We start from the raw sequence: 57,416 nt of genomic DNA, 5'->3' as shown, positions 1-57,416 counted from the left end.
TGGTGACCCCGCAGGATGTCGAGGTGATCGCGGAGACGCCGGGGCAGCCGGGCGTCCCGGCGACCGAGCGGATGCTCACCCTGACGGCCTGCCATCCGATGTTCTCCGCGAAGGAGCGCTACATCGTGCATGCGAAGTTCGTGTACTGGACCGATCGCGCCGACGGCATCCCGCCGGCGCTCGCCGAGACGGAGGGCTGACCGTGTACGCGTGGATGTTCCGCCGCCTGCCCGGCCCGCTGTGGCTGCGCATCGTCCTGACCCTGCTGGTCCTCGCCGTCGTGGTCGTCGCCCTGTTCCTGTGGGTGTTCCCGGCGATCGCGCCGTACATGCCCTTCAACGCCGGGACGGTCGACGGGACCTGAGGCCCGGGCGCCCGTCGTCGACGGGCGCCGTCCGAGGGCTCCGCCCGCGCCGGATCAGCCGGAGGCGAGCAGCGGGGCGAGCCCTGCGGAGCGCTCCTTCGCGCCGATGCCGTCGCACAGCTCGAGGAAGCTGCCCAGCAGCAGGTGACCGCCCTCGGTGAGCACGGACTCGGGGTGGAACTGCACGCCGTGCAGCGGCAATGTCCGATGCTGGAGGCCCATGACGACCCCGTCAGAGGTGACCGCGGTGACCTCGAGGACGTCCGGGACCGTCTCCGGGACGACGGTGAGGGAGTGGTAGCGCGTCGTGGTGACGGGCGAGGGCAGCCCCGCGAAGACCCCGCGGCCCTCGTGCAGGACCGGGCTCGTGCGCCCGTGCATGAGCTCCGGGGCATGCGTGACCGTGGCCCCGAAGAACTGGCCGAGCGCCTGGTGGCCCAGGCACACGCCGAGCATCGGCAGCGGGGACGCGGCGCAGGCACCGATCACGTCGAGGGTGCGGCCCGCGGTCGTCGGATTGCCGGGACCGGGGGAGACGAGCACGCCGTCGAAGCCGGTGAGGTCGACGCCTCCGGCGGCGTCCTCGGGCACGGCATCGTTGCGGACCACGACGGTCTCCGCGCCCATCTGCTGCAGGTATCCGACGATCGTGTAGACGAAGCTGTCGTAGTTGTCGATGACCAGGATCCGTGCGGTCATGGGTGCCTCACCGCCCCGTCGTCACGGCGTTGCCGCCGCGGCCGCCGTTGTTCCCGCCGCCCTGGCCGTTCCCGTTGTTGCCGGCCGGAGCGGTGGTGGTCTCCTCGTCGGTCGGCTGCTCCGGCGTCGTCGGGTCGGTGGGATCCGGCGTGGTCGGCGTGGTGGACGGCTTCTCCGTCGGAGTCTTGGTGGGCGCGGGCGTGGTCGGGGCGGCGGGCCCCGTGGAGACCACGATGGTCACATCGGACCCGTACTCCACGGATTCGCGGGCCGGCGGGTCGGTGCGGATGACCCGGCCCTTGGCGACGGTGTCGGAGGCCTCCTCCTGCACCTTGCTCGCGCCGAAGCCGGCCTCGGAGAGACGCGCCTGGGCGTTCTCGAGGGTGTCGCCCGCGACGTTCGGGACCTCGACCGGCCCGCGGGGAGCGGCGACGCGGACGGTCACCGTCGAGCCGATGTCCGCGGGGCTCGAGGCCGTGGGCTGCTGGCTGAGCACCGTCCCCGGCTCGGACTCCGGATCCTCCTGGTCGACGAAGTCCGGCTCGAAGCCCCAGCTCTTCAGCAGCTCCTCGGCCGCGTCGCGGTTCAGCGCCGACACGTCCGGGACCGGCGCCTTGCCGCTCGCGACCCAGAACTGCACGGTGTCGCCCTCTTTCTTCGCGACACCGGTGCCGGGATCGGAGCGGATCACGATGTCCTTCTCGACCTCGATGGTCTCCCGGGTCGCGTCCTCGGCGCCCTGGAAGCTGGGCTTCAGCCCGGCCTTCTCGAGCGCCTCCTCCGCCTGGGCCCGGTCCATGCCGGACAGATCGGGCACCGTGATGTCCGCGGGGCCGGAGGAGACGGCGACCACGACCGTCGAACCGGCGGCGACCTCCGTCCCGGCCTCGGGATCGGAGCCGATGACGGTCCCGCTGCTGACCTCGGAGCTGGCCTGCGGCTCGAACTTCGGCGTCAGCCCCTCCTCCGTGAGGAGGCTGCGGGCCTGGTCCTCGGTCTTGCCGACCACCGTGGGCACCGCCACCATGTCCGGCTCCGGGCTCTTCCACGGCTGGAAGTAGGCCAGCAGCACCCCCACCACGGCGAGGACGGCGACCGCCACGAGCACGAACAGCCAGACGGGCCGACGATGCTTCTCCTCCTCGTCGACGGGAGCGACCGCGCCGGTGGCCCCGGCGCCCTGGAGGGCATGGCTTCCCGTGCTCGTCGCGGAGAGGGCCTCCGTGGGCAGGTCCGCGGCGCTCAGCACCGTGGTCGCCTCGGCATCGTCCGCCGTCCCGCCGAGCACCGCCGTCGGGCCGGTGACCAGGCGCGTCGCGCGTCCGCTGATCACGGCCTGCAGATCGCTCGCGAAGGCGGAGGCCGTCGGATAGCGCTCCTCGCGGTCCTTGGCCAGCGCCGTCAGCAGCACCGCGTCCATCTGCGGCGTGATCGCCGGGTTGAAGACCGACGGCGCCTGCGGCGTCTCGCGGACGTGCTGGTAGGCGATCGACACGGGCGAGTCCCCGGTGAAGGGCGGTCGTCCCGTGAGCATCTCGTAGAGCACGCAGGCGGCGGAGTACACGTCGGTGCGGTTGTCGACCAGCTGGCCGCGCGCCTGCTCGGGGGAGAGGTACTGCGCCGTGCCCATCACGGCCTGCGTCTGGGTCATGGCGCTCGCGGCATCGGCGACCGCGCGGGCGATCCCGAAGTCCATGACCTTCACCGCACCGGTGGGGGTGATCATGACGTTGCCCGGCTTGATGTCGCGGTGCACGATCCCCGCCTCGTGGGAGAACTCGAGGGCGGACAGCAGCGCCGTGGTGATCCGCACCGCCTGGGGCGCGTCCATGGGGTGCTCCGGGTCGATGAACTCGCGCAGCGTCCGTCCCTCGACGTACTCCATGACGATGTACGGGATGGCGGTCTCGTTGCCGGCCGCATCGCGGGTGATCTCCTCGCCCGTGTCGTAGACGGAGACGATCGAGGGATGGTTGAGCCCACCGGCGCTCTGCGCCTCGCGACGGAAGCGCTCCTGGAACGTCGCATCGCGTGCCAGGTCGGAGCGCAGGATCTTCACGGCCACGGTCCGATGCAGCCGGGTGTCCTCCGCGAGGTACACCTCCGCCATGCCGCCGTGCCCGAGCAGGCGGCCCACGCGATAGCGGCCCGCCAGCACGAGCTTGTCCGAGTTCACTGTGCAACCGTCCTTATGGTCTGGTCGAAGACCGATCCGTCCATCGTAGAGGGCAGGGCGAGGCAGAGGCCCGCCGCTGCGGGGGTGCTCACGTCCGCGGCCGCGCCGAGCGGCAGCAGACCGGTCGCCCCGGCGATCGCCGCGCCGACGACGACCAGGAGCAGGAGGAGGAGCAGCAGTCCGGGCACGCTGAGCGGGCCGATGCGGGCGCCCGTCGAGGTGCCGCGCACCGTGCGTCGTGCCCCCTCGCGCGCGGACTCCTCGCCGCGCGCGCCGGCCTCCCCGGCCGGGTTCGCGGAGGATGCGGACCCGGCGGAGGCCGCCGAGGGCCCCGAGGGACCGGACAGCGGGCGTCGCGGCGCCGAGCCGGCCGAGGCGGCGCTCATCGCCGAGCCGCTCGAGCGGTGGCGGATGCCGCGCCCCGACAGGGGCAGGGGCATCGCCGCGGTGCGGGTGCCGGTCGGCGAGGTCGAGGGCCCCGGGGCCGAGGACTGCGGCGATCCGGTGGGATGCCCGCCCGTCCAGTCGTGGTCCTCGACCCGGGTCACCGGGATCGCGCCCGTGGTGAAGCGCGGCTCGACGCCGCGCTGGATGGCCTCGAGGATCCGCGCGACCGCCGCGGCGGAGCGGGGCCGGTTCGCCGGAGCCTTCGCGAGGGTCATCGCGACCAGGCGCCGCAGACCCGGGTCGATGTCCTCCGGCAGCTCCGGCGGCTGCTGCTTGACCTGCGCCATCGCGATCTCGACCTGGGTCGCCCCGGTGAAGGGGCGATGCCCGACGAGCATCTCGAAGGCCACGATGCCGAGCGCGTAGATATCGGAGAGCGAGGTGGCCTGTTTGCCCATCGCCTGCTCGGGGGAGAGGTACTGGGCGGTGCCCATGACGAGGCCCGTCTTGGTCAGCCGCGCCTGGTCCGAGCTGCGGGCGATCCCGAAGTCCGTGATCTTCATCGCCCAGTCGTCGGCCTCGTCGACGAGGATGTTCTCCGGCTTCACATCGCGGTGGACGACGCCCTTGGCGTGGGCGGCGTCGAGGGCCCGCGCGAGCTCGATCAGCACGCTGATCACGCGCTTCTCCGGCAGCCCGCCCGGGTTCTCCTCGATGATGTCCGAGAGCGGGCGTCCCGCGCACAGCTCCATCACGATGTAGGCGCGCCCGTCGAGCTCGCCGTAGTCGTAGAGCGCGGCGATCGCGTCATGGCTGAGGGAGGCGGTGTGGCGCGCCTCCGCGCGGAAGCGCTTGAGGAACCCCTCGTCGCCCGCGTACTCCTCGCGCAGCACCTTCACCGCGATATCGCGGTCGAGGTCCTGGTCCCGGCCCTTCCAGACCTGGCCCATGCCGCCGGTCGCGATCAGGCTGACCAGCTCATACCTGCCCTCGAGGACGAGGCCTGCTTCTGTTCTCATCGGTCGATCACCGCTTCCATCACGTCCTTGGCGATCGGCGCCGCGACCTTCGAGCCGTACCCGCCCTCTTCGACGACCACCGCGACGGCGACCTTCCGGTCCCCGCTCTGGGCGTAGCCCACGAACCACGAATGCGGCTTCGTGCCGCGTCCGGTCTCCGCCGTGCCCGTCTTTCCGCCGACCTCGACCCCGTCGATCCGGGCGGCGGAGCCGGTCCCCTCCTCGACGGTGCCGACCATCATCGTGCGCATCTGCGCGGCGTTCGCCGCCGTCAGCGGCTGGGACCGCTCCTTCGGCGTGAACTCGCTGATGACGCGCTGGTCCTGGGTGCGCACCGACTTCACGAGGCCCGGCTCCATGACCACGCCGTCGTGGGCGAAGGAGCCGGCGACCATCGCCATCTGCAGCGGCGTCACCCGCGTCTCGTACTGGCCGATGCTCGTCGAGGCGAGCTGCGCGTCGTCGAGGTCGGTGCCGATGCGGGAGGCCGTGACCGTCTGCGGGATCGACATGCGGTCGCCGAAGCCATAGTCGTCCAGGGTCCCGCTCAGCTGGTCCTCGCCCAGCTCCACGCCCAGCATGGCGAAGGAGGTGTTGCAGGACTGCTCGAGCGCGGACTGCAGCGTCGACTGGTCGTCGGGCCCGCACGGCGTCTGGTCGCCGCCGGCATGGTTGTTCATGACGCTCGAGGAGTTCGGGAGCGGATAGGTGCCGGGGCCGGGGATGACGGAGTCCTTCGTGTAGGAGCCCGAGTCCAGGGCGGAGGCGGCGACCAGCAGCTTGAAGGTCGAGCCCGGCGGGTACAGGTCGCCGCCGATCGCCCGGTTCGTGAGCGGTCGCTCCGGGTCCTCGTTCAGCTCCGACCAGGATGCGCGGACGTCCTTGGTGCTGTGCGAGGACAGGCGGTTGGGGTCGAAGGAGGGGGTCGAGACCATCGCGAGGATCTCCCCGGTCTCCGGGTCCAGGGCCACGACCGCGCCGCGGCGGTCGCCGAGCGCGTCGTAGGCGGCCTGCTGGGCCTGTGAGTCCAGGGTCAGCTCGACCGTGGCGCCCTGCATGTCCCGCCCCGAGAGGGTGTCCACGACCCGCTGGTAGAACAGCGAGTCCGCCTCCCCGGAGAGGGTGTCGTTCAGGGAGCGCTCGAGGCCGCCGAAGCCGTACACCACGGAGTAGTAGCCCGTCACATGCGCGTACATGCTCCCCGGCTCGTAGGTGCGCAGGTAGCCATAGGTGTCGTCGGACTTCTCCGACCAGGCGATCGGCGTGCCGTCCACCACGATGGGCCCGCGGTTGCGGCCGAACTCGTTGTAGATGGTGCGGGCGTTGCGGCCGTCGGCGTTGAGCCGGCCCTGGGCGATGACCTGGAAGTAGGTCGTCGAGGTGAACAGCAGCACGAACAGCAGGCCGATCACGAGCCAGACATGGCGCAGGGGCTTGTTCATGCGCGCACCTCCGTCTCGGAGGACGCGGGGGAGGGCGCCGGGCCGGCACCGGAGACCTGCCGGGCGGCGGGGCGGCGGGCGGCATCGGACAGGCGCACCAGCAGGCCCACGATGATCCAGTTGCACACCAGGGAGCTGCCTCCCGCGGCGAGGAACGGCAGGGTCAGGCCGGTCAGGGGGATCACGCGGGTGACGCCGCCCACGACGACGAAGACCTGCAGGGCGATCACGAAGCCGAGGCCGCTCGCGAGCAGGGTGCCGAAGCCGTCGGAGATGCCGATCGCGGCCCGCAGGGAGCGCTGCACCAGGAGGAGGTACAGCAGCAGGACGGCGAAGGCGCCGACCATGCCCATCTCCTCCGCGAGAGAGGTGAAGATGAAGTCCGAGTGCGCGAAGGGGACCACGTTGGGGCGTCCCTCGCCCAGGCCGGTGCCCCACAGGCCGCCGTTGGCGAGGCCGAACAGGCCGTTGTTGATCTGTCCGCAGCGGTCGTAGTTGCCGGAGGCGAGCGGGTCCAGCCAGCAGGTCAGCCGGGTGCGGACGCGGCTGACCTGGGTGACCGCGAAGATCGCCGGGGGCACGAAGAGGATCGCGCCGATCACGAGCCAGGACAGGCGGTCGGTGGCGACGTACAGCATCGCCACGAACAGTCCGAAGAACATGATCGAGGTGCCCAGGTCCGTCTGGAACACGAGCACGGCGAGGGCGAAGGCCCAGGCCACGAGGATGGGGCCGAAATCCGCCCAGCGGGGGAGGTGGATCCCGAGCACCTTCGGGCCGGCGAGCGCGAGGGTGTCGCGGCGCGAGACGAGGTAGCCGGCGAAGAACACGGCGAAGAAGATCTTCGCGAGCTCCGCGGGCTGGAAGCTGTAGCCGAAGACGCTGATCCAGATCTGCGATCCGTTGACCGACAGGCCGATCACCGGCATGAGCGGCAGCAGGAGGAGCACGGCGCCGCAGACGGCCGCGATCCACGTGTAGCGGCGCAGGATCCGGTGGTCGCGCAGCACCGCCAGCGTGAGGGCGCACATGACCACTCCGATCACCGCCCACATCTCCTGGCGGGAGGCGTAGTGCGTGGTCCGGGAGGTGTAGGTCCCGATCGCGGAGTCGACCGAGGCGATCACGGCGATGCCGATGAGGTTCAGCAGGATCGCGATCGGCAGGATCACGGGATCGGCGTAGGGGGCCCGCCAGGAGACCACGACCTGCAGCAGCGCGGCGAGGACGGCCGCCCCGATCGTGTAGGTGAGCAGGTTCGCAGGAAGCTCGTCGTACCGTCCGAGGCTCACGAGGGCGTAGGCGCCGACCCCGATCGCGACCGCGAGGGCCAGCATCAGGGCCTGCAGGGTGCGACGGGGGCGGGCGGTGTAGGAGACGACGGTGGCCACTAGCGCGTCGCGTCCGAGCTCGGCGGATTCGACCCGAAGGTCGTCCCCGGGGTGCTGGGGGCCTCCGTCGGGGGGCTCACGCCCCCGCCGTCGCTCGCGCCCTGCTGGCCGCCGCCGTCGCTCGCCGGAGCGGTCGGCTCCGGGAGGATCGCGCCCGCCTCGAGCCGGGCGACGATCTGCTTGGCATCGGCCAGGTCGCTCGCCGTGATGGTCGCCTCGACCTGCTGGCGGGTGACCGGGGTCAGGGAGGACACGGCCAGGTCCGTCGTCTCCACGGGAGAGGACAGGGAGATGGGGCCGAGGTCCTGCGCGAGTCCGCGGTAGATCACCACGTGGGAGCCGTCGCTGCCGACGTAGTACTGACGCTGCGACCAGCCGTAGCCGGCCCAGGCCGCCCCGATGAGCAGGGCCAGCAGGAGCGCGAGGGTGACCAGCGCCGGCCACAGGCTGCGCCGCGGCGGCTCCTCCTCGGCGAAGTCGTCGTCGCTGTAGGCGGGCTCGGGCTCCGGACGTCCCAGGGCCGCGGCCTTCGCGGCCGGTCCCTGCGCGCTCGTGGGCTGGTTGCGGTTGCGGGCAGCGGAGCCGACGATCTGCGGGGCCGTCGAGGGCGGCAGGGCCCCTCGGGGCAGGTCGTCGAGGTCGACGACATCGGCGATGATGCAGGTGATGTTGTCCTGACCGCCGCCTTTCAGGGCGAGCTGGACGAGCGCATCGGCGCATTCGCCCGGGTCCTCGATCTCCTGCATCGTCGCATCGATCGTGGCGAGGCTGACCAGGCCCGAGAGCCCGTCCGAGCACAGCATCCAGCGGTCCCCCGCACGGGCGGTGCGCAGCGAGAGGTCCAGCTCGGGATCCGAGTCGACGTCGCCCAGGACGCGCATGATCACGGAGCGCTGCGGATGCCGCTCGGCCTCCTCCTCGGTCAGGCGTCCCTCGTCGATCAGACGCTGGACGAAGGTGTGGTCCTTGGTGACCTGGGCGGTCTCGCCGTCGCGCAGCAGATACGCGCGCGAGTCGCCGATGTGGGCGAGGGCGAACCTGCCCTCGGCGCGCAGCAGGGCGGTCACGGTGGTGCCCAGGCCCGCGAGCTGCGGCTCGTCCCGGGCGCGGCGCAGGATCGCCTGGTTCGCCTCGAGGATCGCGGTCTCCAGGGAGGAGACGATGTCGGAGGCAGGGGTCTCCGAGTCGAGGCTCGTGAGATGCGCGATCGCGACGGAGGAGGCGACATCGCCGCCGGCGTGCCCGCCCATGCCGTCGGCGACGACCAGCAGGTGGCTGCCGGCATACCCGGAGTCCTGGTTGTTGGAGCGGACGAGGCCCACGTCCGTGCGTGCGGCGTACCGCAGGGCGAAGCTCATCGCGGACCTCGTCTCAGCTCGATGACGGTGCGGCCGATCCGCACCTGCGCGCCCGGCTTGAAGGGGAGGGATCCCTCGATCTTCCGTCCGGACAGCAGGGTGCCGTTGGTGGAGCCCAGGTCCTCGACGAACCACTCGTCGTCCTGCTGGTAGACGCGGGCGTGGCGGCTCGAGGCGTAGTCGTCGTCCAGCACGAGGGTGCATTCGGGGGCTCGTCCGATGAGTACCGGGGTCGCCCCGAGCGTGAGGGTGGTCCCGCGCAGCGCTCCCGCGGTGACCACGAGCACCGTCGTGGTGGCGGCCGGCTCGGTGCGCAGCGACGCGGCCTGGGACGGGTCCGAGGAGGGCCGCTGCTCCCGGCGCGGGTCCGGCCGGCTGCCGCGGCTGACGACCGTCGTGCCGAACAGGTCGCTGCGCAGGATCAGCAGCACCACGATCACGAATACCCACAGCGCGACCGTGAAGCCGATGCGGAGGGCGAAGATGGTCAGTTCGCTCATGGAGCGCTCACTGCCCCACGGCGGACTGTGCGGCGGGCAGGAGGACGGTCATGCGGGTGCGTCCGATCTTGATCAGGGAGCGGTCGCGCAGGGCGACGGGGGTGCGGATCCGCTCGCCGTCGACGAAGGTGCCGTTGGTCGAGCCGAGGTCCGTCGCCACAAGGGAGCCGTCGGCCTCGACGCGCAGCTCGATGTGGTGGCGGGACACGCCCGTGTCCTCGAGGATGATGTCGGCGTCGCCCCCGCGGCCGATCACCGTGATCGCCCCGGTCAGCAGGTACTGCTGCTCGTCGATCTCCAGGATCGGGTGTCCGCCGGGGGCGGACTGCATGGAGGACGTGGCCGGGGCGACGGCGCCGCGCTCGGTGCGGGACTCGGTCTCGAAGCGGCCCTGGCGGACCTCGTCGTCGCGCTCGAGGGTGACGCTCACGCCGCCCACGAACATGTAGCGCTGCTTGTCGGCATGCTCGACCACGACCCGCTCGAGCTCCTCGACGAGGGTGTCCTGCCAGGACGCGAAGCGGTCGTAGTCCTCGGAGTGGAGGTAGACGCTGTAGGCGTTGGGCGCCAGGGTGCGGGTGCGGTCCAGCACCTGGATCTGGTCATCGCACTCGCGCTTGAGCCCCTGGGCGAGGTCGAGCGGCTTCAGCTGGCCCCGGCCGGGCGAGAAGATGCTGGTGACCCCACGATCGAGCCCGCGCTCGATCCGATCCAAGATCCCCACGGTGGTCCTCCGCATTCGTGCAGGTCGGTCTTACGGCATGGCATGCGGGCGATGCGTCGCCCAGACCGGCGGCCTCGGGCGAGGTCGCTCTCATCGATCGTAGCGTGCGGCGCCCGCTCGGTCCCGCCGCCACGGCGGCGGATCCGGCAGAGGACCTGTGCAGGCGGTGTGGAGGTCCGGACGTGCAGGAGGGCCGGTGGGGAGCGATCTGTCATCGATCGCTCTCCGCCGGCCCTCCTGCCGGGGCGGCTCCTCGGGGCTCAGGCGCGCACCTTCACGCGCATGCCCTTGCGGAACCAGCCCACCGACCACAGGCCGTCGCTCGCCGCGACGGAGATCCGCGAGCAGCCGTGCGAGGCGGGGTAGGTGGGGATCGAGGTCGAGCCGTGGATGGCCCAGCCGCGGTCGTAGTAGCCCGGACGGTAGAGCCGGCCCAGCGGGGCATCCTGCCAGCCGGACTTGATGAGCCGGTACATCGAGAAGTCGCCCTTGGGGGTGGTCGCGGTCTTCCAGCGGCCGCCCGAGTAGTAGCGCTCCCCGCTGCCGGTGGAGGTGTTGAAGACGTGCATGAGCGTTCCGCCGCTCACCGCGAGCAGCAGCTGCTGGCTCAGGTCGACCTCGAAGCCGGAGCCGCCGATGGTCTTCTTCGGCAGCACGCCGTCGCTCAGCGCCCCGCGCGTCTTCGGGCCGACGACGCCGTCCTTGGACAGGCCGGCGGCCTTCTGGATCGCGTAGACGGCCTGCTGCGTGGTGGGGCCGAAGCTGCCGTCGACCTTGCCGCACCAGTAGCGGCGGCGGTTGAGCTCCTGCTGCAGCTTCGTGACCTCGGGGCCGCGGTCGCCGCGGCGCAGGTTGCCCGCGGCCATCGCCGGGGCCGTGCCCGCGGCGATCGCCGCGGTGAGCGTGCCGACGCCCAGGAACAGCGTGCGGCGGCTCGGGACGAGCAGGGTGGGGCTGTTCGCGTCCCCCGCCCGCACGGTGCGGGTCTCGAACTCAGACATGATGTCCATCCTTCTTCTCCGGTCCTCGCGCTGCGGGTCGGTACCCCTGGGCCCGCAGGCGTCCCAGGCTCCTGGATCGTCGGGCGGGCCGGGTCTCCCTCCGGGCCGCCGGAACCTGATGCCCATACCATGCCCGGTCGAGAGAAGGTAAACAACCAGTAAAATGTGAAGGATGTGTGGAGGGCTTCGCCGTCCCCGCGGATCCGGCGCGGAGGCGACCCCCGGCGGCGCGGCGGGACGCGCCCGCGGACCCTGTGGAAGGCTGGGGGAGTGGACAGCACAGAAGAGCACGGCGCGCAGCAGAGCGCCGCGGACCAGGATGGCGCGGCCCTCGCGATCGATCTCCCCTTCGCCTGCGCGATCGGGGTGACCGGACCGGAGGCCACCCTCGCGACCCGCGGGGACGTGCGGCGCGCGCACCCTCTCGCGAGCGTGTCCAAGCCGATCACCGCGCTCGGCGCCCTCGTCGCCGTCGATCGCGGCGTCCTGGACCTCGACGAGCCCGCTGGCCCCGCGGGCTCCACGATCCGGCATCTGCTGGCCCACGCCGCCGGCTATGCCTTCGACGCCCGTCAGGAGCTCGCCCGGCCGGGCGAGCGGCGCATGTACTCCAACGCCGGCTTCGAGGTCCTCGGCGAGCAGCTCGAGCTCGCGACCGGCTACGAGATCGGGGAATGGCTCGAGACGACCGTGTGCGATCCGCTGGGTCTCGCCGACCTCGAGGTCGAGGGCTCTCCCGCGGCGGGATTCCACGGCAGCATCACGGACCTCCTGGCCCTGGGGCGCGAGCTGCTGCGTCCCACCCTCATCGGCTCCGAGCTCGCCCGCGAGGCGCGCACCGTCCAGTTCCCGGGGCTGCCGGGGCTGCTGCCCGGCTACGGCCGGCAGTCCCCGAACGACTGGGGACTGGGCCTCGAGATCCGCGGCGCGAAGTCCCCGCACTGGACGGGTTCCCTCAGCTCCCCGGAGACCGTCGGGCACTTCGGGCAGTCGGGATCCTTCCTGTGGGTGGACCCGCAGGCGCAGCTCGCCGCCGCATTCCTGGGCGAGAAGCCCTTCTCGCCCGTGCACGTCGCCGCCTGGCCCGGCCTGACCGATGCCATCCTGCGCGCCTTCGGGCCGCAGCCCGGGCCGCCCGGCTCATGAGCGCCCTCGACCTGCTCGCCGAGCTGCCCTTCGACGCGGCCGGTCTGGTCCTCGGCCCGGAGGGCGTGCGCGAGCGCCGCGGCGACACCGCCCGCGAACGTCCCTGGCGCTCGGTCACCAAGACCGTCACCGGGTACACGGCGGCGATCCTGCTCGAGGACGGGGTCGTCGACCTCGAGGACCCCGCCGGGCCCGAGGGCTCCACCCTGCGCCATCTGCTGTGCCACGCCTCCGGCTACTACTACGGCTCCGACCGCATCCTGCAGCCGCCGGGGCGGCGCCGCCACTACTCCAACCACGGGATCGACCGGGCCGGCGAGCACATTGCCGCGCGGGCCGGGCGCCCCTTCGACGAGCTGGTGCAGGAGAGGGTGCTGGACCCGCTGGGCATGACCGGGACGCGCTGGACGGGATCGCCGTCCGTGGGCGGGTTCTCGAGCCTCGAGGAGCTCGCCCTGTTCGGCCTCGAGCTGCTGCGGCCCACGCTGCTGGGGCCGGCATGGTTCGCCGCCGCGACGACTCCGCAGCTGCCGGAGCTCAGGGGCGTCATGCCCGGTTTCGGCTCCCAGGACCCCAACCCCTTCGGGCTCGGCTTCGAGGTCCGCGGGCACAAGAGCCCGCACTGGACCGGCGCGAGGAGCTCACCGCGGACCTTCGGCCACTTCGGCATGCTGGGGACCGCCTTCTGGGTGGATCCGGACGCGGACCTCGCCCTCGTGCTCGGCACCGATCACGAGTTCTGCGACGACCACCGCCGGGTGCTCCCGCGGCTCGCCGACGCCGTCCTCGCCGAGCACTCCCGCTGACGCAGGGCGCGGCAGGCCCTCAGACGGATCTGGGATGCTGGGGCCGGCGCACCGTCCACCACCCCGACCCCGGAGATTCCTGCCCGATGAGCACCGTGTCCCAGCCCGAGACCCCGGCCGCCGAGGCCCCCGCCCCCGCGACGAGCCCGGTCCGCACCTCGACCGTGGGTCGCATCTTCGCCGCCGTTGCCGTCGCCGAGGCCATCACCTGGGCCGGGCTGCTGATCGGCATGTTCCTCAAGTACGTGACCGGCACGACGGAGATGGGAGTATGGCTGTTCGGCCGCCTCCACGGCGGCGTGTTCATGCTCTACGTCGTCGTGACCCTCGTGGCCGCCTGGAAGCTGCGCTGGAGCTGGTGGGTCGCGCTCGTGGCCCTCGCCTGCGCCATCCCGCCGTTGGTCACGGTGCCCCTGGAGATCTGGCTGCGCCGCAGCGGCCGGCTCACGGATCCGGCCCGCTGAGAGGGCATCGAGGCGGCCGCCGGCCTCAGGCGTTGTGCACGAGGGGCCCGGCGGGATCGCGGGTGCCCGCGATGATCTCGAGCATCCGCACCAGGCGCACGGTCTCGCGCACGTCATGGACCCGCAGGATCCGAGCGCCGCGCGCGATCACCCAGGCCGCCGCGGCCAGAGAGCCCTCGAGGCGCTCCTCCTTGGGCAGACCCAGCGACTCGCCGATCACGTCCTTGCGCGAGAGCGCCGCGAGCACCGGCAGGTCCCATCGGCCGAACTCTTCCCAGCCGCGCAGCAGCTCGAGGGTCTGCACCGTCGACTTGTTGAGATCGGGGCCGGGATCCACGATGATCCGCTCCTCGGCGATCCCCGCCTCGCGGGCCAGGGCAACGCGCTCCCCGAGATGCGCGGCGACCTCGGCGACCACGTCGTCGTAGCGCGGGTGCGGCAGCTCGGTGCGCGGTGCGGCCAGGGAATGGGTGATGACGACGCCGGCGCCCAGCTCCGCGACCGCGATCGGCATCTCCGGGTCGGCGAAGCCGGTCGTGTCGTTGACGATGTCCGCACCCGCGGCGACGACCTCCCGCGCGACCGAGGCATGGAAGGTGTCCACGCTCAGCAGCGCTCCGGGCGCCTGCTCCCGCAGCGCCGCGACGACCGGCACGACGCGGCCGGCCTCCTCCGCCGCGGGCACCGCCTCCCCGGGGGCGAACTTCACGCCGCCGATGTCGATGATCGCCGCACCGTCCGCGACCGCCGCGAGACCGCGGTCGATCGCCGCCTGCAGCTCCCAGGTCGCCCCCTGGTCGTAGAAGGAGTCCGTGGTCCGGTTGACGATCGCCATGACGGCGATCCCCGTCCGGGGCAGGGGGCGCGGCCCCGTGCCTACCGCCCCGTGCTCCTGCGCTGCCTGGGTCATGGCGCGTTCCTCTCGCGTTCATCGGCCGGACGCCCGCCTCGGAGGCTTCTCTGACCGTGATGAGGTTAGATGATCGAACTGGCAGGACGCGCCCGAGAGCGTCGGCCCCCATCGTCCCGGGGGCACCACCGACCCGAGGAGGACCCGACATGAAGATCGTCGTCGCCGGCGGAGACGGATTCTGCGGCTGGCCCACGGCCCTGCACCTGTCCGCGCGGGGCCATCAGGTCACGATCGTCGACAACCTGGTGCGCCGCGAGATCGACGTCGAGCTGGGCTCGAACTCGATGACGCCGATCCTCTCGCTGACCGAGCGGGTCGCGGCCTGGAAGGAGGTCAGCGGGCACGACATCGATGTGCGCATCGCCTCCCTGACCGACTACGAGGCCATCTCCGGGATCATCGCGGAGATCCAGCCGGAGGCCCTCGTCCACTTCGCCGAGCATCGCAGCGCGCCCTACTCGATGATCGACCGCGAGCACGCGATCGAGAACCACCGCAACAACGTCGAGGGCACCCTCAACGTGCTGTGGGCGATCAAGGACCATGCCCCCGACTGCCACCTCGTGAAGCTCGGGACGATGGGGGAGTACGGCCAGCCCAACATCGACATCGAGGAGGGGTGGATCGAGATCGAGCACAAGGGCCGCAAGGACCGCCTGCCGTTCCCGAAGGCTCCCGGCTCGTTCTACCACCTCACCAAGGTCCACGACAGCGACAACATCATGTTCGCCTGTCGCATCTGGGGGATCCGCGCGACCGACCTCAACCAGGGCGTCGTCTACGGCCTGGAGACCACGGAGACCCGCCTGGACCGCCGGCTCGTGAACCGCTTCGACTACGACGCCGTGTTCGGCACGGCCTTGAACCGCTTCCTCATCCAGGCGGCGATCGGCCACGATCTCACCGTCTACGGCAACGGCACCCAGACCCGCGGCTACCTCGACATCCAGGACACCGTCCGCTGCATCGAGATCGCCTGCGAGAACCCCGCCGACCGCGGCGAGTTCCGCGTCTACAACCAGTTCACCGAGCAGTTCTCCGTGAACGAGCTCGCTGCGAAGGTGCAGGCCGCGGGCCGGGCTATGGGCCTGGACGTGCAGATCGCCGAGACCGAGAACCCGCGGGTGGAGAAGTACGACCACTACTACAACGCCGTGCACACCCGTCTGCTGGACCTGGGTCTGCAGCCGCATCTGCTGACGCAGGAGCATCTCGCGGAGATCCTGAAGATCGCGATGGAGAACACCGAGCGGGTCCGCCGCGAGCTCGTGCTGCCCACCGTCACCTGGAAGTGACGATCGGCCGGTGAGGATCGCCATCGTCACCGAGACCTTCGTGCCCTCGGTGGACGGGGTCGTCACGCGGCTCCGTCATGCCGTGGAGCGCTTCGTCGACCTGGGGCACGAGGTCATGGTCATCGCCCCCGACCTCGGCGTGCACGAGCATCACGGCGCCCGGATCGTCGGGATCCGCCCGGTGACGCTGCCGTTCTACAAGCACCGTCGCTTCACCCTGCCGAACCCGACGGTCGACGGGATCATCCGCGGCTTCCACCCCGACGTCGTCCATGCCGCCCAGCCGCTGCTGCTCGCGAGCTCCGGCGCGTACGCGGCCCATCGCCAGGACATCCCGCTGGTCGCGAGCTATCACACCCACATCCCCCGCTACCTGGACCTGTACCGGGCGTGGCGGTGGGGGAAGCCCGCCGTGTGGTGGCAGATCCGCCGCAACCACGCGCTCGCCGATCTCAACCTCGCGACCTCCCGGTCGATGGCCGCGGAGCTCGCCGTCCACGGGGTCGAGAACCTGCGGGTGCTGCGCCGCGGGGTCGACACCCGGGCGCACCACCCGCGCTTCGCCTCGCCGCGGATGCGCGAGCGCCTCAGCGGCGGGCATCCCGAGAAGACCCTGCTCGTGTTCGTGGGACGGCTCGCGAAGGAGAAGGAGATCCAGACGCTGCGGCCGATGCTCGACCGCCGGCCCGATGTCGCGCTCGCGATCGTCGGCGACGGCCCGTACCGGCCCGAGCTCGAGCAGACCTTCGCCGGCACCGCGACGACCTTCCCCGGCTTCCTGGGCGGCACCGAGCTCGCCGCCGCCTTCGCCTCCGCCGACGGCTTCGTCTTCCCCTCCGTGACCGAGACCCTGGGTCTGGTGATCCTCGAGGGCATGGCCTCGGGCCTGCCGGTCGTCGCCGCCCGGTCGGGGCCCACGACGGAGCAGGTCACCGATGGGGTCGACGGGCTGCTCTACGAGGCGGGGGATGCCGCCTCCCTGGATCGGGCGCTCGACGCGCTCGCGGATCCCGCGCGCCGCGAGGGCATCCGTGCACGGGCCCGCGCCGAGGCGGAGCGCTTCTCCTGGGACAGCGCCTCCGATGACCTGCTGGACTGCTACGAGCTCGCGATCGCCGAGCATCGACGGAGGAAGGGCGAGGGCGCATGGTGAGCACTGCGCGGACCGAAGACCGGTCGTGGACGGAATCGGGCAGGACGGCCTCGGTGCCGACGCGGGAGATGGCGCCGCCGCGCGCCCGCATCCTCGAAGGGCCTCGCGTCCGGCTCGAGCCGCTGCGCCCCGATCACGCCGCGGGCCTCGCCGAGGCCGTCCGCGACGGAGAGCTGTGGACGACGCCGTTCACCACGCACATCCCGCGACCGGAGCAGGCGGAGGAGTCCGTCGCCGCGATGATCGCGAAGGCCGAGGCGGGCGAGGTCCTCGCCTGGGCCGTGGTCCTGTGCGGCGAGGGTGGGCCCGGGCAGGACCGCGTCGTGGGGCAGACGACCTTCCTGAACATCGCCCCCGCGGACCGCAGGGTCGAGATCGGCTCGACGTACATGGCCGCCTCGACCCACGGGCGCGGCGTCAACGCCCACGTCAAGCAGCTGCTGCTGACCGAGGCCTTCGAGGAGCTGGGCTGCCTGCGCGTCGAGCTGCGCACCCATCATCTGAACCACGTCTCGCGTCGCGCGATCGAGCGGCTGGGCGCCGTGCAGGAGGGGATGCTCCGCAACCATCGGATCATGCCGGACGGCACGCTGCGCCACACGGTCGTCTACGCGATCCTCGCCGAGGAATGGCCCGCCGTGCGGACCCTCCTCGCGCATCGCACGGGCCGCGGCGCCCCGCCCGTCCGGTGAGGCGGTCCACCGGATCCTCCCGCCCGAGGAGGTCGTGGCGCCGCAGGGCGACCTGAGCACGCCGTCCTCACGATGCCGCGTGGGCTCGAACTGCGGGACGCGGAGGTCCTCACCGCCTCCTGATCCGCCGGCTGCGGGGCATCGGCGCGACGGGATCCGGGCTCGCGACGCGGCTCAGCGTCGTGGACGCAGGCGTTCTCGCCAGCTGCGCCGGGGCGCGGCGGCATCGCGGGCGGCGGCATCGGCCTCGGCGCGTCGATGGGCCCGGCGCTCCTTCGCCGTGAGCGGGGCATCGGCCGCCGTCGTCGCATCGAGCTCCCCGATGCCTGCTCGATGACCCTCGCCCGCGGACGGTTCGTCGACCTCGATCCAGCGGTCCGTCCAGCCGATGTCCTCGACGCCACGGGGTGTGTACTCCGCGCGCCCGGGAACCTGCTCGGAGACCTCCTCGCGGTCGTACTCCGCGGGCGCCTCGACGTTCTCCGCCTTGTGCGGGACGTCGCAGGTCCAGAAGTACGGGCAGCCGGGGCAGCCCGCCGTGTCCTCGTCCGGGGTCGCCTCCCGCTGCATCTGCACGCCGTCCTGCAGCTGCAGCATGCGCAGGCGCGCCTCGAACGGGTTGATCTCCACCCCTCGAGGCTACCCGTCGGCGGGGGTGCGCGGCGGCGCGGGGGGTGCGGGTCTCCGGAATCGCCGCACGGCGCGGGCCCGGTCCTGCCATGATGGCCGCTGACGGGCTCCGGCGAGCAGCGCCGCAGGACAGGACGACAGGGGGCGGATGATGACGGACGAACCGGAGCATGTGACGGTGCGGTTCCTCCTGGATGAGGGCGCCCCGGTCGAATCCGAGGGCATGTGGGCTGTGCCCGTCGAGGGCGGCTACCTGATCGACAACATCCCGTTCTGGGCGCGGGGCATCGCGCAGGACGACGTCGTCGAGGCGGAGGTGGGGCCGGACGGGGGGCTCTGGGCGACCGGCGTCCTCGTCGACGGGGGCGCGGCGACCGTCCAGTGCCAGGCGACGGCGCGGCGCCGCGTCCGAGCGGAGCAGGATCTCCGATGGCTGATGACCCGCCTGGAGCGGCTGGGGATCGCCTACGAGGGGTCCGGCGAAGGGCACCAGGTGTCGATGCACGTCGTCGAATCCGATGACGTCGTCGCTCTGAGCTCCCTGCTCGAGGAGTTCGCGGACCGGGGCAAGGGGTGGGCAGAGCTCGCCAAGCAGCCGGGCTGGTGGCCCGAGGACGCGGAAGAGCGATGACCAGGAATGCGAGGACGGGCCCCCGGCCGCCGGTGCCCGGAGGCGTGGAGGCACCCCGGCGCTGCGGCGCCGGTTCGCCGAGGATGGGACGATGACGTCGATCCAGGAGGCGCTGCGCACCCTCGACCGGTGCTCTCTGACTCGCGACGTCCCCGCAGACGAGGAGGCCTGACCATGTCGATCCCGGAAGCACAGGCAGCGCTGCTCGCGCGGATCCGCGCGCTGCTGCCTCCCGACGCCGCGCTGCGCGAGGTCTCGATGTTCGGCGGCCGTGCCCTCATGCTCGAAGGGCGGATGCTGGTCTCCGCCGGGAAGGACGGATCGCTGCTGGTGCGGATCGACCCGTCGTGGCACGGCGAGCTGCTGGAGCATCCTGGCGCGGGACCCGCGATGATGGGCGCCGCCCGCCCGATGGGCGAGGGCTGGATCACGGTCGATGCCGCTGCGCTCGCCGAGGACGCGCCGCTCGCCGAGTGGATCGAGACCGCCCGGCGGTTCCACGAGGAGCAGAGGAGGAGCTGAGCAGCAGGGGATTGGGACACTCCGGCAGGATTCGAACCTGCGGCGCACGCCTTATGAGGGCGCTGCTCTACCGGGCTGAGCTACGGAGCGACGGCCGCCGGAGCGTGGCCGGCGGCGTGGCTCCATCCTGGAGCCCGGCGGCAGGGAGCGCCAGGACCCCGTCATGGACCGACGCAATCCGGAAGAGCCCGTCAGGGAAGGTCGTCGAGCGCGTCGAGAAGCCGCAGCGCCGCCTCGTGGCGCTGCCGACCGTACTCCCGGAGCGCGGAGTCGTGGACCTGCTCCTCCAGCAGCGCTGCCAGCGGATAGGCCGATGCCATGGTGAAGGCGCATCCGGCGGCGATGATCGAGCGCAGGGACGGCATCGACGGTGGGTGGTGCTCCTCCAGATAGGCCGATCGCAACCGCGCGAGCCCCTCCGGCCAGTCGCCGACCTCCAGCACGGTCCGAGGGTCGCAGCCGATCCGTGCGATCTCCCATTCGAGGTAGTGCGGGGCGGGCGGCTGGAAGTCGATCACCGCTGCGACCTCGTCCCCGCACATGAGCAGGTTGGGGGCGGCCAGATCCCCGTGCAGCACCTGGACGGTCATCGGGGGAAGGGACGCGAGGACCTCGACGATGCGGGGGAGCAGGGAGCGTCGCGTCGTCATCGCCTCGAGTGCCCAGGCCGCATCCGCGTCGCGCGCCGCACGACCGCGGTGCTCTTCGATCAGCCGGTCGTAGCGCCCGCGCGCACGCACCACATCGGCGACGCCGGAGGCGGGGCGCCGCTGCGGATCTGCTGCGGGATGCTCGGCGAGTCGCCGGTGGAGCATCCCCAGCGTGCGCCCGACGTGAACCCACCGCTCGCCGCGGATCCCGTCCTCCGCGGTGCGGGCATCGGCGACGAGATCCCACAGCGACAGCGAGACGCCATGCGAGGTGCCGATGACGTCGCCGGATCGCGAACGGTGCGCTGTCGGCACCGGGACCCCGCCCGCGGCGGCGAACTGCGACAGGGCGATCGCGGCCCGGTCCTCGTCCAGAGCGTTGTGGTCGCGGTACACCTTGGCGAAGAGTCGGCGGCCGTCGTCCGCATGAACAGCGAAGTTGTCCGTCTCCGTGCCCGCCGCGATCCGGGAGACGGTGCCGGAGACAGCGTGGAGATCGAGCAGGGCGGTCGTGACGATCGCCACGAGAACGTCGGGATCAGGATGCGCGGAGCCCATGGCGTCCATGACTACCAGATCCGGACCGGGCCCGGGCCGTGACCCGTCCGGCCCCACTGCCCGGGGCTGGCGGTCAGCCGCGCGTGGCGGCACACTCGCAGCCATGATCGGGATCCTCACACAGCTGCTGATGGGCGGGGCCGGGGCGGGCCTGGCGCTGGTGGTGCTCGTCGCGGTCATGGCTGCGGTGATCATCGTGCTCATCCGACAGCGGGGCGGGGGTTCCTGAGGAGTTCCCCAGGACGGGTGCCCGCGGATGTGGCAGCGCGCCGCGGCGCGGGGGCGGGTGACCGGGGATATGGCTGGCGGGAGAGTGTCTGGCTCATCGCCGGTCAGCGCGGAGGCGTGGTCTCGGGGCGGAGGAATCCGAGGGCGCTCAGCTCCGTCCCGTCCCGGCCCGGGTCCTCCCGTCCCGGCGTCCGGGGGTCCTCCCGTCCGGCCCGCGTCCCGCCCGGCTCAGCCGGCCGCGGCGGCGCGGGCCGCGGCCGGCAGGGCCTCCGCGATGCGGTCGATGACCTCCGGGGTGTGCGCCGTGGAGACGAACCAGGCCTCGAAGGCGGAGGGGGGCAGATAGATCCCGTCCTCCAGAAGCGCGTGGAAGAAGCGGCGGAACGCGTCGGTGTCCTGCGCCTTCGCATCGGCGTAGGTCCGGACCTCGTCCTCGCGGAAGAACACGGAGAACAGCGTCCCGGCCCTCTGGATGACGTGGGGGACGCCCGCGGTGGTGAGCGCATCGGCCACCAGCTGCTGCAGGGCGGTGCTCGCGGAGGTCAGCTGCGCGTACGCCGCATCGTCCAGGCCCGCGAAGGTCGCCAGACCCGCCGCGGTCGCGAGCGGGTTCCCGGACAGGGTGCCGGCCTGGTAGACGGGCCCGGCCGGGGCCAGCAGACCCATCAGGTCGGCACGGCCGCCGAAGGCGCCGACGGGCAGCCCGCCGCCGATCACCTTGCCGAAGGTCATGAGATCGGGGGCCCATCCCTTGCCGTCGATGCCGTAGTGGCCCTCCTCGCTCGCCCGGAACCCGGTGAGGACCTCATCGCTGATCAGCAGCGCGCCTGCGGCGTGCGCCGATTCGGCCAGGAAGCGGTTGAAGCCGACACCCTCCACGACGGGCGGCGGGACGACGCCCATGTTGGCGGGGGCGGCCTCCGTGATGATCGCGGCGATCTCGCCGCCCCGCTCGGCCAGGAGCGCCGTGAGCGCCTCCCGGTCGCCGTAGGGCAGCACGACCGTGTCGCGGGCGGTCGCGGCGGTCACGCCCGCGGAGCCCGGCATCGCGAAGGTGGCGACGCCGCTTCCGGCCTCGGCCAGCAGCGCGTCCACGTGCCCGTGGTAGCAGCCCGCGAACTTCACGACCACGTCGCGGCCCGTCGCGGCGCGGGCCACGCGCAGGGCGCTCATCGTCGCCTCGGTCCCGGAGTTGACCAGACGCAGCTGCTCGACGGGGCCGATGCGCCGCGCGACCTCCTCGGCGATGCCGACCTCCCCGGCCTGCGGGGCGCCGAAGGACAGCCCCCGGGTCGCGGCCTCCTGCACGGCGGCGACGACCTGCGGGTTCGCGTGGCCGAGGATCATCGGCCCCCACGAGCCGACGAGGTCGACGTATTCGCGGCCGTCCGCGTCGGTGAGCAGGGCGCCGCTCGCGGACGCGATGAACGGCGGGGTGCCGCCCACGCTGCCGAAGGCGCGCACGGGGGAGTTGACGCCCGAGGGGATGACGCGGCAGGCGCGGTCGAAGAGCTCCTGGGAGAGGGAGGCGGTGGTCACGGGAAGGCTCCTTGCGGACGGGCCGGATGCGGACCGGCTGGATGAGGTCGGGGCGTGGGGACGGGCGGGCGTGAGGTCAGAGGAACTCGCGCAGATGCGAGGGCAGCCCGTCGCGGTACCAGCTCGCGACCTCGCTGGCCCAGTAGGTCAGGACCGTGGTCGCGCCGGCACGACGGAAGGCGAGCAGGGATTCGAGGATCGCGCGGTCGCGGTCGATCCATCCGTTCGCCGCCGCCGCCTCGATCATCGCGTACTCGCCGGAGATCTGGTACGCGCCCACCGGGACGGGGGAAGCCGCGGCGACCTCGGCGAGGACGTCGAGGTAGGGCAGGCCGGGCTTGACCATGACGAGGTCCGCGCCCTCGGCGACATCGAGCTCGAGCTCCCGCAGCGCCTCCCGGGCGTTGCCGGGGTCCTGCTGGTACGTGCGGCGGTCGCCCTGCAGGGAGGAGCCGACGGCCTCGCGGAAGGGGCCGTAGAAGGCGGAGGCGTACTTGGCGGTGTACGCGTACAGCGCGACGTCCGTCCATCCGGCCTCGTCGAGGGCATGACGGATCGCGGCGATCTGCCCGTCCATCATCCCGGAGGGTCCCAGCAGGTGCGCGCCGGCCTCCGCCTGGGCGAGTGCCATGTCCCGGTAGCGCTCGAGGGTCGCGTCGTTGTCGACGTTCCCGGCCGCATCGAGCACGCCGCAGTGGCCGTGGTCGGTGAACTCGTCCAGGCACAGGTCCGCCATGATGAGCGTCGCGTCGCCGAGCTCGGCGCGCAGGCGGGCGATGCCGCGGTTCAGGATGCCGTCCGGATCCGTCGCCCCGGAGCCGACGGCATCCTTGTGCTCGGGCACCCCGAACAGCATGATCCCGCCGACGCCGCGCTCCGCGGCTTCGGCGGCGGCGGCGGCGAGGGAGTCCATCGAATGCTGGAGGACGCCGGGCATCGAGGAGATGGGCCGGGACTCGGCACCCTCGCGCACGAACATCGGCAGGACGAGATCTGCGGGGCGCAGGGTGTGCTCGCGCACGAGCGAGCGCATGGCGGCGCTGCCGCGCAGACGACGGGGGCGGATCACGGGGACGGGGCCGGTCATGGGGCGCTTCCTTCGAGTCGGTGTGCGGGGGTGATGTGAGCGGGGCGAGCCGGGGCGCCGGCTGGGTGGTTCGTGGAGCTCATGTCCTCGGGGCCGATGCGCCGGGCGGGGAGAGGACCGCGAGCACGGCATCGGCGAGAGCGGCGTCCGACGGGGCGGCGGCCTGGATGCGGACGGTCATCCCGGCCGCCCGAGCGGCCCTCGTCGTCGGCGCGCCGATGGTCACCACGGCCGTGGTCGGGGGGATCCCGAGCGCGGCCGCGAGTCGGGCGATCATCGGGCTGGTCAGCACGATCGCGGCGTAGGCGCCGTCGCGCAGGCGCCGCGCGAGGTCCGGGCCGGGCGGGACGGGGCAGGGCCGGTACGCCACGACCTCGCGCACCGCATAGCCCTTGCCCGCGAGGCCCTCGGGCACGGTGCGGGACGCGGCGGACGAGGCGGGGAAGAGCACCCGGTCGCCGGGCCGGGCCGGGGGCATGGCCTCGACGAGCGCGGCGCCGCTGCCACCGGCCACGAGGCGCGCAGCAAGGCCCGCGGCCTCGAGCTGCGCGGCGGTGCCCGTGCCGACCGCCACCACGGCCGTGGAAGCCGGCACGTGCAGCAGAGACCGCCCGTCCTCGGCCCGGACGGAGAGCAGAACGTCGACGGCGGTGCGGCTGGTGAGGACCAGATGCGTGAAGGAGCCCGCGGCGAGCTCCTCGAGATCCGCCCGCAGGCTCGAGCCCTCCTGCGGAACCAGGCGGGTGAAGGGCCGATGCTCGGCCGCGATCCCCCGGTCCCGGAGCTGCGCGAGCAGGGCATCCCCCCGGCCGGCCGGCCGGGTCACCAGGACCGGCCGGCCCGCCGGGGAACGACCCGGAGGGATGCTCACGGCTGCCGGGCCGCCTCGAGGATCGCGCCGGCCCCGCGGGAGAGCAGGGTCTGCGCCAGCTGGGCGCCCAGCCGGGCCGGGACGGAGGCGGGATCGGACAGCGCATCGGAGGCGAGATCCAGCGGAGCGCTCGCCTCGCCCTCGACCGCGTGTCCGCCGTCTGGACGGATCGCGAGGGCCCGCAGGCGCAGGCGCCCTGCGCGCACCTCTGCGAAGGCGGCGACCGGGGCGGAGCAGCCCGCCTCGAGGGAGCGCAGCAGGGCCCGTTCCGCGGTGACCGCCGCGCGGGTCGCGGGATCGTCGTACCGGGCGAGGCCCGGCGCGAACCACGCGGGTCCGGAGCCGGACGGTGCGGCACCGGCCACGTCCTCGCAGCGGGCCTCGATCGCGAGGGCACCCTGCGCGGGAGCGGGGAGCATCACCTCCACCGGGAGCAGCTCGGAGATCGCGTCCTCCTTGCCGAGGCGGCGCAGACCGGCGGCGGCGAGCACGACCGCATCCAGATCGGCCTGCGACCCCAGCGCTCGCGCGAGCCGCGTGTCGATGTTCCCGCGGATCGCGACGATCTGGAGATCAGGCCGGGCCCGCAGCAGCTGGGCCGCGCGCCGGGGAGACCCGGTGCCGACGCTCGCCCCCTCCGGCAGCTGCGCGAGGCCCAGCCCTCCGGCGGCGCACAGGGCATCGCGCGGGTCCTCCCGCGGGGGGATGCAGGCGAGCGAGAGCCCGTCCGCCGGGAGGGTCGGCAGGTCCTTGCAGGAGTGGACGACCACGTCGACCTCCCCGGCCAGCAGCGCCTCTCGGACGGCGGTGACGAACACGCCGGTCCCGCCGATCTGCGCGAGGGGGCTGGTGCGGTCGACATCCCCGCGGGTGCGCACGTGCACGAGCTCCACCTCGCGCCCGGTGCCCGCGACGATCTCGCCGCCCGCCTGCCCGGACTGGGCGAGCGCCAGGGCGGAGGCCCGGGTCCCCAGGCGTAGCGGCCGCAGCTCGGTCATGCCGGCTGCCCCGCCTCCTGCGGGAGGACGGCCCGAGACGACTCCGTCTTCTCCCGCATCATCGCCGCGATCTCCTCGAGGGTGTCGATGCTCCGGTCCGCGGGGACGGCGCGCGAGGCGCTGACCTGGCAGCAGTTCGGGCCGCACAGGTCCGAGGCGGCGCCCAGCTCGGTGACCGCCCGGCGCTCGCGCGCGGGATCCCGGTGCTCCTCGACGAGGTCGGCGAGCGCGGCCACGAAACGGGGATCGGTGCCGGAGGTCGCGACCCGGCGGAAGGCGAGCCCCTTCTCCTGCGCCGTCTCCTTCGCCTCCGTGTCCAGGTCCCAGATGACCTCGACGTGGTCGGTGACGAAGCCGATCGGGACGACGACGACCGCATCGGCCGCCTCCTCCTGCGCGAGCTCCTCGATCACGTCGTTGACGTCGGGCTCGAGCCACGGCACGTGCGGGGCGCCCGAGCGGGACTGGTACACGAGCTTCCAGTCCGGAAGCTCCGGGAGGTCGTCGTGCAGCTGGTCCATGACGTAGCGGCAGGCCGCGAGATGCTGGGCGACATACCAGCCGCCCTGTCCGTCCGCGCCCGCGCCGGCCGGGCCGGAGGCCGCCGCCATCTCGAGGGGGATCGAGTGGGTCGAGAACAGCACCGTCGTGGAGTCCGCGTCATGGCCCTCGCGGGCGAGGTCCTCGAGAGCGGCGCGGACCCCGTCGACCACCGGGTCCAGGAAGCCCGGATGGTTGAAGTAGGAGCGCGAGGTCGTGATCTCGACCTCGCCCAGCAGCCCTGCCTCGTCCAGGCGCTGCGCGAAGTCCTCCCGGTACTGGCGGCAGCCCGAGTAGGAGGAGTAGGCGCTCGTGACCAGGGCGAGCACATGGCGGTGTCCGTCGCGGTGCAGATCGGCGAGGGCATCGGCGGTGTACGGGGCCCAGTTCCGGTTGCCGAAGTAGACGGGCAGGTCGATGCCGCGGGAGGCGAGCTCCGCCTCCAGCTGCGTGATCAGGGCGCGGTTCTGCGCGGTGATCGGGGAGACGCCGCCGAGGGCCCGGTAGTGGCCGGCGACCTCCTCGAGGCGCTCGTCCGGCACGCCGCGGCCGCGGGTGACGTTGCGCAGGAACGGGATCACGTCGTCCTGCCCCTCGGGCCCCCCGAAGGAGGCGAACAGGATCGCGTCCAGCGGCGCGGTCGAAGCAGCGGTGGTGGTCATGGGGTCTTCTCCTCCGGAAGGGGCGAGGGGTCAGGCGAGCAGCGCGGCGACGTCCTCGAGGGACGCGAGCCGGCGGCCGGTGTGGAAGGGCAGCTCGTCCCGCACGTGCAGGCGGGCATCGGAATAGCGCAGGTGCCGCATCATGTCGACGAGGTCGTGGAGGTCGTCCGCCTCGAAGGAGAGCAGCCACTCGTAGTCGCCGAGGGCGAAGGCGGCGACGGTGTTCGCGTTCACCTGCGGGAAGTCGCGGCCCAGCATGCCGTGCTCGCGCAGCATCCGGTTGCGCTCGTCGTCGGCCAGAAGGTACCAGTCGTAGCTGCGCACGAACGGGTAGACGGTGATCCACTCCCGGCGGGCCATCGACGGCACCATGAAGGAGGGGATGTGGCTCTTGGCGAACTCCGCCTGGCGGTGCACGCCGACGCCCGCCCACTCGCGGTGCAGCCAGGTGCCGGGCAGGGAGCGCTCGAACTCGCGCAGGGCGGCCTGCAGCGCCTCGGGGCGGTCCGCCGCCAGCCACAGCATGAGATCGGCCTCGGCGCGGAAGGCGCTGACGTCGTAGAAGCCGAGGATCTCCACGTCCTCCGCCTCGATCAGCGCGACCGTGCCCGCGAGGGCCTCGGAGATCTGCGCCGGGGAGACCGTGCCGTCCTCCGTCAGCCCCGAGAGGCGACGGAAGACGGTGTAGGACGTGTAGCGGGTCAGCTCGCCGCCCGATCCCGGCCCCTCCGGGTCGTGCGTGCTCGGACCGGGGTGGTGAGGGCTGCTGGTCATGAGGGAGATCCTTCCGTCGGGGATTCGGTGAGAGGTCTGGGGAGCGAGCGGTCCGCGCGGACGATCGCGTCGATGCCCGTGCCGGCCCTCCAGGAGCCGACCAGCTCGAGGGCCGAGGCCGGGGATCCGGGCGGCGCCTGCGCGAGGAGGTCCGTGAGGTGGTCGAGGGCGGCGCGATGCCCGGGGCCGGGCTGCCGCATGGCGCGCTCCCAGTCGATCACGGCGGAGCCCAGCAGCTGTGTCCGCGACACGGGCACCCCCAGGATCGCGGAGGCGTCGGCGAGCGCGAGGTCGACGATGCTCTCCGGATCCGGCAGCTGTTCGCCCGGACGGCCGTAGGACAGGCGCATCACATGCGGGGAGGCCGCGCCCGGGTGGGCGGCGCGCGCCGCGGCGGCCACGTGCTCCCATTTCGCGCTCGCGTGGGTGAGGGCCTTCGCCCGCACCCCCGGCGTGCCGGGGGCGACGAGGGCGCCGGTGCCGCTGGGCAGGGCGTCCAGGGCCGGGGCGTCCACGGCGAGGGCGACCAGGCGCACCGCCGCGGCCGGGGCGGAGGGGATCGCCGCGGCGATCCCGGGCGCCGGGGTGCCCAGCAGCGTGACGCAGACGTCGGGCGGACAGGCGAGGACGATGCGGTCCGCGTCATGGTGCTCGCCGGCGACGGTCCGTGCGCTCCAGCGGCCTGCTGCGAATCGCAGCTCCGTGACCGGGGCGCCTGTGCGAAGCTCTCCGCCGGCCGCACGGATGCCGGCGACGAGCGCCTCCGGCAGGGCCGCCATGGTCGGCATCAGGGAGCGCACGTTCGCTCCCGCGCTGCGGGAGCCGGCGGCGCGCAGATGACGCACGGCCGCGGTGAGGGAGCCGTGGGCCGCGAGTCCCGCGGCCAGCGGCGGGGAGGCGGCGGCGAGCTCGAGCGTCCCCGGGTCCGCGGAGTGGACGCCGCCGACGACGGGGGCGAGCAGGCGCCGGGCGACCCGGGTGCCGCAGCGGCGGGCCACCAGCTCGCCGATGCTCACGCCCGGCCGCATGCCGAAGGAGGCCGGCAGGAACCGTTCGAGACCGGCGCGCAGGGCGCCCGGCCAGCCGAGCACCGCCCGGGAATCGGCCGCGAGCGGATGCGCCGGGATCCCGAGCAGCGCCGGGGTCGGCGCGCGGTGGGAGCCGGCCGCGGAGACCACGCGGCTGCCGAGGCCGGGGCGCGGGGAGACGACGGCATCGGCGAGGCCCAGCTGGGCGATCAGCTCGTCGGTCGCGCCGCCGCCGATCGCGTAGGCCTCGGCCCCGCTGCTCAGCGGGATCCCGGCGACGTCTCGGCGGGCGATCGCCCCGCCCGGGTCGGGACCGGCCTCGAGCAGCGTGACGCGCGCTCCTGCGGCGAGATGCCGACGGGCGGCGAGCAGGCCCGCGAGGCCGCCGCCGATCACGAGGACGTCCGGGACGTCCGCGCTCATCCGAGCCGAGGTCATCGCCGAGGCCTCACCGCTGCGCGTGGAGGAAGGCGACCAGGTCCGTGAGGACCTGCGGGTCCGCGTCCGGGGGGACGCCGTGACCCAGGTTCACGACATGCCCGCTCGCGCCCGCTCCCGCGGCGAGGACGGCGCGGGCCTCGGCGAAGCGGGCCTGTTCGGAGGTGAACAGCACGGCGGGGTCGATGTTGCCCTGCACCGGCGTGCCCTCGGGGAGCAGGGCGAGCGCCTCGTCGAGGCGGATCCGATGATCCACGCCCATGACATCGGCACCCGCCTCGAGCATGGGGCGCAGCAGGTGCGAGGCGCCGACGCCGAAGTGGATCCGCGGCACTGGCAGGTCCGCGACGTGCGCGAGCGCGGCCGCGGAGTGGCGCTGCACATGCGTGCGGTACATGTCGGCGCCGAGGGCGCCGGCCCACGAGTCGAAGAGCTGCACGGCCGATGCCCCCGCGAGCACCTGGGCGCGCAGGAACCGCCCCGAGAGCTCCGCGACCCAGGCGGCCAGGCGGTCCCACGTCTCCGGCTCGGAGCGCATGAGGGCGCGCGTGCGCAGATGGTCGCGGCTGGGTCCGCCCTCGACCATGTAGCTCGCCACGGTGAACGGTGCGCCCGCGAAGCCGATCAGCGGTGTGGTGCCGAGCTCGCCGACGGACAGCCGCACCGCCTGCCGGATCGGCTCGAGGGCCGCCTCGAACGCGTCGCCCACGGGCGGCAGGGCGGCGACGTCGGCGGAGGTGCGGACGGGGCGCGCGAAGACGGGGCCCACGCCGGGGCGGATCTCCACGTCGACCCCGGCCAGCAGCGCGGGCACGACGATGTCGGAGAAGAAGATCCCGGCGTCGACCGTGTGCCGTCTCACGGGCTGTGCCGTGATCTCCGCCACCAGATCGGGTCGCACGCATGCCTCGAGCATGGTGGTGCCCTCGCGGGCGGCCCGGTACTCCGGGAGCGAGCGGCCGGCCTGGCGCATGAACCAGACGCTCGGCGGGGCATCCGTCGCCTCCCCCCGCAGGCGCGCCAGGAGCGGGGAGCCGGCGACGCCGCCCGCGTCCGCGCCGCGGAGGAACGGGTGGTCGGAGGGGAGTTCCGAGGGGCTCGGCGACGAGACCGGGAACGACGACGGAGCGAAGGGCGCGGGATCTGACGACATGTCGTGAAAATGGCCTCTGACGTGCGGTTCTGTGTTCTGACGCACCCATTGTGCACACGGTTCCTGCGAGCTTCCGATCCCGCGGGCGGAGCGGCCTACACTCGGGATCATGCTCGTCGCCGTCCGCGCCACCCATGAACACCTCGACCTCGGAGTTCTCGATGCGCTGACCCGTGACGCCGCTCGCATCCCCCAGGTGATCCAGGAGGTCCTCGCGGAGCGCGGTGCGCAGGACGCCCTCGCCGCCCAGGCCGAGGGACGCCGCCCGGCCCCGCCGGCCCTGGAGGGCTGGGTCGTCCTCGGCACGTGCAACCGTCTCGAGGCCTATCTCGACGCGCACCGCTTCCATGACGGCGTGGACGTCGTCGTCGAGGCCGTCTCTCGCACCAGCGGCCTGGACCGCGACCTCGTCTCCCTCTGCTTCGAGACCGCGACCGAGGCCCCGGTCACCCGGCACCTCTTCGAGGTCACGTCCGGGCTGCGCTCCCTCGTGATCGGTGAGGCGGAGATCGGGGGCCAGGTCCGCGGCGACTTCGAGGCCGCCCGCGAGGCCGGCCACGTGACCACCATGCTCCACGACCTGTTCCAGCTGGCCTTCCGCTACGCGAAGCGGGTCGCGACCGAGGCCCCCGTCGGCGCGGCCGGCCGGTCCGGAGTGGCCGTGGCCCTGGACCGTGCGGCGGAGGAGCTCGAGGGTCTCGAGGGCAGGAGGGTCCTGGTGGTCGGCACGGGCGCGTACGCGCGCCTGGGGGTCGCGGAGCTCGCACGCCGCGGTGTCGTCGATGTGTCGGTCCACTCCGGGTCGGGCCGCGCCGTCGCCTTCGCCCGGCGTCACGGGGTCGACGTCGTCCCGCCGGGGACGCTCGCCGCAGCCCTGCGCGATGCGGACCTGGTGCTGGCCTGCTCGGGCCGGGGCACGAGCCTCTTCCCCGAGCAGCTCCTCGAGGCCGGACCGACCCTGATCCTCGATCTCGCCCTGCACTCCGACCTGCATCCGCTGCTGCGGCATCTGCAGGACGTGCGCGTCATGGGCCTCGCCGACCTCGCCTCGCAGCTCGAGGACACGGCCGAGCCCGCTCTGCTGACCGCGCAGGAGATCATCGCGGAGGGCACCGCGGAGTTCCGCTCCCGCCAGCAGGTCCGCCGGGTCGACCCCGCCATGGCGGCCATGCGCCGATCCGTGGGGGAGAGCGCCGACGCGGAGATCGCCCGGCTGCGCCGCGAGACCTCCGAGGACGTCGCCGACCAGGTCGAACGGTCCATCCGCCGGATCCTCGCGAAGGTCATGCACTCCCCGGCCGCGCGGGCGCGACGACTCGCCGAGGACGGTCACGCCGACGAGTACGTCGACGCCTTCCACACCATCTTCGGGATCGACATCTCCGCGCAGCGAGAGGGGACCGACGAGTCCGCCGGCGAGGCCGCCGCGCAGCTCGAGGAGGGCGCCGCCGCCGGCTGGATGCGGCTGGACCGCACCGTCCCGCCGCGTCTGCGCCCCGGAGCGGCCGGAGGGCTGCACGCCCTCATCGGCGCACCGGCGCTCGGCGCACAGGAGCTCGCCGGCCAGGGGATCCGCGGCCACGCCCTCGCCGGGCGAGGATCCGGCTGTCCCATCGACCACGGGGCCGCCACGGCCTCCTCCCGTCCCCGCACCGACCATCCCCTGGGAGCCCCCTCATGACCGATGCCGCCCAGACCGCCGCCGCCGAGCAGGACCGTCTGATCGGCGAGCTGCTGCGCGCGCTCGCGACCGACGACGCCCTGGACCCGCACGTGCTGGAGATCCGGGCGCAGCTGGCGGAGGCCACGGCCCGCACCGGCGCCCACGAGGACGCGGTCAAGCAGGCCGACGAGCTGCTCAAGGACGCCCAGCGCGAGCACGGGCCCGAGCATCCCAGCGCGCTGCGCGCCCGCGCCGCCGTCGACCTCGTCCTCGACCTCGCCGGCATCGAGCGGAGCTGATCGCTCAGCCGGTGCCGGACGGCCGATCGCCACCGCACCGGCCTGTGGGAGCGCTCGTCCCTCGCCCTCCCTCCGGCCGGAGCGGAGACGATGATCAGCCTGTGTGGGATGGCCGATCGCCACCGCACCGGCCTGCGGGAGCGCTCGTCCCTCGCCCTCCCTCCGGCCGGAGCGGAGACGATCAGCCTTGCAGGAACTGCGCGAGGGCGCGGCGCAGGTACAGCGGGTCGGCGACCGCGCACATCTCGCGGGCCGAGTGCATCGACAGCAGCGCGATGCCCAGGTCGATCGTGACCATTCCCAGGCGGGTCGCGGTGATGGGGCCGATGGTCGAGCCGGAGGGCATGGCGTTGTTCGCGACGAAGGACTGCAGCGGCACGGCTGCGGCCTCGCAGGCCTCGGTGAACACGGCGATGCCGGTCGCGTCGGTCGCATAGCGCTGGTTGGCGTTGATCTTCAGCACGGGACCCGCACCCAGTCGCGGCCGCGTCACGGGATCGTGGCGCTCGGGGTAGTTGGGATGGGCGGCGTGCCCGGCATCGGCGGAGACGACGATCGAGGAGGCGAGCATCCGCCGGCGGCTCGCGTCGTCCCCGCCGAGGGCGGTGTGCATGCGTACCAGGACGTCCTCCAGGAACGGACCCGCGGCACCCGAGCGGGACTCGGAGCCGACCTCCTCGTGATCGTTGGCGACCATGAGCGCGATCGGTGCATCGGCCCCGCGGCGCGGGGAGCCGGCCGCGTCGATGAGCGCGGCGACCTCCGCGTGCATGGAGGAGAGGTTGTCGAGCCGGGCCGAGGCCAGGAACTCCTCGTGCGCGCCGAACAGGGCGGGGGCCTGCGCATCGACGGTCACGACGTCGTAGCCGAGGATCTCGTCCCTGTGCACGGCGGCGCTGCCCGCGAGCAGCTCGAGCACGTCCACGGGGCCCAGACCGATCACCGGCTGCATGTGCCGCTGCGGGTCCAGGACCAGGCCGTCCTTGTTCACGCCGCGGTCCAGGTGCACCGCGAGCTGCGGCAGGCGCAGCACCGGTCCGGTCGCCACGAGCACCTCGCGGCCTCCGCGCAGCGCGAGGCGGCCGGCGAGCCGCAGCTCCCGGTCGAGCCAGGAGTTCAGCAGCGGTCCGCCGTACACCTCGACGCCGATCTGGGAGAAGCCCTCCGCGGCCAGCTGCGGATTCGGCTTGAGCTTGAGCGCGGGGGAGTCCGTGTGGGAGCCGACGATCCGCCACGGCGTGCGCGGGGTCGACGCCTGCGGCGCGGACCAGGCGACGATCGCGCCGTCGCGGATCACATAGCGGTCGCCGCGGACCTCGGCCCAGTCCTCGTCCTCGAGCAGACGCGTGAAGCCCGCCTCCTCGAGGCGGCGGGCGGCCTCCGCGCAGGCGTGGAAGGAGGACGGGGAGGCGGAGACAAAAGCGCCCAGGTCCAGGGCGGACTCGCGGGCGGCCGCCGAGGGCCGGGAGGGCGTGGAGGGGGTCTCGGTCAGCGGATCGGTCTCGCGCGGTGCCTCAGATGTCATCCCCGCATTGAACCATCTGTGCCCCGGCAGGGGGACATCCGCAACAGCCGCGCCTCCCCGACCTGGGCGATGACCTCCGCGGCCCCGCTCGTGGTGATCTCGTTGAGACCCACGTACGTGGCCTCCTTGCCGAACAGCTCGCGCGGACCGAAGTCCAGGGCGTAGCGCACGTCGAGCTCGGCGGCGGCGTCGCAGACCTCGGGGTCCTCCTGCGCCTCGTCCAGCGCCCGGTTCAGCAGATGCACCTCCGGCTCGGCCTGGAACCCCATGAAGCGGTTCAGGACCTGTCGGTCGGAGATCGCGTAGGCGAGCGCACCGCCGTTCCACGGGTTCACGGCGATGACCGCGTCCTCGGGGACGTGGTCCGGGATCAGCTCGAGCAGGGCCCGTTCATCGGCGGTGAGGAGCTCGCCGTCGGTCCAGTTCTCGGTGAGCTGGTGCTGGGCATGCGCCCCTGCGGGACCGAGGACCGTTCCCGCGGTGATCGCGAGGACCAGTCCCAGCGAGAGCGCGAGGGCCAGCGGCCCGGGGATGCCGGCAGCGGCGCCGGGCAGGGTCGAGGCCGGTTCGGCGGGGGTGGGGCGGAGGGCTCCGAGGCGGTCCCGGACGCTGCCCATGAGGCCGTCCAGGCCGGCGGCGAGCAGCGGGATGCCCACGACCACGGGGATCGCCGCGATCCGGAAGGTGTCGGAGTACCAGTTCCCCGTGAGCTCGTAGCGCAGATCGGCGTCCCACATCGCGGCGGAGGCCATGAACAGGGCCGAGGAGGCGGCGAAGGCCGGCAGCAGCCATCGGCCCTGTCCGCGCAGCAGGAGCCCCGCCGTCGCGGCGACCATGGCCGTGCCGACGGCGACACCCGGCAGGCCGCCGGTCCCCGCCAGGGAGATCGCTTCGAGGAAGGCGTGGGTGTGGTCCGTGTACGGTCCCCAGACGGAGGACTCCTGCGAGGGCCGGAAGCGCGGCCAGATCACGATCGAGGCTGCCAGGAGGATCGCGGCCGTCCCGGCCGCGCGCAGCAGCTGCCCGCGGGTGCTCACGAGGGCGCGGGCGAGCCGGCCGGCCTCCTCGCGGTCCGGGCGCGGACCGCGCACCCGTGCACGCCGCGCCCGCAGGAGGGTCGAGGCGTGGGCGAGCACCGCCCAGGCGGCGATCGGGACGGCGAGCACGAGCAGCGCGAAGATCCCCTGCGGATGCGCGAGTCCCAGGGCGAGGCCGGACAGCAGGAACAGCACCGGCATGGCCGCCAGGCCGATCCGCTCCTCGGCCCGCGGCACGAGGCCGACGAGGTGCGCCCCCAGCAGGATCAGCGGCGGCAGCAGCACGGTCGACAGGAAGTTGGGCCACACGATGCCCCAGGACATGAGCATGAGCGGGAAGGCGGGGGAGATCCCCGCGAGGGCGCCGGCGAGGAACAGCCCCAGGTTCCCGCTGCTCGTGCACAGCCGCACGAGGGCGAGGACTCCGAGGGGCCAGACGACGATCGCGAGCACGAGCATGAGCACATTGCAGGCCAGCACGATGTCCCCGCCGCTGAGCACGGTCACGAGGCTCGCGAGCTGATGCCATCCGGCCGGGTAGAAGGTGCCGGGAGCGCCGGGCAGGGCGGTCATGCTCCCCACGGTCCAGGCGGAGGCGGACTCGTGATCGAGGATCCAGCGGATCGCGTTGAGGTGGAAGACCGCGTCATAGGTCTGGCTGACCTGGTCGATGCCGCCCATCATGGTCAGCGCCCGCACGAGCATGATCACCCCGCCCAGCAGCAGCCCCGCGGTCATGGCGAGCGCCGTCGCCGAGCGGGCGATGCGGCCCGGGAGATCGCGGATGCGGCCGATCACCTCGCGGCGCCGCAGCGCCAGCAGCGGCGCGCCGAGGATCAGCCCCAGCAGCAGCGGCACGAGCGGGCTCCAGGGGATGCCGAGCAGGTCCGCTCCCTCCGCGGCGATCGAGACCACCGCGACGGAGAGCGGCGCGAGCAGGGCGGCCCGGGCGAGCGGGTGCAGGCGCAGGCCCAGTGCGAGGGGGAGGCCGGGGAGCGCCAGCACCGCCAAGGAGGCCAGCACGGCGGCAGCCGAGGCGAGGACCAGGGACACGGGCGCTCCTTCACAGGACGGGTTCGCCGATGGGCGCGCGGATCCGCGCGGTCGCGTGCCATCGTACGTTCCGCGAGCTGGCAGGGTGGGGAAGGCCCGCGGCGGCGACCCGCGGACGGATCGCCGGTGGGGTCCTCCGGGGGTGATCCGGGGGTGATCCGACGCGGGTTCGAGGTACTGGCGGGTAACCCGTGAGGGCTCGTGGATGATGCTCTCAATCTCCGCTCCGGAGGGGTGGACTGCGGCGCGCGTGCCGCGCGTGGGTGAAGGGGCCTGCGGTGGGGATTTCTTCCTGGGGTCGATGGACTCGTCTGTACGGGGTGTCGGTGGCGTGGCTGTGCCTGCTGGCGCTGCTGCTGGTGGACGGGGTGGTGCCGCGGGCTTTTGCGGAGGATCCGCCGGTGGACGATCCGGCTCCGGAGGTCTCGGCCCCGGTCGCGCCCTCGAGCACGGACTTCCCCTCGGCGTTGATCCAGGCCCGCGCGAACGGGAAGCGCGTCGAGGTCACGGGCGAGCGTTCGGAGTCCTCGACGACGTGGGTGAACCCGGACGGGTCGGTGACCACGGAGCAGTTCGCGGCTCCGGTCCGATTCCAGGATCCGGGCGGGGACTGGCAGCGGATCGACACGACGCTGGAGGAGCAGCAGGACGGGAGCGTGGCTCCGGTCGCGGTTCCGGACGGCATCGAGCTGGCCGGTTCAGTCGCGGGGACGGAGGCCGAGCCCGCGGAGGTCGCGTCCCTGGATGCCGGCGATGACACGGCGTGGAATGTGGCCCTGGCGTGGGGCGGGGATCTTCCTGCGCCGGTGCTGGAGGGGTCGACGGCGACGTACGCGGGGGCGTGGCCGGGGATCGATCTGACCGTGACGGCGTCGCGGGACGGGTTCGAGCAGTCCTTCGTGATCACCGACCGGGAGGCGCTCGCGGGCTATGTCGAGTCGCAGGACGCGGCTGCCGGGACGGAGGTGTTCTGGGAGATCCCGCTGCTGCTGACCGGAGTCACGGCCCGGGAGGTGAAGGGCGAGCGGATCGAGTTCGTCGACCCGTCGGGTGAGGTGGTCTCCATGTTCGAGGCGCCGATGGCCTGGGACGCGGAGGTCGATCAGGCGTCGCTCGAGCATGTGAACCATGTGCCGGTCACGGCGGGGATCTCCTCGCAGGAGGGTGGGGTCGCGGTGCTGCGCCTGGGTGTGGACCGGGCCTGGCTGACGGACCAGTCGCGGGTGTTCCCGGTGACGGTGGACCCGGTGTATGCGACGGTGACCACGCGTCCCACCTTCGACGCGTACGTGCAGTCGAACATCTCCACGGACCGGTCCAGCGAGCTGGAGCTCAAGGCGGGGACGTACGACGGCACGAACGTCGCCCGCTCCTACCTGGTGTTCGCGCAGTCGCCGTTCAAGAACCTGAAGATCCTCTCGGCCTCGCTCAATGTCTACGAGACCTGGTCGTACTCCTGCACCGCCTCCGGTCTGGAGGCCTGGTCGGTCGGCTCGCCGGTCACCTCGAGCGTGCGCTGGTCCAACAAGCCGGCGCTGGTCGCGAAGCAGGGCAGCGTCACCACCGCGAAGGGCTTCAACTCGACCTGCGCCGCGGGCTGGGTGAACATCCCGATCACCGGGCTGGCGCAGTCGTGGTCCACGAGCACCGCGTCCTCGGTGACGCTCGCGCTGCGGGCGACGTCGGAGACCTCGACGACGGGATGGAAGCGATTCGCCTCGGCCGAGTCGACGAATCCGCCGTCGATCACGTTCACCTACGACCGCAAGCCCAACCAGGCCTCGATGCCGACGGTCTCGAGCACCGGCACGTACAACAACGTCTCCTACGCCTGGCAGCCGCGGCCGGTCGTCTCGACCACGGTCACGGACCCGGACGGCAATCTGGTGCGCGCGAACATCGAGGTGCATTCCTCGACGACCGCATCGGCGTCGACGCTGGTGACGGAGTGCGATACCCCGCTGGGCGCATCCGGGGCGACGATCTCGTGCACCCTGCCGGCGAACCTGCCGAACAACGCCACGCTGTACGTGCGGGCCGCGGTCGCCGATGAGCTGGGGGTGTGGAACGGGACCTGGTCGCCGTGGAAGACGGTCAAGACCGCGCAGACCAAGCCGTCCGCCCCGCAGATCACCTGCAACGTGGCCAGCGGATCGTGGGCCACGACGCAGCCGGCCTCGACGCTGGCCTGCTCGGTGGTCATCACCCAGCCCTATTCGACCTCGTCCCCGATCACGGTGCGGCACATGATCGACGGCGCGACCACGGAGACGCTGATCCCCATCGCCCAGGGACCGCGGACCGTGGCGCTGCCCCCGATCCCGTTCACGCAGGGCGCGCATCGGATCCGCGTGCGTGTGTCCTCGCCGTCGACGATGGCGTCGGACCCCGTCACCTTCCAGACCGGCTGGGGCGGGCCCTCGGTCATCAACCCCGCCCCGAAGTCCGCGTCCAACGGGAAGTTCGCCGTCGACGCGGCCGCCCCGCCCCTGACCTCCACCACGCAGACGGTCACCGCACTGCAGCAATGGCGTCTGGCGGGGACCGCGGATGCGTGGACGAGTGTCGGCACGGCGCAGGCGCTGACCGGAGCCGTCGGCACGCCGCTCGTATACAGGACGACGTTCGATGCCGGTGTGGAGCTCGCGGCCGCGGGCAACACCTCCCGGGCCCCAGTGCGCCTGGAGTACCGGATCTGCTTCACCTACTCCGGGATCACGAACCCGCTGTGCACCGACGCGACGCGGCCCACGACCCTGGTGAAGGTCCCCCACGCCTTCGGCGGCGGATACCCCACCGCCGATGTCGAGGCGGGGCAGGTCGCCCTGTACACGGGCGAGTTCCAGACCTCCTCGACCGACGTGTCGGTGCCCGGGTACGGCTCGGACATCTCGATCTCGCGCACCCACCTGTCCTACACCGGCACCGGTCCGGTCACGGCGTGGCCGAACGATCCGGTCACCGGCGTGTTCGGCCCGGGCTTCACCGCGAACCTCGAGGGCGATGACGCGGCGGGGCTGGCGGGTCTGCAGGTCATGGACTCCCGGATGGATGACGGCACCATCTCCCTGCTGGACGAGGAGGGCGAGCCGCTCGTCTTCGTGAACCCCACCGGCGACGTGGGCACCCCGGTCCCGGTGGTCCTGCTGCCGGGCACGGAGGACACGGAGCTGGCCGGGATCACGGCGACGCTGACCGGTACTGCGGCGGCCCCGAAGCTCGAGGTCCTCGAGGACGACGGCACCAAGACGACGTTCACGCCTGTGGCGGGCGGGGCGAACAAGAACCTGACCTGGCGTCCGGCATCGATCGCGGAGCCCGGCCAGGCGGGGAGCACGACCTTCGGGCACGACCCGACCACGGGCGCGGTGACCCGGGTCGTTGCCCCGCTGCCCGATGGCATCGCGGGCACGGCCTGCCCCACCGCGGGGACCCTGCAGCCGGGCTGCCGGGCGATCGACCTGACCTACATCACCGTCACCGACCCCAGCGGCGCACAGGCACAGCGGCTCTCGCAGGTCTCCGCGGTCCTGTTCGATCCGGCCACCGCGACCATGAAGTCGACCCCGGTGACGACGTACCAGTACGACTCCTCGACCCGGCTGTCGAAGGTGACCGACGTCCGTTCGGGCCTCGCGACCGCCTACACCTGGGACGGGACCACCACCCGGATCAAGACCATCACGCCCTCGGGTCTGGCGCCGTTCACGATCGCGTACGCCGCGAACCCGGACACCTCGATCCCGACGCAGGTCGTGAAGAACGTGACCCGGGCGGCGCAGACCAGCGACGGTGCCCCGGTGCAGATCGCCTCGATCGTCTACCACGTCCCCGTCACGGGCACGGGCCTGCCGGACCTGTCCGATGCCGGCATCGCCGCCTGGGTCAAGGACGAGCCCGGCAGTCCGGAGCACGCGGCGCAGAAGCCGGTGAACGGGTATGCCGTGTTCAGCTCCGACCACCCGGTCACGGGGCTGACCGGCAGCACCGTCCCGGCGACGGACCTGCAGTACGCGAGCCTCCAGTACGTGAACGCGGACGCGTACACGATCAACACCGCGTCCTACGGCGCGGGGGACTGGCAGGTGACCGCGACCCGCTATGACGAGCAGGGCAACGTGGTCCGGGAGCTGGATGAGCAGGCGATCCGGATCGCCCGCTCGGACTCTGCGCTCTCGGCGACAGCGGTCGATGCCCTGTCCACGCAGACGGTCTACAACACGGAGCGGAAGGCCGCGGACGGCACGGTCATCCTGCCCGCCGGCTCGGTCGTCACCGACACGTACGGCCCGGCGCGGGACGTGATGCTCGCCGACGGCGTGACCATGACCCGTGCCCGCCCCCACACGAAGACCGTCTACGACGGGGGTGCCCCGAATGCCGGGGTGAACGCGACGACGGGTCAGGCGTATGCGCTGGCGACCACGGTCACCGTGGATGCGGTCGAGCCGGGGTCCGCCGGGGATTCCCCGGCGGTGATCGAGACCATCGGGTCCACCAAGAACGGCTACGCCCCGATTGACGGGAAGCCGGTCACGGATCCGACCTCGGGCTGGGTCCTCGGGGTGCCGACCACGGTCACGAACCCTGCCGGGCAGGTGACCAAGCAGCGGTTCGATGCTCGCGGGAAGGTCCTCGAGCAGCGCCAGCCCGCCTCCAGCGGTACGGACGCCGGGACGACCAGGACGATCTACTACACCGCCGCAGCGAATGCGGATGACGCCTCCTGCGGCGCGTCGAACCAGGCGAAGGCCTGGGCGGGAGAGGTCTGCCGCATCTTCCCGGCTGCGGCCCCGTCTTCCGGCCCCACGATGCCGGGGACGAAGATCACCGGGTATGACTACTGGCTCGCGCCGACGATGACGGTGGAGACCTCCGGGGCCGCGACCCGCACCAGCGAGGTGAAGTACGACGTTGCCGGGCGCGCGATCTGGACCAGGACCTCGACCAGCGGGCTCGCCGGCTCGGTGGCGACGGATCCGATCTTCACGCAGTACAACCAGACGACTGGCCTGGTGACCGCGGTCGGGGTGTCGAACTCGATGGGCACCGGCATCGGATCGGTCTCGGAGTCCTACACGTACGACACGTGGGGCAAGCAGCTCACGCTCACCAACCAGCTGGGTGAGACGACCACTACGACCTACGACGCCAAGGCCCGCGTCACGCAGATCGTCGATGCGAAGGGCACGACCGCTTTCACCTACGACGGCACGGACGCGAACGGGAACGCGGAACGGCGGGGTCTGATCACGAAGCAGACCGTGACCCGCAGCGGGACGCAGCTGCTCACCTATGAGGCGGCGTACGACGCGGCCGGGAACATGGTCACCGAGAAGCTGCCCGCGGGGATCATCGCGACCCGTCAGATCGATGAGGCCGGCGAGGAGACCGGGCTCGTCTACTCCGGGAAGCTCACCGATCCCGACACGGGCACGGTGACGACGGGTCCGTGGATCGCCTGGTCCCAGGCCAACGACATCACCGGACGGGTCCGCACGGACCAGACCACGTTCGCCTCCGCGATCGCGACCGATGCAGGCCTCGACGTGGAGACCGAGGTGACCGAGCCGACGGGCGGGAATCCGCTGTTCTTCGATCACCGGTACACCTACGACGCGGCAGGCAACCTGTCGAGGGTCGAGGACCTCACCGGGAAGGCCGTCCCCGGCAACGACGTGTCCCCGTACACGGTGCGGGACTACACCTTCACCACCAACGGCGCCCGGAAGACGTTGAAGGAGACCGTCCGCGCGGACGGCACCACGACCGGCGCCGCGACCACGGGCATCGACCAGACCCTCACCTACGACACGGCGGACCGTCTGACGGGCGGGTATGTGTACGACCTGTTCGGTCGCCAGACCACCCTGCCTGCCGCCCACGCCCCGAACAACAGTGCCGGGAACGTGACGCTGGGCTACTTCGACAACGACCTGCCGCAGAAGATCGCCCAGGGCGGGACCTCGACGACGTTCACCCTGGACGTGAATCAGCGGCGCTTGGTGCAGTCCAGCACCAGCAGCGCCGGGACGACGACTACGACTCGTCACTACGCCGATGGCAGCGACAATCCCGCCTGGATCGACACGCAGCGCCCTGATGGCGCGGTGGAGACGCTGCGATACACGTCCTCGATCAGCGGTGACCTCGGTGCCTCCATCGGTACCGATGGCGGGACCTCGCTGATGCTCGGCAACATCCACGGCGACATCGTCACCACGATCCCGATCCCCGCCACCCAGGCAGCCACCACGCCCGCCACCGGGATCACAGGCTGGTCCTCCTACACCGAGTACGGCACCCCCATCGACCCAGCGCAGACCGCCGCCGTCGGCACCACCGCCGGCTACGGATGGCTCGGCGCGAAGGAGAGGTCGACCACCCCCGAGACCGCAGGCCTCACGCTCATGGGCGTCAGATACTATTCTGGATCCACAGGATCGTTTACGAGCATCGACCCGATACTCGGAGCAAACTCCACCGCATACATCTACCCGTCGGATCCCGAGAACATTTTCGATACTGATGGAAGGGGGCCCTACGGTAGCTGTTTCATGCGCTCCAAGTCTCACGTACTTGCAAAGTATTGGTCTAAGTTTGACGGGACCGTTAAAATGGAATGTGGGACGTCCACATATGGAATGAGGCACATTATACAAAGGCATCGGAGTGACTGGCTGCGAACCATCGGCGGCCGGGGAGACTGGAAAAAGTTCATGGATTGGGGCATCCGACAGGCACTCTCCAATCCCGCAATTGCCGTGTCGCAGACGGGGGGAAAGAGGTGCTACTCAGCCCCCTTAGTGATGTACCGGTACGTCAACGGCAAGCCGGTATACTGGAAGACCAGGTGGGCTAATGTCGTCGTCAGCAAATATTACGCAACGATCATCACCGCGTTCCCCTCCCGGACGGCATACTGCAAGTGATGAAACGAGGAAAGATTCGGCTGGAGTGGGACTATGTCCTGATCTTCGAATGGAGTGAGGACACCATCGACCCCTACCCCAATAATGTGACACAAGTGCTCCCGCTAGGGCTGGTGGAGCGCATCAAGAGATGGGGAAAGCAAATGGATTCCGTTTTCGGGAATCTCTATCTTTCTACCGCCCCCGCCGTAAACCAATCTGTGAGAGATTCTCTGGAATCTGATTTTCTTGCCATTTGCGCGGAGATCGAAGATCTTGGATTTATCGTAGAACCAAAAGGTCGTTGGCCGTTCGATGTCCCGTGAGGCATGCTATGAAGGGGCCTCCACTCTCGAGAAAAACTGAAAAACTAGGCAATGATGGTTCTGGATCACGGAAGGGTCGCCCGATGGATGGAGCTATCCGCACCGCCGGACCGACTCCGTCAAGGTATCGAGAACGTACTCGAACGACGGACAGTTCAAAGCAAGGGGCATCTGGTTATCCGCCGCTATCCACACAAGGGGTCGAATTTTGAATTTCGGAGAGGAACGGAAAGCTGCGCCTCAAGGTGATGGACGACGTCAAGGCCGGCAGTGCCGTCAGGTTCGCAACGCTCAATCGGAACTACCGCCTGGTCTACATAGGCACGGCATCCGTCACATGGTGGCAATTCGCGCAGAATCTCAAAAGACTTTGAGTCGACACGCGGCCACCGGAGGGTCGATCTCATGAGCCACATCTCGCGAAGAGCGATCATGGCAGGACTCCCAGCGGCAACAATTGCAGCAGCGGGCCTGACCGGATGCGCCCGAGACGACTCCCGCGACGTGTCGAGGACCCAGGGTCTTTCGTGGCCCCTCCAGGTATGCGGCCTGCGGGTAGATGAAGGCGTCCTCTCGGTCGCGATCCCACAATGCGACGGGCCAGTATGGTACGCCGGCGTCCGGTACCAGTACGCCCCGACCGCGACTTGGTGGGGAATGGGTGAAAAGTCACCCAAGTATTCAGCGGTACCGGTCGAAGCATCTAGCTTTCTGAACTCTGAAGGCAGCTACGACTCTGAACTTAACCTGTATGTCGAAGTCGGGTCACAGTCGGTCGGCCGAGTTATTCAGTGGGTGGGAGTCTCAGAAGCTCACTGGCCCGTCAGACAGGATGAGTACATCAATCCTGCGGGCGAGATCTTCGCCCTCAGTCAAATAAGGGAGGGTGATGCCACGTGCGGGGCAGTCGACGGCTCGCTATTCGGTATCTAGCGCTCGGCACCACCACATCGTTGATAACTGCAGGATGCGCCCCATCTCTGACCCCTTGGATAGCGACACCGGACGAAGAAGGCGACGAAGAGCAGGAAACCCCAATCGGGTACTACTACAACGGGAGTCATCTCCGATTTGTCATCCCACGCTGCTTGGGTTCGGTACGAGAAATCGCTTTCATGCATCCACTTGAGATGGGACCTGACGCGGAGAGTTTCACACTAGCAAACCCAGTCGAGCTATTCGTTGGGGATATCCCTACGGATCCTTATCAATATCGAATCGCCCTCGGCAATTCTCGCATAGTAGACGATGCCACCCAGGTCTTGCTTTCTACGGTGAAGTCCGTGTATGCGGTCATCAAAATTGAGGAGCTGAAGACCCGGCGTCGACCTCGTCGCGGGTACGCTATCGATTACTATTCCCATCCTGTATCCGCATCCGACATTCTCGATAATGAAGACTTTTGCACTTCAACCTCTTCCTTGGATCCATAAAAGGCGACGAGAATTACGCGGTGGGCTCGGGCCTGGTTTAGGGACCATGAAATCGATATGCATGATATGGACATGAACTGATGGGCGAATGTGTATACAACGTTTCGATCAGCCTTCAGGGGTATGCACACATCACCCCTGAGCGCCTTGCGGCAATCGCCGCCGTTTTCGACAAGCATGACTACCTTAGGCCGAATGCCGTCAGGGAGGATGGGATAGAAATCCCAATCACTACGACGCTGCAGTCGGTCATCGCCGGTACCCCACTGCCGATTTCTTGGATCATGTCTGAGGAACGTAAAGAAGGTCGGCTATACTGGAATTTCGAGCTTCCAGCGGAAGAATGGGAGGTGTCCGGCAACCCAGGTCGTGCTAGCATGATCCGCTCGCGTTCGATTCTTTCCTTGAACTTTCCTGCACCTCCCGTCGATTCTGATCGCTCCTGGAACGAGATCGCTTGGCTACTCGCGGATCTTGGTGAATCCAGTGGTGCTGCATATGGGTTTTCCTGCCTGGATTCCGAATACGAAGATCTCGACCGATGGTACCCGCTCACCCAAAGTCGCCCGAGTGTGGACTTCGGCCTCGGAACAGTATTCTGGGTCCAATATTTCGGTGCTGCTATGGCACGAAAGTATCCAGAACTTCGGAGCCTGAAGGGAAGCTTCGCACTTCCATCAGGAGCCGTGCTATATCGAGCCGCGGTTCGCCCTTCTGATCCGGATGGGGTCAACGAAGGGCCGCTCGAGGCTCCATGGAAGGCCGAGCTGGTGCGCGTTCTCAATCCTGACGCGTTTGCGATCGGCTTCAAACCGAATCCACGAATGCCTACAATGGAAGAATTTTCACTCGCTGACTCTCGAGGCAGTGAACCTCTCGAGGAACTTGTCAGCCTGGTGACGCACACTAGCGCCCAGGCGATGGCCGAAAAGGAAGCCGCCTACGTCAATGCACACGCCCATCGAGAATCGCTCGAGAGGCGTCGGCGGAACGTCCCGAAGATTCAGGAATTCGAAGAGTGGTCCGCGAATATGGATTCGATGTTCTTTGATGTATTTTGCAATTCCCTGCGGGATGCCGTGAAGCCGAAGGTTTCAAAAAGCTACATGGAATCCTTCATCTCCGAGGCTCAGACTGCACCGCCAGGCGCATCGTATGCCACCTGCATGGACTCGCAGGAGGGCCCATTCATGCTGAGGTGGACCGCCGAAGACGAAACTGAGATGATTGTCGAGATCTACGGGTCGCCCGAGCTTGCGTCGTTAGCCGGCGGATTGAGCTACTAGTTGCCTCCCGAAGGCAATGGTCGTTTACCTATGCCGGCCCAGAAAGCCCGGAGTGCAACCTCCGCGCAACGCAGCCGGGGAGATCAGCCGGAAGCGGCTGGTGGACGAGCTTGCCCGTTGGCCGTACGCGACGATGCCGGAGAGCGACCCCTGGGACGACATCGTGCTGAGCCCCGGCTCGGGATCGTGGCACGAGGTCGAGGATGCGCTCGGTGTGGGGCTGATCGATGCGGAGGCGTACGACGAGGCCTTGAACAGGCGGTAACGTCAGCTCGCGTGAGCGACTCCATCGATTGGCTCCGAGTGGGGAAAACCGAAATGGGTGTATGGGAATATCGCCAAGAGCAATCTATATATCCCGAACGGATAGAAACTGTCAATAATCGTCGGATGCGACACGGGAAGGTCATCAAGTAGTGGTGAACAAACCTGAGAATCGGGAATCCATGAACACCATGTGGCGACTGATCGCGGCTGGAGGTGCTGTCGGGCTGGCGGTCACGGCTGTCCTTGACATGCTCCTAACGCTTCATGTACGTGCACGCCCGAGTGTGATCGACGGAGCGGGGCTACTGCTCCTGGTCGCGAACGCATTACTCCTCTGCGGAGGGCTCGCGGCGGCGATCTATCTCGCCGTGCGGCGCACGCGTCGTGGAATGCGGGGTGTGCTCCCAATCCTGCTCATGATCACCGGGATGCAAGCCTCGGGGGCTGGGAAACAGCTCGTAAAGGCAATTGACGTCGAGGGTATCGTCAATCTCCCAAATTCTGGATATATTATCCCATCGAGCCTCATTCCGGCTATTCCAAGCTTTGTCGGACCTGTCTTGCTAGTGTTGATTTATCTGCTGTTTGGGGTCATTTTTGCGGTTGGCGTTCGAATGTCCCGACATGGTGTCACGGGGGATCGCGCGCCTGCTTGATATTTCGAGAATGCCTGCCGGGCGGGGGCTCCTCGATCTCGGGCCCCCGCGACACCATTCACCGGAAGTCCCGGCCTCCGCCGGTCGTGACCACTTCGATCGCCGTCACGCCGTCCCCGTGCAGGTTCGCGGCGCCGCTGGCGTTCTCGAGGATGCCGCGCAGCACCACGGCCCGCGCACTTGCCAGCAGCTGGCCGACTTGACCGCGTCCGCACCGACCCGTGGAAGAGCCATCACGGCGTCGCCTGCGCAAGCTGTGCGGGGAAACGTCTCGAAAGCAGGCGCTCCGGGCGGTTCTCGTCCATCATGGTGCGGGTCTGAAAGGCGGGTGCATGGGTACGGACATGAGCACGGCAGAGCGGGACGCGGCGGCAGCGCAGCAAGTGGGGGAGGAGCAGCGGGCCCTCGATGCGATGCACGCGCGGGTCGAGGCCGAGAGAGCGGAGCGGATCGCTGCGCGGGCGACTGTCCTCGCGCGGACCCCGGAGGACGCATCGGAGTCGGTGACCCGCGAGGCGGAGGCGCACCGGTTCCAGGAACGGATCAGGCAGCTCGAAGCCGCCGTCCACGCCCTGTGCTTCGGACGCATCGACCCCAGCGGCGGCGGGCGCGGCCTGCACATCGGCCGGATCGGGTTGCGGGACGCCCACGGCGAGACGCTGCTGGTCGACTGGCGGGCCGAGGCCGCCCGGCCCTTCTACGCCGCGACCCCCGCCGAACCGCTGGGCCTGCGGCGGCGCCGCCACCTGCGCCTGCAGGGCCGCACGATCGAGGACGTGAGCGACGAGATCCTCGACGGGAGCGCGCCGCTCCCGGGCGACCTCGTCGGCGACGGTCCGCTCGCCGAGGCGCTCAGCGGCGCCCGCACCGGGCGGATGCGCGAAGCCGCCTCCACGCTGCAGGCGGAGCAGGACCGGATCGTCCGCTCCCCGCACCGCGGCATCACCGTCGTCGACGGTGGGCCCGGCACGGGAAAGACCATCGTCGCCCTCCACCGCGCTGCCTACGTGCTCTACGCCTGGCCTGCGATCGCCGGCCGCGGTGTCCTCGTCCATGGCCCGAACCGGCGCTTCCTGCGCTACATCTCCGACGTGCTGCCCTCCCTGGGGGAGAACGACGTGCAGCTCGCGACCCTCGAGGACCTCGTCGGCGAGCAGGCCACGCGGAGCGAACCGCACCGGATCGCCCGGCTCAAGGGGCGTGCCGAGTTCGCGGACCTCCTCGCCGCCGCGGTCCGCGCCCACCAGGTGCGGGCGGAGCCGATCACCCTGCGCACCGCGCACGGCACGGCCACCCTGCCCGCGACGGTCGTCGAGGCGGCCCGGAGGACCGCGCTTCAGGACGACCGCGGCCATGAACCGGCCAGGGCCGTGCTCCTCGAGACTCTCGTCGATGACCTGGTGCACGAGCTCGAAGAGGCGGCCGCCCAGGAGGAGGCCGAGTTCGAGCACGAGCTCGCCACCCAGCTGGGGCTGGACCTGGATCGCGCCGTCGCCGGCGACCTGGGCCGGCTGGGACCCACGACCGCCGCGTCGCCGGCCGAGGACATCGACTGGGACCTCATCCAGGCGGACCTGCTCGAGGACCCCGGGCTCGCACAGCAGGTCACGGCGCTGTGGCCGGTCCTGCGGGCCGCAGACCTCCTGCGCGACGTCCTCGCGGACCTGCCCGCTCTGCGCGCAGCGTTCCCGGATGCGCCGGCCGCGGACCTCGAGAGCATCGCCGCCAGCGCCCATGATCGAGGATGGACCATTGCTGACCTGTCCCTTCTGGACGAAGCCCGCGCCCTCGTCGACGGCCCGCCCCCGCACGTGTTCGGGCACGTCGTGGTCGATGAGGCCCAGCAGCTCTCGCCGATGCATTGGCGCGCGATCATGCGCCGCTGCCCCGAGCGCTCCATGACCATCGTCGGCGACCTCGCTCAGGCCGGGCCCACGACCAGCGTGCGCAGCTGGGTCGATGCGCTCGCCCCGTTCGTGGAGGACCGCTTCGAGCATCGGACCCTCACCATCAACTACCGCACGACCGCGGAGATCCTCGAGGCCACGCGCCCGCTGCTGGCCCGCATCGCCCCGGAGCAGAGGCTGTCCACCTCGATCCGTCACGGGCAGGCGCCGCAGCAGGTCGCAGCCGGTGCGGCGGGGCTCGACGCCGCGCTGCGCGAGCTGGTCGCGCAGCTGACCGCGGAGCATCCCGGGGAGCTGATCGGCGTGATCACCCGAGCCGATGCCGTCGTGGACGTCGAGGCCGCGGTGATCGGCGCCCCCGACGCGCGAGGCCTCGAGTTCGACACGGTGATCATCGTGGACCCGGCCGGGATCGAGGCCGCGGGAGAGGCGGGGCCGCGGGACCTGTACGTGGCGATGACCCGCGCGACCCGCCGGCTGATCAGCCTGGTTCCGGGGGAGTAGGGGAGTCGGCACCGGTCCCTGGCGGTGATCGCCGTGCAGAACGCGATGTCCGCGTACGATCGTCGAAGGTCCGCAGCGCGTGCGGGCGCGGGGTTGGGAAGGGAATCCGAATGAGGAGGAAGCGACGTCTGGCGTTGCACGAAAGGCAGCTGTCGCAGCTGATCGCCGCCCTTTCCCCCGACCTGAGGGCCGCGGGGTATCGGAAGACCGGACCGACCATCTGGAGCCGGGACACGCCGGACCTGCGGTCGAAGCTTCGGATTCGAGACATCGGAGAGTGGGGCGAGGTGCACATCGAGTTCGAAGCGGCTCCGGTGACTGGGAAGAGGTACCTTCCGGAGATCTGGTTCATGCTCCATCTGTTCGGGGACTGGGGCGACTACCGTCTCGCCCATCCGGGTGGTCTCGAGAGCATCATCGCTGACTTCGAGAAGCATCTGAGCGGTTTCCTCGCGCGGTGGGACCGGTTCGAGGACCTGTGGAGGGATCTCCTCCATGGGAACGTCCCGAACCATACGGGCCCTCCGCAGCGGAGGAAGTTCGCTGCGCTCACCGCTCTCGGGATCGCGCATACATGTCTCGAGAAGGAGTACTTCGATGAGGCGATGTCCTACATCCTGTCACGAGGATGGCAGTACCGTTCCATGATGGGCTGGGACATGCTGCCCGAGGCCATGGGGCCGGAGGCATTCGCAGCGATCAGCGCACCAAATTCCTGAGGTCATCGACGAGACGCGCGATGCGAGCAGGGACGGGACCAGGACGTCCTGGAAATCGCTGCCCGCCGAGGGCTCTGCCGTGCGGCTCATGGAGGCGCTGGCCGGACTTCCGCATTGAGCGCCCGGCGGAATCGTTGGGGCTCACCGGTACCGTGTTCGGGTCCTCCATTGCGCGATGCTCGCGAAAACCCGCGGCGACAGACGCAGGAGGACAGCCGCGGCCGCGGTCACCGGGCTCGCTGCGAGCGTCGCGAGCAGGTGCCGCCAGCGCAGATCGGCGCGGCAGGCGTGCAGCATCGCGGAGGACTCCTCGCCCTCGCCCGCGAGCGCCGCGGACTGGGCGATGAGCACCGTCATGAGCACGTGCAGGGTCGCGAGGTCCCGGCGGGAGGCGGCGAGCAGCTCTGCGTCCAGCCCGTGACGGACGTGCGCGAGGGCGAGGTCCCGTTCGCGGCGGGTGGGGACGCGGCCCCAGGTGAGGGATCCGGCGTGGACCCGGTATTCGATGAGCGGCAGGTCCAGCACCTGCACCTGCCGGGCCCGGGACAGCAGCACCAGCACCCCCGCGAGGTCCTCGAAGCGGTGCACGTCCGCGGGGAACAGGTCCTCTGCCGTGCCCGGCCCGTCCAGACGCAGCAGGGAGCGGCGGAACGCCTTGTCCCAGGGGAAGGGGGTGATCTGCTCGCGCATCACCGCGCGCGCCGCCTCCTCGCCGCTCATGCGCCCCAGGCGGCGGGACGCCTCCGTGCGGGTCCCGCCCTCCGTACGGACGCGTCGCCCCACGACCACGGCTTCCACCTCGCCGGTCACCGTCGCGGCGACGGTGTCGAGGAAGCCGGGAAGCTGTACGTCATCGGCGTCCAGGAACACGAGGATCTGCCCGCGGGCGAGGCGGGCCCCGGCCGTGCGGGCGCGCGAGGCGCCACCGCCAGTCGGCAGGACCTCGACGCGTACCCGCCCGGGCAGGACCGATGCTCCGGCGGCGCGGGCCGCTTCCGCCGTGCCGTCGGGGGAGGCGTCGTCCACCACGATCACCTCCACGTCCTCCCGGCCCTGGGCGAGCACGGAGCCGACCGCGGCGCCGATGCTCCCCTCGGCGCGGAAGGCGGGGATGATGACGCTGATCCGCACCGGAGCCTCCTCGCGCTCGGACCCGAGGGACCGCGCCTCGGCAGGACGGGCGGCGTGAAGGGGGAGGGGCTTCATCGGAGCGGCTTTCGCAGCAGGAGCAGATGCAGCGCCACACCCAGGCCGGGCCCCAGCACCAGGGCGAGGATCACCCGCGCCTCGATCCCCAGCGGCAGCCACAGGGCTGCGACGCCGACGACGCTCGCCAGCAGCCAGCCCGCCGCATAGGCGCGGTGCCGGTCCACCGCCAGGGCCGCCGTCCCGCTCAGGGTGAGCAGCGCGACCGCGCCCCCGGCGAGGGTGAGACCCGCCCAGGTCAGCGGGTCGGTGACATACAGGGGGTTCAGGAGGCGCAGCACCGGGGGGCCCAGCAGCGCCGCCACCACCGCGGCGCCCGCGGCCAGGGCGGACAGCTTCGCCATCACCGGGCCCAGGGCGCGCAGGGGATGCCCGGCATGAGAGACGAAGGCCGTGATCGCCACGCCCTGCAGGGCCTGCAGCGGGATCATGATCGGTGCCCGGGTCAGCGACAGCATGAACAGCAGCGCGGCGACGGCCGCCGCGTCCTCTCCCTGCGCGGCCGCATCGATGAACGTCGGATACGCGGTCACGAGCACGGCCGTGCAGGCCGCCGTGAGCATCGCCGCGACCCTCCGGCCGGTGAGCGCCTGCGCCGGGATCCCGATACGCATCCGCGCCGCCCGCCGCCCCGGCCCGGTCGCGACCACGGCCACGATCCAGACGAGGACGGCGCTCGCCGCCGCGGCCTCGAGGGCGAGCAGACCCGCCCCGTCGGTCAGCAGCCCCGTCATGACCGCGATCGCGACCAGCATCGTCGCCACCAGGCGGAGCAGGGCCTCGGCCGCCATCAGCCGAGCGTAGGGTCGCCAGCTGCCCTCACCCGCGAGCGTGCCCGCGACGGCGGCGTGGCAGGCGTACAGCAGCGCTGCGACCGCGATGATCGCGGCCGCGGCGACCGTGCCCGAGGGCAGCCGTCCGGGTGCCCACAGCGGTGCGCTCGCGGCGATCATCACCAGGGCGCCGAGCCCGATCGGGACCGCGGAGGCGAGCACCGGCGTCCCCGTGGGAACGCCGATCCGACGGGTCCCTGCGGCAGGGGCGGGGAGACCGGCGGCCCCGCTCCGATGCGCCGCGACCGCCCGGGTCGTCTCGTGCTGGATGCCGGACAGGACCCCGAAGACGCCGAACAGCACCGCCCAGAACACCAGGAACTGCCGGTTCTGCTCCGCGGGCAGCACCCGGGTCGCAAGAGCCATGATCGCGAAGCTCGATGCGGCTGCGAGCAGGGAGGCGAGCAGGATCGCCCGGGTCTCGCGGGCGGTGGGCGCGACGCCGCTCATGGCGTGCAGGCGTCGATCCGGTACAGGGCCGCCGCGCCCTCGGAGTCGACCAGGGTGAAGCCCTCGGCCGTGCCCAGGTCGCGCAGGCCGGGGAAGTCCCAGGTCTGCCCGTTGACGTAGTCCTCCCCGAAGTCCAGGACGTAGCCGGCGCCCAGCTCGGTGACGGCCTCGCAGACGGTGGGGTCCGCGGCAGCGTCGCGCAGATGCTGCTCGACGAGCCGGTCCTCCTCGGTCGCGTGCTCGAGGGTGTGATGGCGGGTCGTGGCGATGCCGGTGTACGGGTAGGCCAGGGAGCTGCCGTTCCAGGCGTTGACGATGAGCACCGCGTCCGCGGGCACCTCCTGGGGGAGACGCTCGATGAGCGCCAGCTCGTCGGGAGAGAGCACGTTCGCATCCGCCGACATCCGATAGGCAGGACGGGCGTAGTCCAGGGATGCCGTCATCCAGGTCGAGCCCTGCGTGATGGCCAGGCAGAGGACCACCGCGGCGAGGCCGATCACGGGCCGCAGCAGGCGCCGGGCGCGGCCGCGCAGGCGGGGCGCGAGGACATCGGCCAGGGCGCGCGAGAGGTGGGCGACGCCGAGCGCGAGGATCGGCAGCGCGGGGATCGCGAACATCGCCGCGAGCCGGTACGGGTCGTTGTACCAGACCCCGACCAGGGCGTCGCGGTCCGGCCCGTCCGGCCAGGCCGTCACCGCCACGAAGAGGTAGGCGACCAGGCCCCAGGCCGCGAGCATCTCCGCCCGCCGATGCCGGACCGTCGCATAGGCCCCCAGCAGCAGGAGCACGGCCAGGGACCAGGCCGGTCGCGCAGCAGGCAGGCTGAACAGCAGGATCCGGCCGATCGCCTCCGGGATCGTCGCATCGGGCTCCCAGACGAGGGCCTGCTCCGGGGGGCGGATGACGGGCCAGATCCCGCGGGCCAGCAGGAACAGGCCGAGCGCGGCAGCGGTCAGCAGCCCGGCCCGCGCCAGCCCGCCGCGCAGACGCGGATGCGCCGCCCGCAGCAGCGCCCCGACGGCGCCGAGCGCCGCCACGGGGACGGCGAGGGCCAAGAGCGACATCGCGGCGTTCGGGTGCCCGAGCGCCGTGCCGATCCCGCCCAGCAGGCCCAGCACGAGCACCGCGGGCATGCTCATCCCGTCCCGGCGGCCGATCCCCAACAGCCGCAGCAGGAGCACGAGCATCCCCGGCAGCAGCGCCATGCCCAGCAGGTTCGGGTACAGCACGCCGAAGACGATGAGCATGCGCGGGAACATCGGCAGCGCGGCGGAGAGCACGCCCGCCGGCAGCAGGCCCAGGCGCAGCAGCGAGGACGGCAGCACGCTGCGGCTGAGCAGCACCGCGCCCGCGGGCCACACGAGCGCGCACACCGCGAGGGTCATCGCGTTGGTCGCCAGCGCCACGTCCTGCCCGCCGATGCTGAGCAGGACCAGGCTCACCGTGTCGTGCCAGGCGGCGGGGTAGAAGGTCGACGCCCCCGGATCCGCGGTCAGCGCGAGCAGGTCCAGGCTCGAGGGACTCGCGGCCCCGTCGAGGATCGCCCGGACCGCGCTCTGGTGGAAGATGTTGTCGAAGGACTGCGAGAGCGCATCCGGTGCCTGCAACGTCGTCATGACCAGGCGCGCCATGAGCATGGCGCCCAGCGCCATGCCCGCGAAGGTCAGGGCCTCGAGAGAGCTCGGCAGCCGCAGCGCCCGGCGGGGCCAGGGAACGGCCGCGGCAGGGGAGGAGGCCTCGGCCTCAGGCGCGAGGCGGCGTCGACGCCGCGCCCGCAGCAGCCGTGCCGCCCACAGCAGCCCGCCCACCAGCACGGTCAGCGCAAGCACGGGCAGCGGCCCCCAGGACAGGCCCGTGCGGGGGGCGAGGACCGCGGCCGCGGAGATCAGCCCCAGGGAGGCGAGCGGGGCGAGGCCCGCCGCAGGCGCAGGCCGCAGGCGCAGCGCGAGCGTGCACACCATGCCCGGCAGCAGCAGCCACGCCGCCGTCACCAGGAACGGGAGCACCATCGGCAGCCAGGTTCCCACGCACGCTCCTCATCCGCTCGGCAGCCCCATGAGGGCGGCCCCCACTGTACCGGGCACCCCGCGACCATCCCCCTCGCCCCCGCCTCGCCCCCCGCTGGGCACCCCGCCGCCTCCCGCGCTAGGGTGAGGCGCGGCGGCCGGACCCGGTCCGCCCGGGACCGTCGGGACACAGCGGAGGGACAGGGCCGATGACGCGAGCGCCTGCACCGCTGCTGGTCATCGTCCCCGCCTGGAACGAGGAGGCGACCGTCGGGAGCACCGTCCTCGAGCTGCGCGAGGTCGTGCCGGGAGCCGATGTGCTCGTCGTCGACGACGGCTCCACCGACGCCACCGGTGCCCGCGCCGCCGCGGCCGGCGCCGGCGTGCTCACCCTCCCGTACAACCTGGGCGTGGGCGGGGCGATGCGCGCCGGCTACCGCTACGCGCGCCGGTTCGGCTACGAGCGCGCCGTCCAGGTCGATGCCGACGGGCAGCATGATCCGCGGGAGATCCCGCGCCTGCTCGCGGGTCTGGAGAGGGCGGACATCAGCATCGGTTCCCGTTTCGCCGACCGCGGCGCCTACGAGGTCCGCGGCCCCCGCCGCTGGGGCATGATCCTCCTCGCGGTGGTGGTCAGCCGCCTCGCCGGCACCCGCCTGACGGACGTCACCAGCGGGTTCCGCGCGACGGGCCGCCGCGGCATCGAGCAGTACTGCCGCTGCTACCCGACGGAGTACCTGGGCGACACGGTCGACTCGCTCGTGGTCGCGCTGCGTTCGGGTCTGACGGCGACCCAGGTGGGCGTGCACATGCGGCCGCGGCAGGGCGGAACCCCCTCCGCGCATCCCGTGCAGGCCGCCGGATACCTGCTGCGCAGCCTGCTCGCCCTGCTCATGGCGCTCACCCGAACCCCCGTGCGCCCCGAGGACCGTGGCGAGCCGCCGGTTCCCGGTGCCCGCGCGGCCCGTTCCTGAGGATCGCGAGGACACTCCTGATGCCCAGCTCGCTCTTCTTCGGCGCCGTCGCCCTCGTCAACCTGATCGTCGTCCTCGTGCTCATCCGCTCGCGGCTGCTGCGGGAGAAGTACGCCCTGCTGTGGCTGGTGCTGGGCCTGGCGACGGTGGTGCTCGCCGTGTTCCCCGGGCTGCTCGAGATGCTCGCGGGTCTCGTCGGCATCGCCGTCCCGTCCAATCTGCTCTTCCTGATGGCGATCCTGCTGCTGCTGGGCGTGACCCTGCACCTCTCCCTGGAGGTCTCGCGGCTGGACGAGGAGACCCGGGTGCTCGCCGAGGAGTCCGCGATCCAGCGCCTGCAGGTCGAACGCCTCGAGGCCCGTCTCGAAGCGCTCGAGCAGGAGCGGGACGGGCAGGACCGGGACGAGCGCGCATGAGCTCCGCCTCCGCCGCAGAGCCTCTCCTCCCCGAGCCGGAGGCGCCGGCCCCGTCGCAGGCGACCGGCCCCCCGGACCGTCCCGCCCGACGCCCGGCGGGCATGTGGCTGGGACGCCCCTTCGACGTGCGCCGCAACGGCATGAACCTGCTGCGTCTGGTGCTGGCGACCTCCGTGCTGTTCCATCACAGCTTCCCGCTGCTGGGCCTCGGCGAGAGCCCCGTCTGGGGCGTCGAGGCCGTCGGCGGCTGGGCCGTGATCGGGTTCTTCTGCCTGTCGGGCTACCTGATCACCGCCTCCCGGCGCACCAAGACCTTCGGGGCGTACCTCACCGCACGCATCGCCCGCATCTACCCGGCCTTCCTCGCCTGCCTCGCCGTGACCGCGCTGATCTTCGCGCCGATCGCCTGGCATCGCCTGCACGGGAGCCTGGAGGGGCTGTGGAGCACGCAGACCACGCCGCTGCGCTACCTGTGGAACAACATCACCCTGAAGATCACCAGCTGGGACGTGGCCGGGACACCGGTGGACGTCCCGTACCCGGGGGCGTGGAACGGGTCGCTGTGGAGCCTGTACTACGAGTTCTGGTGCTACCTCGTCATCGCCGTGCTCGGGATCTGGGGGCTCGCCCGCCGCAGCATGTGGCCCGTGGCGACGGCGTGGGCGGGATCGGTCGCGTTCTGGATCGCCGTGCAGCGCACCGAGGGCTGGTTCGACCTCATCGGCTTCGACCTGCAGATGCTCGGCAAGCTGCTGCCGTACTTCCTGGCCGGGGGAATGCTGCAGATGCTCCACCACCGGGTCGGCATGCATCCGCTGCTCGCCGTGCTCGCCGGGGCGGGGTTCTTCGCGGCTGTGACCTGGGACCCCGTGATCGGCGGGCAGCTCGCCTCCCCGCTGCTGGCCTACGTGCTGATCTGGGTCAGCGCCCTGCTGTGGTCCCCCGGCTGGGTGCGCCGCAACGATCTCAGCTACGGCATGTACATCTATGCCTTCCAGGTGCAGCAGATGCTCGCGGTGCTGGGCTTCGCGGGGCTCGGCTACTGGCGGTTCTCCCTGCTCGCGCTCGCGGCGACGATCCCCTTCGCCCTCGCCTCCTGGTACCTGATCGAGCGTCCCGTGCTGCGGGCGGTCCGCCGCCGCGCCGCCACCTGACCGGGGACCGCCGGCATCCCGGATCCGACCGGACCGGACCCGTCCGGCCCCCGCGCATCCCCGAGAGGCGGAGACGGTGCGTCTGCGCGGCGTCGAGGCGGACCGGTTCCTCCGCTCGGCGCATGCGGTCGCGACGTGTCCGGGGTCAGGCGGTCAGGGGCGGGACCTCGTCCTGGTCCTCGATCCAGGCCACGAGCCGGGCGACTCCGGTCTCGAGGTCGTGGCAGGGCTCCCAGCCCAGGACCTCACGCGCCTGGGTGATGTCGGCGAAGGCGTGGCGGACATCGCCCTCGCGGAACGCCCCGGTCACGTGAGGTTCCGGGGCCCCATAGGCGCGGGCGATCGCGCGGGCCGCGGTGGCGATGGTCTGGTGTTGCCCGGAGCCGATGTCGATGGCGTCGGGGGAGACGGCTTCGCCGAGGGTTGCGGCCAGGACGGCGGCGGCCACGTCGTCGATGAGCACGAAGTCGCGGCGGACCTGGCCGTCCTCGTACAGCGGGATCGAACGCCCCTCGCGGGCGTAGCGGCAGAACAGGGTCATGATCCCGGTGTACGGGTTCGCCATCGCCTGCCCGGGCCCGTACACGTTCTGCAGTCGCAGGATCGCCGCCTCGACGCCGAAGCTCGACGCCCATACGCGCAGCAGCTGCTCCTGGGCGAGCTTCGTGACCGCGTACACGCTGACCGGGTTCGGACGCACCGTGCGGGAGTCCATCGGCAGCGGCTCCGCCCCGGGGACGTCCCACTGCGCATCGGCCAGCGAGGCGGTGGTGCGCTGTGCCGGGTGGAGCACGGCGCCCGCGTCCTCGCCGGTGGTGCGCCGCCAGGCGCCCTCGCCGTACACGGCGCGGGAGGAGGCGAGCACGATCCGTCGCGGCCGGTTGCCCCGGGACGCGAGCGCGTCGAGCATCCGGGCGGTGCCCAGCACGTTCGCGCTCGCGTGACGGCTCGA

The 57,416-nt window shown here is 71.4% G+C and carries 49 protein-coding genes and 1 tRNA gene (2 of these 50 cut by a window edge); 23 read left to right on the top strand and 27 right to left on the bottom strand.

Features of this window, described 5'->3' with window-relative positions; translation table 11 throughout:
* Positions 1-200, top strand: the final stretch of a protein-coding gene (locus ACFFF6_RS17195) for a class E sortase (RefSeq protein WP_376982717.1). 565 nt of this gene lie to the left of the window's left edge; 200 of the gene's 765 nt are visible here — the last part of the coding sequence; its start codon lies off the left edge, out of view; the stop codon is at positions 198-200.
* A gap of 2 nt (positions 201-202) precedes the next feature.
* The gene (locus ACFFF6_RS17190) at positions 203-364 is read left to right on the top strand and encodes a hypothetical protein (protein ID WP_376982716.1); all 162 of its coding nucleotides are present in this window, start codon (positions 203-205) and stop codon (positions 362-364) included.
* Between the two features lie 54 nt (positions 365-418).
* Here the strand turns inward: ACFFF6_RS17190 and ACFFF6_RS17185 are convergent, their stop codons facing one another.
* The 9 genes from ACFFF6_RS17185 to ACFFF6_RS17145 form a co-directional block, all read right to left on the bottom strand.
* Positions 419-1,063, bottom strand: coding sequence for an anthranilate synthase component II (locus tag ACFFF6_RS17185; RefSeq protein ID WP_376982715.1), 645 nt, complete (start codon positions 1,061-1,063; stop codon positions 419-421).
* Positions 1,064-1,070: 7 nt separating this feature from the next.
* On the bottom strand, positions 1,071-3,239 hold the full coding sequence (gene pknB, locus ACFFF6_RS17180) for a Stk1 family PASTA domain-containing Ser/Thr kinase (RefSeq protein WP_376982714.1): 2,169 nt from the start codon (positions 3,237-3,239) through the stop codon (positions 1,071-1,073).
* Positions 3,236-4,645, bottom strand: coding sequence for a serine/threonine-protein kinase (locus ACFFF6_RS17175; protein ID WP_376982713.1), 1,410 nt, complete (start codon positions 4,643-4,645; stop codon positions 3,236-3,238). Before ACFFF6_RS17175 ends, pknB begins: the two co-directional genes overlap by 4 nt.
* The gene (locus ACFFF6_RS17170) at positions 4,642-6,087 is read right to left on the bottom strand and encodes a peptidoglycan D,D-transpeptidase FtsI family protein (protein ID WP_376982712.1); all 1,446 of its coding nucleotides are present in this window, start codon (positions 6,085-6,087) and stop codon (positions 4,642-4,644) included. Before ACFFF6_RS17170 ends, ACFFF6_RS17175 begins: the two co-directional genes overlap by 4 nt.
* The gene (locus ACFFF6_RS17165; RefSeq protein ID WP_376982711.1) at positions 6,084-7,478 is read right to left on the bottom strand and encodes an FtsW/RodA/SpoVE family cell cycle protein; all 1,395 of its coding nucleotides are present in this window, start codon (positions 7,476-7,478) and stop codon (positions 6,084-6,086) included. The genes ACFFF6_RS17170 and ACFFF6_RS17165 overlap by 4 nt, the downstream gene beginning before the upstream one ends.
* Positions 7,478-8,836, bottom strand: a complete 1,359-nt coding sequence (locus tag ACFFF6_RS17160) for a Stp1/IreP family PP2C-type Ser/Thr phosphatase (protein ID WP_376982710.1) — start codon at positions 8,834-8,836, stop codon at positions 7,478-7,480. The genes ACFFF6_RS17165 and ACFFF6_RS17160 overlap by 1 nt, the downstream gene beginning before the upstream one ends.
* Positions 8,833-9,336 (bottom strand): FHA domain-containing protein FhaB/FipA, encoded by a 504-nt coding sequence (locus ACFFF6_RS17155; protein WP_376982709.1) that lies wholly within the window; start codon positions 9,334-9,336, stop codon positions 8,833-8,835. The genes ACFFF6_RS17160 and ACFFF6_RS17155 overlap by 4 nt, the downstream gene beginning before the upstream one ends.
* A gap of 7 nt (positions 9,337-9,343) precedes the next feature.
* Entirely contained in the window at positions 9,344-10,060 is a 717-nt protein-coding gene (locus ACFFF6_RS17150; RefSeq protein ID WP_376982708.1) for an FHA domain-containing protein, read from the bottom strand.
* A 260-nt stretch (positions 10,061-10,320) separates the two neighbouring features.
* Complete coding sequence (locus ACFFF6_RS17145; protein ID WP_376982707.1) at positions 10,321-11,061, bottom strand: L,D-transpeptidase family protein; 741 nt, start codon at positions 11,059-11,061, stop codon at positions 10,321-10,323.
* Between the two features lie 270 nt (positions 11,062-11,331).
* Between ACFFF6_RS17145 and ACFFF6_RS17140 the strand changes: the two genes are divergently transcribed.
* From ACFFF6_RS17140 to ACFFF6_RS17130, 3 genes are all read left to right on the top strand, one after another.
* Entirely contained in the window at positions 11,332-12,207 is an 876-nt protein-coding gene (locus ACFFF6_RS17140) for a serine hydrolase domain-containing protein (protein ID WP_376982706.1), read from the top strand.
* A complete protein-coding gene (locus tag ACFFF6_RS17135) occupies positions 12,204-13,013 on the top strand; it encodes a serine hydrolase domain-containing protein (RefSeq protein ID WP_376982705.1) in 810 nt (269 codons plus the stop codon). Before ACFFF6_RS17140 ends, ACFFF6_RS17135 begins: the two co-directional genes overlap by 4 nt.
* An 86-nt stretch (positions 13,014-13,099) precedes the next feature.
* Positions 13,100-13,477, top strand: a complete 378-nt coding sequence (locus tag ACFFF6_RS17130; RefSeq protein WP_376982704.1) for a DUF3817 domain-containing protein — start codon at positions 13,100-13,102, stop codon at positions 13,475-13,477.
* 25 nt (positions 13,478-13,502) lie between these two features.
* Here ACFFF6_RS17130 and folP read toward each other — a convergent pair whose 3' ends face one another.
* The gene (gene folP, locus ACFFF6_RS17125; RefSeq protein ID WP_376982703.1) at positions 13,503-14,387 is read right to left on the bottom strand and encodes a dihydropteroate synthase; all 885 of its coding nucleotides are present in this window, start codon (positions 14,385-14,387) and stop codon (positions 13,503-13,505) included.
* Positions 14,388-14,536: 149 nt separating this feature from the next.
* Here folP and ACFFF6_RS17120 point away from each other — a divergent pair, with 149 nt between their 5' ends.
* The 3 genes from ACFFF6_RS17120 to ACFFF6_RS17110 are packed head-to-tail and all read left to right on the top strand — an operon-like array spanning position 14,537 to position 17,530.
* Positions 14,537-15,685: an NAD-dependent epimerase/dehydratase family protein gene (locus tag ACFFF6_RS17120; protein ID WP_376982702.1), complete on the top strand. Its 1,149-nt coding sequence runs from the start codon at positions 14,537-14,539 to the stop codon at positions 15,683-15,685.
* A gap of 10 nt (positions 15,686-15,695) precedes the next feature.
* On the top strand, positions 15,696-16,838 hold the full coding sequence (locus ACFFF6_RS17115) for a glycosyltransferase (RefSeq protein ID WP_376982701.1): 1,143 nt from the start codon (positions 15,696-15,698) through the stop codon (positions 16,836-16,838).
* Between the two features lie 53 nt (positions 16,839-16,891).
* Positions 16,892-17,530, top strand: a complete 639-nt coding sequence (locus tag ACFFF6_RS17110) for a GNAT family N-acetyltransferase (protein ID WP_376982700.1) — start codon at positions 16,892-16,894, stop codon at positions 17,528-17,530.
* A 174-nt stretch (positions 17,531-17,704) separates the two neighbouring features.
* Here the strand turns inward: ACFFF6_RS17110 and ACFFF6_RS17105 are convergent, their stop codons facing one another.
* Entirely contained in the window at positions 17,705-18,160 is a 456-nt protein-coding gene (locus ACFFF6_RS17105; RefSeq protein WP_376982699.1) for a hypothetical protein, read from the bottom strand.
* Between the two features lie 151 nt (positions 18,161-18,311).
* Here ACFFF6_RS17105 and ACFFF6_RS17100 point away from each other — a divergent pair, with 151 nt between their 5' ends.
* Both ACFFF6_RS17100 and ACFFF6_RS17095 read left to right on the top strand, forming a co-directional pair.
* Positions 18,312-18,791, top strand: a complete 480-nt coding sequence (locus ACFFF6_RS17100) for a DUF4265 domain-containing protein (protein WP_376982698.1) — start codon at positions 18,312-18,314, stop codon at positions 18,789-18,791.
* A 174-nt stretch (positions 18,792-18,965) separates the two neighbouring features.
* A complete protein-coding gene (locus ACFFF6_RS17095; RefSeq protein WP_376982697.1) occupies positions 18,966-19,313 on the top strand; it encodes a TfoX/Sxy family protein in 348 nt (115 codons plus the stop codon).
* Positions 19,314-19,329: 16 nt separating this feature from the next.
* Here ACFFF6_RS17095 and ACFFF6_RS17090 read toward each other — a convergent pair.
* Together ACFFF6_RS17090 and ACFFF6_RS17085 are read right to left on the bottom strand one after the other, a co-directional pair.
* Positions 19,330-19,403: transfer RNA gene (locus tag ACFFF6_RS17090), tRNA-Met, on the bottom strand.
* A 101-nt stretch (positions 19,404-19,504) separates the two neighbouring features.
* Positions 19,505-20,530, bottom strand: a complete 1,026-nt coding sequence (locus ACFFF6_RS17085) for a phosphotransferase enzyme family protein (RefSeq protein ID WP_376982696.1) — start codon at positions 20,528-20,530, stop codon at positions 19,505-19,507.
* A gap of 94 nt (positions 20,531-20,624) precedes the next feature.
* On the opposite strand from ACFFF6_RS17085, the gene ACFFF6_RS17080 reads away from it, so the two are divergent.
* Complete coding sequence (locus tag ACFFF6_RS17080; protein ID WP_376982695.1) at positions 20,625-20,750, top strand: hypothetical protein; 126 nt, start codon at positions 20,625-20,627, stop codon at positions 20,748-20,750.
* A 227-nt stretch (positions 20,751-20,977) separates the two neighbouring features.
* Here the strand turns inward: ACFFF6_RS17080 and hemL are convergent, their stop codons facing one another.
* The 8 genes from hemL to hemE all read right to left on the bottom strand — a co-directional run bounded on the left by hemL (position 20,978) and on the right by hemE (position 29,839).
* Entirely contained in the window at positions 20,978-22,288 is a 1,311-nt protein-coding gene (hemL, locus tag ACFFF6_RS17075) for a glutamate-1-semialdehyde 2,1-aminomutase (RefSeq protein WP_376982694.1), read from the bottom strand.
* Positions 22,289-22,364: 76 nt separating this feature from the next.
* Positions 22,365-23,375 carry a porphobilinogen synthase gene (gene hemB, locus ACFFF6_RS17070; RefSeq protein ID WP_376982693.1) on the bottom strand — a complete coding sequence of 337 codons (1,011 nt, stop codon included), beginning with the start codon at positions 23,373-23,375 and terminating at the stop codon, positions 22,365-22,367.
* Between the two features lie 79 nt (positions 23,376-23,454).
* Complete coding sequence (locus tag ACFFF6_RS17065) at positions 23,455-24,246, bottom strand: uroporphyrinogen-III synthase (protein ID WP_376982692.1); 792 nt, start codon at positions 24,244-24,246, stop codon at positions 23,455-23,457.
* Positions 24,243-25,244, bottom strand: a complete 1,002-nt coding sequence (gene hemC, locus ACFFF6_RS17060; RefSeq protein ID WP_376982691.1) for a hydroxymethylbilane synthase — start codon at positions 25,242-25,244, stop codon at positions 24,243-24,245. Before hemC ends, ACFFF6_RS17065 begins: the two co-directional genes overlap by 4 nt.
* Positions 25,241-26,446: a ferrochelatase gene (locus ACFFF6_RS17055; protein ID WP_376982690.1), complete on the bottom strand. Its 1,206-nt coding sequence runs from the start codon at positions 26,444-26,446 to the stop codon at positions 25,241-25,243. Before ACFFF6_RS17055 ends, hemC begins: the two co-directional genes overlap by 4 nt.
* 30 nt (positions 26,447-26,476) lie before the next feature.
* Positions 26,477-27,220, bottom strand: coding sequence for a hydrogen peroxide-dependent heme synthase (gene hemQ / locus ACFFF6_RS17050; protein WP_376982689.1), 744 nt, complete (start codon positions 27,218-27,220; stop codon positions 26,477-26,479).
* Entirely contained in the window at positions 27,217-28,686 is a 1,470-nt protein-coding gene (locus ACFFF6_RS17045) for a protoporphyrinogen/coproporphyrinogen oxidase (protein WP_376982688.1), read from the bottom strand. The genes hemQ and ACFFF6_RS17045 overlap by 4 nt, the downstream gene beginning before the upstream one ends.
* Positions 28,687-28,696: 10 nt before the next feature.
* A complete protein-coding gene (gene hemE / locus ACFFF6_RS17040; protein WP_376982687.1) occupies positions 28,697-29,839 on the bottom strand; it encodes a uroporphyrinogen decarboxylase in 1,143 nt (380 codons plus the stop codon).
* Positions 29,840-29,948: 109 nt separating this feature from the next.
* Between hemE and ACFFF6_RS17035 the strand changes: the two genes are divergently transcribed.
* Positions 29,949-31,520 carry a glutamyl-tRNA reductase gene (locus tag ACFFF6_RS17035; RefSeq protein WP_376982686.1) on the top strand — a complete coding sequence of 524 codons (1,572 nt, stop codon included), beginning with the start codon at positions 29,949-29,951 and terminating at the stop codon, positions 31,518-31,520.
* Positions 31,517-31,801, top strand: coding sequence for a hypothetical protein (locus tag ACFFF6_RS17030; protein WP_376982685.1), 285 nt, complete (start codon positions 31,517-31,519; stop codon positions 31,799-31,801). The genes ACFFF6_RS17035 and ACFFF6_RS17030 overlap by 4 nt, the downstream gene beginning before the upstream one ends.
* Positions 31,802-31,982: 181 nt before the next feature.
* On the opposite strand, the gene ACFFF6_RS17025 is transcribed toward ACFFF6_RS17030, so the two are convergent.
* Complete coding sequence (locus ACFFF6_RS17025; RefSeq protein ID WP_376982684.1) at positions 31,983-33,326, bottom strand: M18 family aminopeptidase; 1,344 nt, start codon at positions 33,324-33,326, stop codon at positions 31,983-31,985.
* The gene (locus ACFFF6_RS17020) at positions 33,323-35,416 is read right to left on the bottom strand and encodes a DUF6541 family protein (RefSeq protein ID WP_376982683.1); all 2,094 of its coding nucleotides are present in this window, start codon (positions 35,414-35,416) and stop codon (positions 33,323-33,325) included. Before ACFFF6_RS17020 ends, ACFFF6_RS17025 begins: the two co-directional genes overlap by 4 nt.
* A 278-nt stretch (positions 35,417-35,694) precedes the next feature.
* Here ACFFF6_RS17020 and ACFFF6_RS17015 point away from each other — a divergent pair, with 278 nt between their 5' ends.
* The 7 genes from ACFFF6_RS17015 (at position 35,695) to ACFFF6_RS16985 (ending at position 49,425) form a co-directional block, all read left to right on the top strand.
* Positions 35,695-42,348 carry a DNRLRE domain-containing protein gene (locus ACFFF6_RS17015; protein WP_376982682.1) on the top strand — a complete coding sequence of 2,218 codons (6,654 nt, stop codon included), beginning with the start codon at positions 35,695-35,697 and terminating at the stop codon, positions 42,346-42,348.
* Positions 42,348-42,653, top strand: coding sequence for a hypothetical protein (locus ACFFF6_RS17010; protein WP_376982681.1), 306 nt, complete (start codon positions 42,348-42,350; stop codon positions 42,651-42,653). Before ACFFF6_RS17015 ends, ACFFF6_RS17010 begins: the two co-directional genes overlap by 1 nt.
* A gap of 1,513 nt (positions 42,654-44,166) precedes the next feature.
* Positions 44,167-45,372 carry a hypothetical protein gene (locus ACFFF6_RS17005; protein ID WP_376982680.1) on the top strand — a complete coding sequence of 402 codons (1,206 nt, stop codon included), beginning with the start codon at positions 44,167-44,169 and terminating at the stop codon, positions 45,370-45,372.
* A 100-nt stretch (positions 45,373-45,472) separates the two neighbouring features.
* On the top strand, positions 45,473-45,637 hold the full coding sequence (locus ACFFF6_RS17000) for a hypothetical protein (protein WP_376982679.1): 165 nt from the start codon (positions 45,473-45,475) through the stop codon (positions 45,635-45,637).
* 181 nt (positions 45,638-45,818) lie between these two features.
* A complete protein-coding gene (locus ACFFF6_RS16995; protein ID WP_376982678.1) occupies positions 45,819-46,295 on the top strand; it encodes a hypothetical protein in 477 nt (158 codons plus the stop codon).
* Positions 46,296-46,639: 344 nt separating this feature from the next.
* A complete protein-coding gene (locus tag ACFFF6_RS16990; RefSeq protein WP_376982677.1) occupies positions 46,640-48,706 on the top strand; it encodes a HelD family protein in 2,067 nt (688 codons plus the stop codon).
* Positions 48,707-49,020: 314 nt separating this feature from the next.
* Positions 49,021-49,425 carry a hypothetical protein gene (locus tag ACFFF6_RS16985; protein ID WP_376982676.1) on the top strand — a complete coding sequence of 135 codons (405 nt, stop codon included), beginning with the start codon at positions 49,021-49,023 and terminating at the stop codon, positions 49,423-49,425.
* Positions 49,426-49,566: 141 nt separating this feature from the next.
* Here ACFFF6_RS16985 and ACFFF6_RS16980 read toward each other — a convergent pair whose 3' ends face one another.
* From ACFFF6_RS16980 to ACFFF6_RS16970, 3 genes are all read right to left on the bottom strand, one after another.
* Positions 49,567-50,556, bottom strand: coding sequence for a glycosyltransferase family 2 protein (locus ACFFF6_RS16980; RefSeq protein ID WP_376982675.1), 990 nt, complete (start codon positions 50,554-50,556; stop codon positions 49,567-49,569).
* Between the two features lie 71 nt (positions 50,557-50,627).
* Positions 50,628-51,914 (bottom strand): hypothetical protein, encoded by a 1,287-nt coding sequence (locus ACFFF6_RS16975; RefSeq protein ID WP_376982674.1) that lies wholly within the window; start codon positions 51,912-51,914, stop codon positions 50,628-50,630.
* Complete coding sequence (locus tag ACFFF6_RS16970; protein ID WP_376982673.1) at positions 51,911-53,941, bottom strand: DUF6541 family protein; 2,031 nt, start codon at positions 53,939-53,941, stop codon at positions 51,911-51,913. The genes ACFFF6_RS16975 and ACFFF6_RS16970 overlap by 4 nt, the downstream gene beginning before the upstream one ends.
* A 188-nt stretch (positions 53,942-54,129) precedes the next feature.
* On the opposite strand from ACFFF6_RS16970, the gene ACFFF6_RS16965 reads away from it, so the two are divergent.
* From ACFFF6_RS16965 to ACFFF6_RS16955, 3 genes are read left to right on the top strand one after another with little or no spacing between them, the layout of a single operon-like run.
* Positions 54,130-54,894, top strand: a complete 765-nt coding sequence (locus ACFFF6_RS16965; RefSeq protein WP_376982672.1) for a glycosyltransferase family 2 protein — start codon at positions 54,130-54,132, stop codon at positions 54,892-54,894.
* A 20-nt stretch (positions 54,895-54,914) separates the two neighbouring features.
* Complete coding sequence (locus ACFFF6_RS16960; protein ID WP_376982671.1) at positions 54,915-55,310, top strand: DUF2304 domain-containing protein; 396 nt, start codon at positions 54,915-54,917, stop codon at positions 55,308-55,310.
* Positions 55,307-56,464 carry an acyltransferase family protein gene (locus ACFFF6_RS16955; RefSeq protein WP_376982670.1) on the top strand — a complete coding sequence of 386 codons (1,158 nt, stop codon included), beginning with the start codon at positions 55,307-55,309 and terminating at the stop codon, positions 56,462-56,464. The genes ACFFF6_RS16960 and ACFFF6_RS16955 overlap by 4 nt, the downstream gene beginning before the upstream one ends.
* 145 nt (positions 56,465-56,609) lie before the next feature.
* Here ACFFF6_RS16955 and ACFFF6_RS16950 read toward each other — a convergent pair whose 3' ends face one another.
* A protein-coding gene (locus tag ACFFF6_RS16950; protein WP_376982669.1) for an NAD-dependent epimerase/dehydratase family protein crosses the window boundary here: on the bottom strand, positions 56,610-57,416 show its 3' portion. Its footprint extends 291 nt past the window's final position; 807 of the gene's 1,098 nt are visible here — the last part of the coding sequence; the start codon falls outside the window, past its right edge; the stop codon is at positions 56,610-56,612.

Origin of the sequence: Brachybacterium hainanense (genome assembly GCF_042434575.1) — a bacterium.
Classification (GTDB): Bacteria; Actinomycetota; Actinomycetes; order Actinomycetales; family Dermabacteraceae; genus Brachybacterium; species Brachybacterium hainanense.
Note: the sequence above shows the minus strand (reverse complement) of the source record. Positions and strands in the feature narration are given on the sequence as shown.

Excerpts from the sequence above, each read along its gene's own strand:
- ACFFF6_RS16975 (WP_376982674.1), bottom strand. The coding sequence starts at position 51,914 with ATGAGCGGCGTCGCGCCCACCGCCCGCGAGACCCGGGCGATCCTGCTC.
- folP (WP_376982703.1), bottom strand. The coding sequence starts at position 14,387 with ATGACCCAGGCAGCGCAGGAGCACGGGGCGGTAGGCACGGGGCCGCGC.
- ACFFF6_RS17130 (WP_376982704.1), top strand. The coding sequence starts at position 13,100 with ATGAGCACCGTGTCCCAGCCCGAGACCCCGGCCGCCGAGGCCCCCGCC.
- ACFFF6_RS17010 (WP_376982681.1), top strand. The coding sequence starts at position 42,348 with ATGAAACGAGGAAAGATTCGGCTGGAGTGGGACTATGTCCTGATCTTC.
- ACFFF6_RS17100 (WP_376982698.1), top strand. The coding sequence starts at position 18,312 with ATGACGGACGAACCGGAGCATGTGACGGTGCGGTTCCTCCTGGATGAG.
- ACFFF6_RS17145 (WP_376982707.1), bottom strand. The coding sequence starts at position 11,061 with ATGTCTGAGTTCGAGACCCGCACCGTGCGGGCGGGGGACGCGAACAGC.
- ACFFF6_RS17035 (WP_376982686.1), top strand. The coding sequence starts at position 29,949 with ATGCTCGTCGCCGTCCGCGCCACCCATGAACACCTCGACCTCGGAGTT.
- ACFFF6_RS17085 (WP_376982696.1), bottom strand. The coding sequence starts at position 20,530 with ATGGACGCCATGGGCTCCGCGCATCCTGATCCCGACGTTCTCGTGGCG.
- ACFFF6_RS16960 (WP_376982671.1), top strand. The coding sequence starts at position 54,915 with ATGCCCAGCTCGCTCTTCTTCGGCGCCGTCGCCCTCGTCAACCTGATC.
- hemE (WP_376982687.1), bottom strand. The coding sequence starts at position 29,839 with ATGTCGTCAGATCCCGCGCCCTTCGCTCCGTCGTCGTTCCCGGTCTCG.
- hemC (WP_376982691.1), bottom strand. The coding sequence starts at position 25,244 with ATGACCGAGCTGCGGCCGCTACGCCTGGGGACCCGGGCCTCCGCCCTG.
- ACFFF6_RS17175 (WP_376982713.1), bottom strand. The coding sequence starts at position 4,645 with ATGAGAACAGAAGCAGGCCTCGTCCTCGAGGGCAGGTATGAGCTGGTC.
- ACFFF6_RS17095 (WP_376982697.1), top strand. The coding sequence starts at position 18,966 with ATGTCGATCCCGGAAGCACAGGCAGCGCTGCTCGCGCGGATCCGCGCG.
- ACFFF6_RS16955 (WP_376982670.1), top strand. The coding sequence starts at position 55,307 with ATGAGCTCCGCCTCCGCCGCAGAGCCTCTCCTCCCCGAGCCGGAGGCG.
- hemB (WP_376982693.1), bottom strand. The coding sequence starts at position 23,375 with ATGACCGGCCCCGTCCCCGTGATCCGCCCCCGTCGTCTGCGCGGCAGC.
- ACFFF6_RS17055 (WP_376982690.1), bottom strand. The coding sequence starts at position 26,446 with ATGACCACCACCGCTGCTTCGACCGCGCCGCTGGACGCGATCCTGTTC.
- ACFFF6_RS17155 (WP_376982709.1), bottom strand. The coding sequence starts at position 9,336 with ATGAGCGAACTGACCATCTTCGCCCTCCGCATCGGCTTCACGGTCGCG.
- ACFFF6_RS16995 (WP_376982678.1), top strand. The coding sequence starts at position 45,819 with ATGAACACCATGTGGCGACTGATCGCGGCTGGAGGTGCTGTCGGGCTG.
- ACFFF6_RS16965 (WP_376982672.1), top strand. The coding sequence starts at position 54,130 with ATGACGCGAGCGCCTGCACCGCTGCTGGTCATCGTCCCCGCCTGGAAC.
- hemQ (WP_376982689.1), bottom strand. The coding sequence starts at position 27,220 with ATGACCAGCAGCCCTCACCACCCCGGTCCGAGCACGCACGACCCGGAG.
- ACFFF6_RS17170 (WP_376982712.1), bottom strand. The coding sequence starts at position 6,087 with ATGAACAAGCCCCTGCGCCATGTCTGGCTCGTGATCGGCCTGCTGTTC.
- ACFFF6_RS16990 (WP_376982677.1), top strand. The coding sequence starts at position 46,640 with ATGAGCACGGCAGAGCGGGACGCGGCGGCAGCGCAGCAAGTGGGGGAG.
- ACFFF6_RS17135 (WP_376982705.1), top strand. The coding sequence starts at position 12,204 with ATGAGCGCCCTCGACCTGCTCGCCGAGCTGCCCTTCGACGCGGCCGGT.
- ACFFF6_RS17025 (WP_376982684.1), bottom strand. The coding sequence starts at position 33,326 with ATGACATCTGAGGCACCGCGCGAGACCGATCCGCTGACCGAGACCCCC.
- ACFFF6_RS17045 (WP_376982688.1), bottom strand. The coding sequence starts at position 28,686 with ATGACCTCGGCTCGGATGAGCGCGGACGTCCCGGACGTCCTCGTGATC.
- ACFFF6_RS17120 (WP_376982702.1), top strand. The coding sequence starts at position 14,537 with ATGAAGATCGTCGTCGCCGGCGGAGACGGATTCTGCGGCTGGCCCACG.
- ACFFF6_RS17080 (WP_376982695.1), top strand. The coding sequence starts at position 20,625 with ATGATCGGGATCCTCACACAGCTGCTGATGGGCGGGGCCGGGGCGGGC.
- ACFFF6_RS17160 (WP_376982710.1), bottom strand. The coding sequence starts at position 8,836 with ATGAGCTTCGCCCTGCGGTACGCCGCACGCACGGACGTGGGCCTCGTC.
- ACFFF6_RS17005 (WP_376982680.1), top strand. The coding sequence starts at position 44,167 with ATGGGCGAATGTGTATACAACGTTTCGATCAGCCTTCAGGGGTATGCA.
- ACFFF6_RS17030 (WP_376982685.1), top strand. The coding sequence starts at position 31,517 with ATGACCGATGCCGCCCAGACCGCCGCCGCCGAGCAGGACCGTCTGATC.
- ACFFF6_RS17185 (WP_376982715.1), bottom strand. The coding sequence starts at position 1,063 with ATGACCGCACGGATCCTGGTCATCGACAACTACGACAGCTTCGTCTAC.